Origin of the sequence: Sphingomonas endophytica (assembly GCF_014199415.1) — a bacterium.
In the GTDB taxonomy this organism is placed as follows: Bacteria; Pseudomonadota; Alphaproteobacteria; order Sphingomonadales; family Sphingomonadaceae; genus Sphingomonas; species Sphingomonas endophytica.
On sequence record NZ_JACIJN010000008.1, the window covers coordinates 1 to 57391 of the forward strand.

Genomic DNA, 57391 nt, shown 5'->3' on the forward strand with positions numbered 1-57391 from the left:
TGGCGCGTCCTGCGCCACCGTCGCCGCGGGGGAGAGGATCGTGGCAGAGGCGCACAGCGCCGCGATGATGCCCCGGCGCCGCGCGCTTGGCATGTTCACTCTCCCTGAGACGTATCGATGATCAGAACTTGAAGGCGGCGCCGAGATAGAAGCGGCGTCCCGAATAGACGTTCGAGATGAAGCGGTCCTTGGTGTCGTTGCCGAGATGCTGGCGCTGCTCGGACTTCGTCAGATTGATCACCGAGGCGGTAATCTGGACGTTCTTCATCACGTCGATCGCACCGTTCAGGTCGATCTGCTCGTACGGATCGTCGTAGATGTTAAGACCCGAGGATAGCCCGCGCACCACCTCGCCGCGGCGATTGTACGAGACACGCGCCAGCAGCGGGCCGCGTTCGTAGAACAGCGACGCGTTGACCTGCGTCTTGGCGCTGCCGACCAGCGGCGAGGTGCCGAGCTTCGTCCCGTTCAACGAGACGTCGGCTTGAGACGTGTCGTTGTAGGTGAAGTTGACCTGCGCGCCGAGCCCGAAGTCGAGCGTGTGCTGCGCATAGACCTCGACGCCCTGCGACACCGCCTTGGAGCCGTTCGCCTGGGTGCCATATTGCTGCACCGTGACCGTCTCGCCCGCGACCTCCTGCGGCAGATCGATCACGACCGGTACGATGAAGTCCTTCACGTCCTTGCGGAACAACGTGAAGCCCACCACCGAGCCGGGGTGGAAGTACCATTCCACGCCGGCGTCATACTGCCAGGCGTTGAACGGCTTGAGCGCGAAATTGCCGCCGCTGCCGAACCAGCCTGGCAGCGCGCCGAACTCGGCGCGGTCGAAGACGAACGCATCCGAGTTGAAGGTGAGCGAGCGCGCGCCGGCGAGATCGCCGTAACCCGGGCGCGCGATCACCTTCGACGCCGCGGCACGCAGCAGCAGGTTGGGCGTCGCTTCCCACGAAATGTTGAAGCTCGGGAGGAAGTCGGTGTAGCTTTTGCCCTCCTGGTTCGGGCTGAACACGCGCTGCTGCCGCTGCGCCTCGGGGATGACGAAGCAATTGCCGTCCTCGCCGATCGGCTTGTTCGGATCGAACGCGCCGCCGGGTCCGTTCTGGCAATATTCGTTCTCGTAGAACAGGGCGTCGGTCGAGGTGCCGTCCTGCTTGGTGTTGACGACGCGCAGGCCGATGTTGCCGCGGACCGTTTCCATCCTGAAGTTCGCCTGCGCGTAACCCGCCCAGATCCGCTCGCGGATGTTGTACACGTTCTGCGGCTCGGGCACGCGCACCGGGCCGGTGTAGGTCCGGTTCAGATAGTTGATGTAGTTACCGATGTTGATCGCAGGGAAGGCGCTGGTCTCAAATCCGCCGGCGATGTTGCCGAGCGAGTTGGGATAGAAGACCTCGGGCAGCGCCAGCGCGCCGCCGGGCGTGTCCTGGAAGCGCAGCGTGTTGGCGGAGTCCGAATACCATTCGAAACGGCCGGTCTCGCGGTGCACCCGGCCGTCGCGCCACTTCGCGCCGACCTGGATCGAGTCGAGGAACGGCGACTCGAAGGCGCGCTTCACGTCGACCTGCGCGTAACGCTGCGAGATCGAACTGTTGGTGAAGCCGGAACCGGTCGAGCCAAGATCGATCTGCGCCACGCCGTTGAGCATGTTCTGGATCACGTCGGGCGAAAAGTTCATCGCGATCGACTGATCGGTGAAGTTCCACGCGCTCAGCATATTGCCGTTGACGGTGCCGTTGCGCGGCTTGGCCTGGGCGAAGAACTGGAACGACGGCCCGCCGGTGGCGCGCGTCTTGCCGAAGACCGCATCGACGCTGAGGTGGTCGACGTTCCACTTGGCATGGACGTCATAGGTGTTCGACACGCTCTTCTCGCGCGCCAGCGTGTCCTGCGGCGCCGGCGTTTCCATCGTACAGGGATTGGTGTTGGCGCGGCACAGCGTGCCCTCGGGCGGCACCTGGAAGGTCGCGCCGGTCAGGACCGTCCCGCTCTTGTCGAAGGTCGCGTCGGTGAAGAAGTTGCCGTAGCCCCATTCCGGGATCTTGATCGTGCTGCTCGTGTAATTGCCGTCGAGCTGAAAGCGGAAGTAATTGGCGGTGATCTCGAGATTGTCGAACGGCTTCGCCTGCATCGTCGCCTGGATGCCGAGGCGCTTGCGCTTTTGGTCGAGGATCGATTCGCTGACGGATTGCGGCGCCCAATAGCCGCTGTAGCGCGTGCCGTCGCGCGTCTGCGTGCCGCCGTTGTCACCGCTGTTCCAGTAGGAGATCGCCGAATCGTTGGCGAAGGCCTTGCCGTTCACGTCGGTGGCGGGCTGTGCGCCCTTGTCGTCGGTCCACCATTGCCAGCTGCTGCCGTTGGCGCTCAGCGACCGGTTGGTCCGCACCTGATAGGTCGCGCCGACGAGGAAGCCGAGCGTCTTCTCCTCATTGTGCCACGAGAGCAGGCCCGAGACATTCGGTTCGGTCTTCTTGGTGACATCGGCATAGGTGCCTTCCGCCGAGATCGTGCCCGACCACGGCTCGAGATCGAACGGCACGCGCGTGTGGTTGATGATGACGCCGCCGACGCCGCCCTCGTCGAGGCGCGCCTCGGGCGACTTGAACACCTCGACGCTGCCGATCAGCGTCGACGGCAGCAGCAGATAATTGAACGAGCGCGACGGATCGCCGCTGTCCGCCGAGGCGATGAAGTTACCGTTGAGCTCGGTCAGCGTCAGGTCGGAACTGAGGCCGCGAATGCTGACGCGGCTGCCTTCGCCACCGTCGCGGTCGATGATCACGCCGGGAACGCGCTGGAGCGAGTCGGCGACGTTCTTGTCCGGGAACTTGCCGACGTCCTCGGCGGTGATCACGTCGACGAACGCATTGGCCTCGCGCTTCTGGTTCAGGCTCTGCTCGATCGAGCGGCGATAGCCCGTCACGACGATGTCGCCGGACTCCGTCGAGGCGGCGTCGGCGTCTGCGCCGATCTGCCCCGGGCTGCCGGTCGCGCTGTTCGCGGCCGGCGCAGCGGTGCCACCGGCGCCGCTGGATACTGCGCCGTCCTGCGCCGATTGCGGGCCCCGATCGGCCGCTTCTGCCTGCGCGCCGGCGGCGGTGGACGGGCTGGTTTGCTGCGCCTGTGCCGGGCCGACACCCGCGATAGCCAGGCTCGCTCCCGCCAGCAGCAGCGGCATCAGCCGGCGGCGTGGCGCGTACGACCGGACGCGATCAACGTGGATTCCCATCTTTGCATCCCTCCTCACGGGAGCGGATTTCATTGATCCGCTCTTCCCTTCGTCGATCGCGGCCGCGGGATCGCCATCGGCGTATCCCACTGATTGAGCAGCAATGACTTCCTGACTTGCCAATATCTAAAGCAAATTGTCAATTGAAAGCGTGCAGGGGCTGACGCGGCATCGTCGTGCCGGCCGCCCGGGTCGGAACTCACCCGATCGCCTTTTACAGCGCGCCGGGTTTCGGCGGCAGGAATTGGCTGAACGGCAGGATCGCCGCTCCCATCGCAGGGGCGTCCTCGGACAGCGCCGCCCGTTCCAGCCGCGCCATGGCCGGCGCGTCGATCGCCCGCGCACGCAGCGCGTTGCTGCACGCGATCGGACGTCTGATCCTCGCCGCCGGTCGTGGGAGGACGGCCGCCGCGCGACCGACGCCGAGCAGCCGCCCCGTCCGGAGTCGATCCAGCTCGATCAAGCCCGTGTGACCGCCCGACACGATCAGCGTCGCGGCGGCAGATGACCTGAAACTTCGCTTCCCCCGAGCGTTGAGCGAGCAACAATTCGAAAGGGAACGGCAATGGCTCGGCTCTACCGGCTGGTGATCGCGTGGTGCGTGGCCATCCTCGGCGGCTTCTTCGCGGTCGCCGGCGGCGTTCTCGTCTCACTGGGCGGTTCGGCTTATTATCTGGTCGCGGGGATCGTGATGGTGGTCAGCGGCGCGCTGCTGGGGCGTTCCCCCCGGCACGGGCGCTGGCTGTTCGTCGCGATCTGGGCCGGCACGCTGATCTGGGCGATCTGGGAGGTCGGGTTCGACGGCCTGCAACTCGTCCCGCGCCTCGTCGCGCCGACCGTTCTGCTGGGGCTGGTGCTGCTGAGCGGATGGTCGGCGCGCGCGTGGCGCTCGCCCGCGCGTGCCGCGCCGGTCGCCGTCGCGGTCCTGCTCGCACTCGGAGTCGGCGGCGTCGCCCTTCACGGCGCGCGGGGCGAGGCGCAGGGCGCAGCGCGCGCGGCGCTCCCGGCCGCGCCGACCGGAGAGGCGGATGCGGACTGGCGCGACTATGGCGGGACCTTGTCGGGGCGCCGCTATTCCGCGCTCGCCGACCTCACCCCGCAAAACGTCGGCCGGCTGAAGCTCGCCTGGACGCAGCGGACCGGCGATCTGCCGGTCGCGGCCGAGACGAAGGAGCACAAGCGCGAATATCACTCGGAAGCGACGCCGATCCATATCGACGACACGCTCTACACCTGCACGCCGCATTCCTTTGTGCAGGCGATCGACGCGACGACCGGCAGGACGAAGTGGAGCTGGCATGAGCGCGCGCCGATCCAGGGCAACAATTACCTCGTCTGTCGCGGCGTCACCTATTTCGAGGCGCCGGCGGGCACGCCATGCCCGCGCCGCATCTTCGCGCCGACCTTCAACGCGCGGCTGGTAGCGCTCGATGCCGATACAGGCCGGCCATGCCCGAGCTTCGCCAAGGGCGGCGCGATCGACCTGCGCGCCAACATGGGCACGTCGAAGCCGTCCGACCAGATCGGCACGACGCCGCCGATTGTCGTCAACGGTCGGCTGATCATCGGCGAACGGATCATCGACAACGTCAACCGCGACATTCCTTCGGGCGTGGTGCGTGCCTATGACCCGGTGTCGGGCGCGCCGGTCTGGGCGTGGGACGTCGGCCGCGCGCCGGATGCGATCGCGCCGCTGCCGGAGGGGCAGACCTATACACGCGGCACGCCCAACGTTTGGGGCGCGATCACCGCCGATGCCGCCAACGGCCTCGTCTATCTCGGCACCGGCAACGCATCGCCCGACTATTGGATCGGCTATCGTCGCCCGTTCGACGACCGGTTCGGCTCGTCGATCGTCGCGCTTGAGATCGCGACCGGGAAATTGCGCTGGACCCGGCAGCTCGTCCACCGCGACATGTGGGACATGGACTTGCCGATCGGTCCGTCGCTGTTCGACTATCGAGCGCCGGACGGCCGGGTCATCCCCGCGCTGATCCAGACGACCAAGATGGGGCAGGTGTTCTTCCTGAACCGCCTGACCGGTGCGCCACTTGCGGCAATAACCGAGAAGCCGGTGCGGACCGACGGCGCCACGCGCGGCGTGCGCGTCGCGCCGACGCAGCCCTTTTCGACCGGGATGCCGAGCTTCACGCCGCCCGCGCCGACCGAGGTCGCCACGTGGGGGGCGACGCCGATCGACCAGTTGTTCTGCCGTATCGACATCCGCCGCGCCGGGGGCACCGGCATCTACCAGCCGATGGGGCTGAAGCCGATCATCGGCCATCCCGCGTTCGACGGCGTGACCGATTGGGGCGGCGCCGCGGTCGATCCGGTCCGCGGCGTCATGACCGTCAACACCATGGAAATGCCGTTCAAGCTGTGGCTGATGCGCCGCGACGATCCGCGGGTCGCGGCGCTCATGAAGCAGAAGCAAGGCGGGGAGAACGCCATGCAGGCGCAGCTCCAGACGCAGTACAACACGCCCTATGTCGCGGTGGTCAAGGCATGGGTCGGGATCTTCGGCGCTCCCTGCGTGGCGCCGCCGTGGGGGCACCTGACCGCGGTCGATCTCGGCACGCGGCGCGTGCTCTGGAAGAAGGTGCTCGGCACCGCGCGCGATACCGGGCTTTTCGGCTCCCATCTGGGTGTACCGATCAAGACCGGCGTGCCCAATCTCGGCGGGTCGATCATCACCGCCGGCGGGCTGGCCTTTATCGGCGCCACCACCGACCAGTATCTGCGCGCCTTCGACCTCAATACCGGAGCGGTCGTCTGGAAGGCCCGCCTGCCGGCCGGCGCGCAGGCGACGCCGATGACCTATCGCGGGCGCGACGGGCGACAATATGTCGTCATCACGGCCGGAGGCCATGGCGCGCTCGGCACGCGCTACGGCGATTACACGCTGGCCTTCGCCTTGCCGAAGACGTGACGATCGCGCGCGGATCGATGTGCCGGACGCGCATCGATCCGCGCCTTTTTCATTCCCGTACCTCCGTCTCCGGAGAAAAGTCGGTCGTGGCGCGATCGGGCTTGTCGCCATGGCCGATGCCGATGTCGGACTGATCGCGGCGGACCGGGACGGCGGTGTTGACCACGACCGGCGAGGTATGGACGTCGGAATTGGGGACGAAGACCCGCCTGTCGTCACAGGTTTTCATAAGGGTCGCGCGGCTCTGGATGTGCTCGACCGTGCCCTCGGAATCCTTGACGACAATCTGGTCGCGCCACCGATACGGACGGTTGATGAGCGGGAGGATCCCCGCCGGCAGGTTCTGGAGGAGGTCCTTGGAGGCGAAGCCGATCGCGACCGATCCGATGCCGAGGCTGGAGATGATCGTCGCAGGCTTCCGGGGCGGGCGGCCCATCGCGCGACGACAAACCCGGGGCCGGGGACCGGCTGATGGGGCTCCATGGTCGCGAGAAGCGTCGCAACCTCGTGCAATGGTATCGATCAGGCCGGCAACAGCGTCGGCGGCTGTCCAATTTCATGATTGGCGCTAAAACGATCGCTATGCCGCCGCGCGATGATCGACCTGTCTCGTCCTTGCCGCTGCTTCGCAAGCGCAGCCGCACGCCGGTCTGGTTGGCGCTGTCGTGGCGGGTGCTGCTGGCGCTGGGGCTGATCGGGATTGCGCTCGCCGTTCACTGGTTCGATCGCGGCGGCCTTCGTGACAATAGCGACGGGCAGGTCAGCCTCATCGACGTCATCTATTTCACGATGATCACCGTCACCACGGTCGGCTATGGCGACATCGTGCCGGTGACCGATCGCGCCCGGCTGTTCGACACCTTCGTGGTGACGCCGGTGTGGCTGTTCGTCTGGCTGATATTCCTCGGCACGGCATATGATTTCCTGTTCAAGCGGGTGTGGGAGAAATGGCGCATGCGGGTGCTGCAACGCGATCTGTCCGGCCATGTCATCGTCGCGGGACATGGCGCCAGCGGCACCGAAGCGGTGGTCGAGCTGAAGCGGCGCGGGCGATCGGCCGACGCGATCGTCGTGATCGATCCGCAGGTCGATGCGCTCGAGCGCGCCGAGTGCGAGGGCACGGTCGTCCTGGCAGCGGATGCGACCCGCAACGCCACTTTGGAGGCGGTGCGGGTTGCCCGCGCCAGCGCGATGATCGTCGCGGCGGGGCGCGACGATACCTCGATCCTGATCGTCCTGACGGCGCGGCGTCTGGCACCCGATCTGCCGATCAGCGTCGTGATCCGGTCGGAGGACAATGAAGCGCTGGCGACCCAGGCGGGAGCGAATACCGTCATCAATCCGGCCAGCTTCGCGGGATTGCTGCTCGCCGGATCGACCACCGGGCCGCACCTCGCGGATTACATGATGGATCTGGCGGGCCTCCACGGTGCGGTTTCGCTCCACGAACGTCCCGTCGTGGCGAACGAGATCGGCAAGCCGCTTTCGGCGATCGCCACCGGGATGGGACTTCGGGTCTACCGTGGCGGGACGCGATACGGTTTCTGGCAGTCCGAGGTGCAGGCGCTGGAGCCGGGCGATCGCATCATCGAGGTCGTGCCGTTCGAACGTTGAGCCGTACCCGGCCGGAGCTTTTCGTCTGCCACGCGAAACGAACGCCTTCGGCATCCTCGCGTCACGGTCAGCCATCAATCTTCGCGGAACATCGCGCGCTGGGACTTGTCCAGCTCCTCGGCATAGCGTCGTCGGACATAGGATTCCGACAGGATTCCGAGGACCCTGCCGTCACCGGCGACAATGGCCATTTCGTCGGCCCCCGCCGCATCGAACGCCGTCATGACCGCCTTGATGCCCGCGTCGGGCTCCAGGACCTGCTCCCGATGGATGGCCAGCGTTCCGACCGCGTCTGACGGCGACGCGCCTTCGGCGAAGGCGCTGGCGGTCTGCACGATGCCGACGTAACGATCCTGATCGTCGATCACCACGACGCGGCTCGTCGATCCCAACGGGAAGAGCCGTCGAAACTCGGCGATCGTGATCCGGGCCGGCGTCGCCCGCTCGACCTTTCGCATCATCCGTCCGGCGGTCAGCGTGCGGACCCAGCCGACGTCACGGGCGCTCTTGATCGTCTCTCCGCGAAGATGAAGACGCCAGGTCGAGAAGGAATAGCCGAACGTCTCGCGCACGATCGTCGATGACACGAGCCCCGCGGCGATGGTCGCGCCGGCCAGCGAGAAATCGTGCGTGGCTTCGAGCACCAGCATCGCCATCGTCATCGGTCCCCCGACCACCGCGACGGCGAGCGCCGCCATCCCCACCAGCGCCGCATTGGTGGGGTCGACCAGCGAATGCCCTGCAAACCAGCCCAGTCCGCCCGCATACAGCTGACCGAGGAGACTGCCGAGGAAGAGCGACGCGAAGAAGAGCCCGCCGCGAAAGCCGAAGGCGAGCGATACGATCGAAGCCGCGCTTTTCAAAACGAGGATCGCCGCCAGGATCGTCAGCGGCACGCCATATTCGAGATCGATGTGGAGCGCGCCGTGGCCCGCCGAAAGGACCTGCGGCGTCATCCACGCCAGCGGAACCAGCAGCATTCCTCCGAGAACGGGGCGCAACGCGGCGCGGACCGGCACGCGGCGGCTCACTGTCTCGATCTCGGCCACGGCGCGCATCAGCAGGATGCCGATCACCGCGGCGACCGCGCCAAGGCCGGCATAGATCAGGTAATGGTGCGTCTCCACCTGTTCGCCGACGGTCGCGTGGACGATATACGGCTGCGCACCGAACGCCTGCGCCACGAGCACGCCGGATAGCGACGCCGCCGCGACGGGGGCGATCGCAGCGGGTGTATAGGCGCCGATGACGATCTCGAAGGCGTAGAACGCGCCGGCCAGCGGCGCACCGAACGCACCCGCGATCGCCGCGCCGGCACCGGCCCCGACGAGGACGCGAAGATCGGCACGTCTCAGCTTGAACCATCCGCCCGCGATCGACGCAACGAGCCCGCCAAGCTGGGCATAGGCGGCTTCCAGCCCGACCGACGCGCCGAAGCCATTGGAGATAATCGTCTGGCCGGAGATGACGAGACTGTCGCTCCACGACATGCGGCCGCCATGCAGGGCGTTGGCCTCGACTGCATCGACCATCTTCCGGGCGCGCGCCTTCGCGGCGTGCGAGAAGAGGGCGAGGATGACCCCACCCACCGGCAAGGCCAGCAGCGCCGGCAACGGGATCGCCGGCGTCGCGCTCAACCGCTGTCCGCTTGGCAGCGCGAAGAGCAGGTGCTGTATGGTCCGGGCGATCGCGCCTTGCACCACGCTCAGCAGACCGGCCGCCCCGCCGATCACCACCGCGAGGAGGATCAGCAACGCCTCGCTGCCCCGGACTCTTCGGCGCAACCATGCCGCCGCCAGTCGGAATGCTGTGACGTCCAGCGTCATGCCACCGTCATCCCGCAGATCAGGCCGCATGTCAGGCCGCGCCTTCATCGACATCGTAAAGGTGCGTCGCGCGTGAGACCAGGGCGCCAGCCCCACCGATCGTCCAGCGCGCGACCGAACCCGCCCACGTCGCAGCCGTCAAGCCGATCATGAGCAACGGTGCAAGGAGTCGGGAGCGGGGCAGGCGCATGATGCCCGTTAGGGCCAAGCTTGTGGCTGGGCTATCGTCTTGGTCGGCCGGGCTTCGCAGAGCATCCGTACCTGTCGCTGCGGCAGGCCGGGTCTGCTGCGCGTCAAAGTCAGCGTGCTTCCGTTCCGCTCCGCGGCGAGGCCGTTACAAGACCCGAAAAGGGAAGACTCATTGCCATTTAACCCGCTGAACCGTCGCCTTGCCATCGTCGCTGGACTGTCCGTTGTTGCCGGCTGCGTTCCGGCTGGTCGAAAGCCCCCGCCACCTGCGGCCGTCCCGATCACCGTGCAGACGACTCCGCCCGCCCGACCGGCGCCAACGCTCGCACGGCCGCAACTGCCGCCGCAGCCATCCGCCGGCCTGCTCAACACCGTGCAGGCATTGGGCGCGGGCTTCGATGGTCAGGTGGGCATCAGCGTTCGCGACATCGACGAAGGCTGGGCGGTCGCATGGGAAGGCGACGTCGCGCGCCCTCAGCAGAGCGTCAGCAAATTGTGGGTCGCGATCGGGGTCATGGACGCGGTCGATCGGAAGCGCCTGTCGCTTACCGATCCGGTGACCGTCACACGCGCCGATCTGACCGTCTTCCACCAACCGATCCGCGCGCTGGTCGGCAAGACGGGCTACAAGACCACGATCGCAGATCTGCTGCATGGTGCCATGACGCGCAGCGACAACACGGCCAACGACGTCCTCCTCTGGCGCGTCGGCGGTCCTGCCGCCATCAATCGCATGCTGAGCGACAAGGGGATCGACGGTGTCCGTTTCGGTCCCGGCGAGCGGCAGTTGCAGGCCCGTACCGCCGGGCTGGAGTGGCGGCCCGAGTGGGCTGGCGGGTGGGGCTTCCTGCAGGCGCGCGCCGCCATGACCTATGAAGCGCGCGACAAGGCGCTGCGTCGCTACGTCGCGGCCCCGATGGACGGTGCGTCCGCAAATGGCGTGACGCTCGGACTATCGTTGCTGGCACAGCGCAAATTGTTGGGCCCGCCATCGACCGCGTCGCTGCTGACGCTGATGCGATCCAGCAAGACCGGCCCGTTGCGCCTCAAGTCCGGCCTGCGCCCCGGATGGACGCTCGCGCACAAGACCGGCACGGGGCAGGACCTCGGCAAGGTGTCGACCGGCTATAATGACGTCGGATTGCTCGTTTCGCCGGACGGGCACCGTTATGCGCTCGCCGTGATGATCGCACGCACCCGCCAGCCGATAACGGTGCGGATGCGCCTGATGGGTGACGTGACGCGGGCCGTGATCGCCCAGGCCAGCCGCTAGTGCTGCAGGGCGAGGCGTAGCCTGCCGATGTCGTAGCGCAGCCACGCGTAGACCAGCGTGAAAGTCGGAGCTTTCAACGTGTTGGCGGCATCCGCAAAGGCCGAACCCTGATATCGCACGCCCGCTCCGGGGCAGACCCCGGCCAGTGCTCCCGCGAGGGAGGCGTCGTCGGCTCAAACCGAGGCGGGTCGATCCGACATCGCGAGGAACGTCGGGCGGTAAGGATAGCCGGTCTGACCCGGATGCCATTCCGCCCTTCACCATGGTCGATGCGACGATCGTGAAAGTCCGCCGTCGCGGTCAGCGCGCAGAAAAGGGACTCAGAGCCAGGCCATCGCTCGCGCCAAAGGCGGCATGACGACCAACATTCTCGCCCTCACCGATGCGCGGGGCAATCTAACGCGCTTCCGACTGAGGCCGGGACAGCGTTCCGACCGCGTCGAGGTGCCTGAGGGAGCCGCCCCGTGGCCCAGCCGCTTGCTGTCGCGCTGCGTCAAACTTGTTCCATATGATGACGGGTTGTGGGAAAGAATGGGAAACGGAAGGGGGGGAGTGGCAATGCCCGGGCGGCCATGCTGAACCGGCGCGAGCTGATCGCCGCCGCCGGCGGTGCCGCCGCGTTTCCGCTCGCCTCTTCAGGGCGGGCCGCGTCGAACGGCGCGGCGCCCGGCGGCCTGCTGGTCGATCTGCGCCAGCAGCCCGCCGGCATCATGCCGGAAGCGGTGCGGCTCAGCTGGGTCGCTCCGGCCGACGCGAAAGGCCTCCAGACCGGCTGGCAGGTTCAGGCCGCCACCTCGCGGCGTCGCCTGCTTGCCGGTCGGCCGGATCACGACACCGGCCGCAGGGCGGGTGATGCCGCCACCGGCGTCGCGCTGGCGGGTCCGCTGGTCACGCCTGGACCGCCGCCAACAAGAAGCTGATGCCTTATGGCAAGGGCGACGAGCATCCGCCGGCGGTCCTGCCCCTCGATCTGGGCGGCGGGCGCATCGCTATTTACGCGAGCGGCACCACCGACACCCTCGACAAGACGGGCGTGCCGCCGGCGGGAGTCGACGGCAAGGCGGTTGACGATATCCTGTACAAAAAAGGCGCGATACCCCAGTTTCTATACGCCGAAAATCCTCTATCCCGCGCAGCGTCATGCTCTGGTGGCGGCGTTCGTCGACGACAAGGGCGTGGTAATAGGGTGGCCATTCGTAGTTGGTGACGGCGTTCGTGTTTCCTTGCCCGAAAACGCCGCAGCCTTGTCCCTCGGATTCAATGATACGGTATTTTCCAGGAACGCGGGAAAGCTCAACGTAACCGTAGAAATGCCGGACTGAGGCGCAGAAGCGCGCTTCTTAACATCACTTCTTCGCAACATCATTGTTCATATTTATCGTAGATCAGGGTGATCCGCGAAAAGCTGAGCGTTCATAGGTCGAGCGCCAATATCCCGCCTCCTGTGCGAAGCTGACGCAGCGGGCGATCAGTGCATCGCCGATCTCCGGGCGGCGGGCGACGTGTTCGACATGCAGGAGCCGCAGCCGCGCGACATCCTCGCCTTCGTCGGTGACGAACACCGCCCCCGCCATGACACCGTCGATCTCGGCAACCCAGCATTGCTCGCGGTTCGGATTCAAGTCGCGCAGGAACGCCGCCGTCACCTCGTTCTCGATCGTCTCCAGTTCGCAGCCCCAGCCGTGGCTCTCGGCATAGAGCAGGGACTGGTGTGCAGCGATCGCCCTTTTTCATCTATACCGAGAGCTTCCTGCCGATAGGCGGGGGTGAAAAGGCCGCCCGACGCGGCGACACTGGTGACGCTCACCGGCTTTCACATCAACAAGCCTCGACAGGTGCTCAATGCGCTGCAACCGTAATTCGACGTCAGTCGCGACATTCTACGCCTACGATCACCATGGCCTATCGCATCGTCGTCTCGATAACCGGTGTGACGATCGTGATCCTCAGCGTCACGCGCCTCGATCTGGCCGAAGAAGCGCGCCGCGCATCATCGGGCAAAGCGGTGACGCACCCGATCTCGGGGGCAGCCGCCAGCTTCGTCATGCATCCGCCCGCCACCGCGACGGTACGATCCCGTGCGAGCGGCGGAAGGAGGCGGCGAACTTGCTGGCATTGGCATAGCCAACCCTGCTCGCCACCTGCGTCACCGGCAGACCGGCAGCGAGCAGCCGGGCCGCTTCTTCCATGCGGCACCGGGTCAGCCAGGCGAAAGGTGCAAGGCCGGTGCGCGCACCAAGCGCGCGGGAGAAACCGCTCGGATCCATACCCGCCGCCGCTGCGAGTTCGGCAACCGACAGATCGTCACCGAGCCGCCCCCGGACCTGTTCGACCAGCCGATCATATCGGGCCTGCGATAAGGGGCGGATGGTCGGTCGAGCGGGCAGCGTACCGTGGAGCGCGTTCAGTCGGTTCAGTACCAGCGCGATGCCGTGTTCGAAAAAGGCGGTCTCGGTGCCGTGCGCATCCGCCTCGTGATGCAAGGCGGTCAGCACCGAGACGATCAGCGCGTCGTCATGGAACCGGCTTGCCAGGTCATGAAGTCGATCGATCTCGATCGCCGTCGCCAGGATCGCGGTGTTCGGCACGATCGCGAGACCGATCATCTCGGCGGCGCCACAGGCGGCATGGCCCTGGCAATCCGGTGGCGTGATCGTCAGGGTGCCGCGACGCCACACACCCTCCAGTCGCGTCGTGCCGGCCCTTTGCACCAGTCGGGTTCCCGCGCCGACGCAAAGCCCGATCCGGAGATGCGGACCATTTTCGATCGGCCCTTCGAACCCGGAATAGCGGGCATGAACGAGCAGACCGCTCTGGCTCTGCAACCGATGGGTCGCGCCGCCGGAGCCGACATGCCGTGCGATCACAGCCTGTTCGGCTAGTGCGGCAGCGATAAATCCCGGATCGGAGCGGTCGGTCGCGGATTGGAGCTGCGTGACGAGCATGAGACCTTATACCATGCGAGTAACTCGCAATAAAGCCGCGCTGCCCAGCGCCGATGGGGGATCATGCGTTTTCTGTCACTTCGCGCCGCCTCGCTATTTGCCATCACCTGTTCGCTGGCGGTGGCCGCTCAGGCCCAGGAAGCGCCATCTGCTTCGGAGCCGTCGACCGATATCGTCGTCACCGGCACGCGCCGGGATACGAAGCTGCAGGATACAGACGTGTCGGTAACGGTCCTCGACCGCAAGACGCTGGACGAGGCACGCATCCGCGACGTCCGCCAGCTCGACGCGGCCGTGCCCAATGTCCAGTTCAACGAGAGCGGTCAGCTCGGCAGCACCTTCATCTCGATCCGCGGGATCGAATCCAACCCGTTCATCGTCAACCGCGCGGCGGTCTATATCGACGGCATCCCGTTTCGCGAGCTGTCCAACGCCGTGCTGAACCAGGTGGAATCGATCGAGGTGCTGCGCGGGCCGCAGGCGACGCTCTATGGCGCGAACAGCGAATCCGGCCTGATCGTCATCAACACGCGCGCGCCGACCGACCATGTGGTGGCGGAGGCGCGCGGCACGGGCACTACCTATCGCGGCGGGATCAACGGCGCGGTGGACGGCTTTCTCGGCGGCCCGCTCGGCGAGGGGCTGGCGGGGTCGGTGGCGTGGAAAGCGGCGCAGGGCGACAGCTTCCTGCCCAACCGCCAGCCCGGCCGGCCCGGCGGCGCGCTCCGCGAGCTGTTCCTGCAGGGCCGCCTGCGCTGGCATCCCGTCGAGGCGCTGACTGTCAACGGCACCGCGTACATCCTCGACAAACATGCGCCGGGCATCTTCGACCAGCAATATGTCCCGCGCGATATCGACCTCTACAACCGCAGCTATGCCGACAGCTTCAACGGCGGACGGCGGATCGGGCGGTTCGATTATCTGGAGGATGCCCCAAAGCTGACCGACCAGCGCGAGATCGTGTCCGGCCTGTCCGCCAGTTATGATCCGGGCTATGGCACGATCGATCTGACGCTATCCTATCGTCACTTCCAAAGCGATGCCAAGGGGCTGGACTTCGACTTCACCGCGCTGCCGACCGTCGCCGGTCGGGACGCCAAGAAGCGCGATTTCTATAACGCCGAGCTGCGCTTCGCCTCGCCCGCGAGCGAACCGTTCAACTATATTCTCGGCGTCACCCATTATCGCGAGGACCACGACCGCTTCCTCGCGACCTTCGTGGGGGCGGGCACGCTCGCCAGCTATCGACCCGCGCCGAACCAATATGCGCACGCCCGCGACTGGGGCGTGTTCGGCTCGGCCAATTGGTCGCCTGTATTCCTGCCCGAACTGACGCTGGGCGCCGGCATCCGCTACGATCACGCCCGTCGCACCGCCAGGCAGAGCGCGGGGCAACTCGACCTGGGTGGCGGCAGCCTGTTCGTCTATCGCGACGCCGAACTGGGCGGCGACTTCGGTGCGGTGCTGCCGCGCTTCTCGATCCGCTACAAGGCGTCGCCGCAGCTCACCTTCTACGCCAATGCGGCGAAGGGCTATATTCCCGGCGGCTTCAACCTGACGGCGGCGCAGGCCGATCTGCCCGATGATATCCTGCGCTTCGCGTCGGAGACGATGTGGAGCCGCGAGGGCGGGTTCAAATGGCGCTCAGCGGACGGCAAGCTGCGGCTGACGGGCGCGGGCTTCTATATCCGATCGAACAATTGGCAGGAGATCCAGGTCGCCGCCGACGCCAATGGCCGGATCATCTCGTCGGACTATATCGGCGCGAACGCCTCGATCGAGAGCAAGGGCTTTGAGTTGGAAGCCGCGGCCGATCCGGTGCGCGGGCTGACGCTGACCGCCAATCTCGGCTATTCGGACGCGCGCTACCGCAACCTTCAGGTCAATGCCACCACCAACGTGCGCGGGCGGCGCGTCAAGCTGGTGCCCGCCTATGATGGCTATCTCGCCGCGCGCTACCAGCTGCCCGGCGGCCTGTTCGTGCGCGGCGACGTATCGCTGACCGGCAAGGAGTCGCTCGAAAGCCTCGGGCAGGCGGTGCAGGGCGCGACGCAGACGGTTGGATTGCAGGCGGGCTATGAAGGACCGCGCTGGTCGGCGCGCGCCTTTGTCGAGAACCTCACCGATGTGCGCCGCGCCTCCGGGCTCGCCTTCCGCAACCTTGCGTTCGGCAACGACGGCAATTGGTATGCGCCGGTCGGACGTGGGCGACAGGCGGGCGTCGAATTGGGGTGGAAGCTATGACCGCGATCACCGCGCAACTCTCCCCGCAACTTTCCGGCGTGCCGGAGACCCTGTTGATCACGCTCGCCGCGCGGCTGGTGGCGACGCGGGACAATCCCGATTTGGGCTTCGTCGATCCGGCGGCGCAGGCAGTGGGCGACGCGCTCGCCTTCGACCCCGGCCGCTTCGCCGGTGACCGGGCCAGTATGCGCGGATCGATCGTCCGCTCGCTGTGGTTCGATGGCGTCGCACGGCAGTTCGTGGCGGATTGTCCGCAGGGTCTGGTCGTCTCGATCGGTTCCGGGCTCGACACCCGCGCCAACCGGATCGCACCACCGCCGGGTATCACGTGGGTCGACCTCGACTTTCCCGAGGTCATCGCCTTGCGTGAGGCGCTGGTGCCTTCGCTGCCCAATGTACGCCATCTCGCCGGTGACGGCACCGAGGTGGCGGCATGGGTGAAGCAATTGGACTGGGAGCAAGGCAGGCCGCTTCTGGTGCTGGCCGAAGGCGTCTCCATGTATCTCGATCCGGGCAGGGGAGAGGCGTGGGTCCGCGATCTGGTGGACGAGGCCCGACGCCGCGCATCGCCGCTGACCTTCGCGCTCGACCTCGCCTCGCCGCTGATGGCGCGGCATGGACGCCGCAATCCCAGCGTCGGCAAGACGAGCGCTTCCTTTTCGTGGGGCGTCAGGAGCCCGGCCGATCTGACCCGGATCGCGCCAGGACTTGCGCTGATCACGGCCTATGATGTCGCCGGCCGATCCGGGACCATGTCGTATATCATCAGCAATCTGTACAGATTGATCACCGGGCGGCCGGTATATAGCTGCGCGTTGTTCACAGCCGCCGCGCCGTAGAGGCGAGCGATGATGCGGTGAGAAAAGGCAGGGGAAGCCGCCCACCCGTCGCGGTGGGTTCGGTTTTCCCGGCGGTCGAGACCGTTCGCGCGTTATGGTCCGTCCGCCACCGGCACTGCTTCATTCTTGGGCGGCGTGACGCGGTCGCGGACGTAGCGGTCGAACCAGCGCTCCATTTCCGCGCGGACGTCGACCATGTCGGCGATCAGGTCATGGCCGCCGCCTTCATAGATCTTGAGGCGATAGGATCGCTTCAACCGCTGGAGGGCGGTCGCCATGCGCAGCGCGTCGGTCGGCTCGACGCGCGGATCGCCGCCGCCGTGCAGGATCAAAATCGCCGCGTCGGGTGCCAATTGCTCGGGCCAGGTGATCGGCGAGCGCCGTGCCAGTATCCCGTCCTTGTCGTTGGCATAGCCGGGGATCACGTCCGGGTAGACGTGGCGGTCGAACTCGGCGCGGCGGGCGGCGTGGACGAGATCGGTCGGCCCGCCCTCGATCACCGCCGCGGCGATGCGGCGGCTCTTCGCCAACGCGCCATAGGTGGTGTACCCACCGCGACTGAAGCCCCACATCCCGACACGGGCGGTATCGGCGGTCGGCAACGTCGTTGCGACGTCGATCAGCGTCAGCGTATCGTCGATGTCGCCGCCGCCCATGTCGGGCTTGCCTTCGCTGCCACCCTCGCCGCGAAAGGTCGAGGCGAGCACGACATAGCCGCGCTCGGCCAGCCGGCTCATCGCGAGGACGTCGGGCACGATGATCCGTCCCCATTCGCCGACGCCGCCATGGTTGTAGATCAGCACGGGATGACGGCCGGGCGTGCGCGGTTCGAGCAGCAACCCGCGGATCGCCAGCCCGCCGCTGCGATAGACGATGCGGCTGATGCCGATCGTCCTGCCCTGCGTCCACCGATAATAGTCGTCCTGCGGGTAGAGCGCGTCATAGCGCCGGGCCGCTTCCGCCCCGCCCGGCGCGGCGCCGACGAACGCCAGCCATTCGGCCCGCGTCGCGAACGGGGCACGCCAGGCTTCGCGCGAGACGATCGTTTCGTCGGCAATAGTGGAGGGCGAGGGCGCGGCAATGGCGGGGCCGGCCACCGCTACGAGCATGATCGCCAGACCTCGGGTGACCATCTTCAGCATGGTTGCCGTTCCCTCAGGCCGGATCGATCGAGAGGAGCAGCCGGCGCTCGCCGCTGGTGACGATCGGGGGCGAGCGGTGCAGCACCGCCGGCGGGTCGAGCAGCATCCGCCCCTTGAACACCGCGACCGCCCCGCTCGCCACCTGGCGGACCACATCGGGTTCGTCGATGCGATGCCATTGGGTTCCGAGGCCGACATAGGTGCAAAGCATCCGCAACGTGACGTAATCGGCGTGGAAGCGGCGGCAGGCGTCGGTTTCGACCACCTCGAGCCGCAGCGATAGTCGGTTGGCACCGGTCAGTCCGGCATGACGGCGGGCCAATGCGGCGACGTCGGCGGCGAGTGGGGCGACTATGGCATCCGGATAGCCGGCGGCGCGCAGGACATCATCCAGCGCGGCATCGGCAGCGATCTCGGCAACCACATCGTCGATCGCATCGGGATCGAGCAGCGCCAGCGCCTCGTGCAGCGCAGGCAGCGTGGGACGCTCCCACATCGCCAGTGCGGCGTCGGGGTGCGCGATGCTGTCCAGCACCTCCACATGCGCGCTGGTCGCCACATCGCACGTCATCGTGGCAAGGCTCATTCCGCGGCTTCCAGCTGCCGCTCGCCCCCAGGCCGGGAACGGATCGCGCAAGCGCGTCCAGAGCGCCGGCGCGAAGGCGCTGGCCGGGACGAGGCAGGTGTCGAGCCGCGTGCGGATACGCGCCTCGTCCATGCCGATGCCGATGAACACCAGTTCCTGCCGGCGATCGCCCCAGACCTGATCCCAATGCTTCGCGACGAATTGTTCGAAACGGCCATCGTCGGGCCATTGGTTCTTGGGGATGCTCGCCCACCAGCGGCCCATGCGCGCGGTCTCGGTCTGGCTGCCCGCCACCGCCAGCTCGCCGACCCAGTCGGGCCGCGTCGCCAGCCAGAAATGTCCTTTGGCGCGGACGACATGATCGAGCCCGCCATCCGTCAGAAAGGCATGGAATTTCGCCGGGTCGAAGGGTTGCCTTGCGCGGTAGACGAAGGTCTCGATCCCATATTCCTCGGTTTCGGGCTGATGGTGGGCATAGCCGTAGAGCTCCTTCGCCCAGAGCGGATGGCGCGACGCCTTCTCCTCGTCGAACAACCCGGTGGCGAGGATGAGGTCGAGATCGACCCGGCCATGATCCGCCGGAACGATCACGGCATCGGCGTTCAGGCTGGCGACCAGCTTCTTGACGACGCCAAGTTGCTCGGGCGACACCGACGACGCCTTGTTGACCACCACCACGTCGGCGAACTCGATCTGCTCGACCAGCAGGCCGACGAGACTGCGCTGATCGTCCTCGCCCAGTGTCTCCCCGCGATTGGCGAGGAAATCCTGGCTGGAGTAATCGGCGAGCAGGTTGAGCGCGTCGACGACCGTCACCATCGTATCAAGCCGCGCGACATCGCCCAGCGACACGCCGGCTTCGTCGCGGAAGGAGAAGGTGGTGGCGACCGGCAGTGGCTCGGAGATGCCGGTGCTCTCGATCACCAGATAGTCGAACCGGCCTGCCTCGGCGAGCGTGCGGACTTCCGCCAGCAGGTCGTCGCGAAGCGTGCAGCAGATGCAGCCATTGGTCATCTCGACCAGCGCCTCTTCCGAGCGGGACAGCGCCGCCTCGCCGCCGCGCACGAGGTCGGCGTCGATGTTCACCTCTGACATGTCGTTGACGATCAACGCGACGCGCCGCCCCTCACGATTGGCGAGGATATGGTTCAGCAGCGTCGTCTTGCCCGCACCCAGGAAGCCGGACAGCACCGTCACCGGCAGGCGCGTATCGTGGTTGAGCTTGGCCACCGTCACATTCTCCATCTGCATTTTAGAGATGATATAACGTCTTATCTTGTCGGTCGAGAGGCTTGTCAACGCGGCGCACGCGACAGCCGCTTGCATGATACAATATACCATTGCATAGGACACGTCGATCTTGAGGGGGAAATTGCGAGCAATGATTGCAGAGTTGATCCTGCTGGCGGCTGCCGCGGGAACGAGCGCGACGCATCCGGCAGCCGATAAAGCGCCGACAACGATCGTCGTCGAAGGACAGCGCGCCGCCAGCGGCGACGTCAAGGGCGTGCCCGGCGCGGTCGATCTAACGATCGAAGGTGCGGAACTGGACCGGCGCAAGGCGGCGACGCCGGGCGAGACGCTGGCGCGGGTGCCCGGCGTCCATAATGATTATTTCGGACCCGCCGTCGGCCGCCCGACGATCCGCGGACAGACCGGCGGACGGGTCGCGATCCTGCTCGATGGCCTGCCGACGGGGGATGCGGCGGGGTTGGGCGCCGAACATGCCGCTGCGATCGAGCCGTTCCTCGCCGAGCGGATCGACGTGCGCAAGGGCAGCGCCGCCGTTGCCTATGGCAGCGTGGCGATCGGGGGTGCGGTGAACGTCAACGACGGTCGTATCCCGACGCTGCGGCATGAGGGCGCACCGACCGGGCGTGCCGAAGTGCGCACCGGCGATAATGTCGGGGTGACGACCATGACACGGCTCGACGGCGGGCGCGGTGCGTTCGCGTGGCACCTCGACGGGCTGTACCGCTATCAGGGCGACCAGGCGATCCCCGGTCGCGTCAAGGCCGATACCTGCCGCACTTGGCAAGCGCTCGTTTCGGCCGCGCCGGTGCAGGCGCTGTGCCAGGTCCGGCTGGCCAGACCGACCTATGTCTTTAATCCGACGCTCAAACGCTATGTCGACGCGACGCCGGTATCAGGGCAGATCATCACCGGGCTTGACCCGATGGGCGATGCCGACGGACGCTTGCCCAACAGCGCGATCCGGACCAGCGCGGTGACGGCGGGCGGCAGCCTGATCGTCGATGGCGGCTTTCTCGGCCTGTCGATCGGTCGATACGACAACAATTATGGCGTGCCGGGCTTCACGCTCATCACCCCGTCACGCACCGGCGCGAGCCCGATCGGCGTCAGCGTGGGCCAGACGCGCGTCGACCTGAAGGGCGCGCTTTACGATCCCTTGCCCGGTATCGCGACGGTGACGTTGCGCGCGGCGCATGTCCGCTCACGCGACCGCGAACGCCTGCCCAATCGGGACTGGAGCCGCTTCGACGGCACCGGCGAGGAGGCGCGTATCGAGGTCGCGCACCGGCCGCTCGGCCCGCTCAGCGGATCGATCGGCGGCCAGATCGCCGATCACGGCCTCCGCACTGCTGAGACGAGCTCCTATCTGCCGGGCGTGGTCACCGCCGAACGGTCCGCCTTCCTGACCGAGCGACTGACGCTGTCGCCGCTGATCCTGAACGGCGGCGTCCGTTACGACCGGGTGCGCTACGACCTCGACGAAGCCAGCGTGCGGGCAGGGCGGGGTCAGGGTGCGGTTTACGCCCGTGACGCCGACTTCCATCTGCTGAGCGGCGATGTCGGCGCACGCTTGTCGCTGTTGAGAATCCTCTATCTGAACGCTCGCTGGTCCCATGCCGAGCGAGCGCCGGGGATCAACGAACTCTACGCCAACGGGAATCATTTTTCGATCCTGACCGAAGAGCAGGGCGACGCCCGTTTGCGCAAGGAGCGCGCCGAGACGATCGAGGTCGGAGGCGGGGTCGACGCCCGCTGGTTGGCGGCCACGGTGTCCGCCTACAGTACGACATTCTCGGACTATCTCTACCTCGGCAATACCGGCGTGTCGCGGACCTTGCCGGTTCGCGAATGGCGACAGGGCGACACCCGCTTCCGGGGCATCGAGGGCGAGGCGACGGTTCGTGCGACGACGAGCATTGGGCATTTCGCGCTGCACGGCTTCGGTGATTATGTGCAGGTCCGCCCGATCTTTACCTTGCCCAAGGGCTATAGCCCCTTTGCCAGCGGTGCGACGGCGGCGTTCGATCGCCAATATTTTCGCCAGCGGCTCGACGGCGATTACGTCCCGCGCACGCCGATGTCGCGCTATGGCGGCGATCTGGGCTGGGACAATGGCCCGCTGCGTGCGTCGATCGGAGCGATCCGCTACCTGCGGCAGGCCGATGTCGCCAAGGGGGAACCGGTATCCGACGGCTTCACGCTGGTCGACGCGCATGCCGCTTACCGTTTCGGTCCGGCTGCCCGCTATGACGTCTTCGTCGACGCCGCGAACCTGACGAATGCAGAGGCGCGGCTGCATAATTCCTTCCTGCGACTGCGTGCGCCGCTGCCCGGACGCGCGCTGGCGCTGGGGATGCGAGCGGCGTTCTGATGCGCGCATCCCCAGCCGCTTTTCAAGCGCGACTGGGGATGCAAAACGCTCATGTTTAACGTCCGACAATCGGGCGTGCCGCAAGCGCCTGCAGTTCCGCTCCGTGCCGCTTCCAAGTGGCCCGGCCTCAGTAAAGGTCGGTGCGGACGCTATGCTGGTAATGGGCATCGACGGCCTGTGCGTCGGCTGGCGCTCCGCCCGCCATCGCGGCTTTCATCTGACCGACCGACGGCACGGTCGCGCGGTCGATGCGCGCATCGATGTCCCATAAGCGTGCCCTGTTCACGGCCTTGCCGCAGTGAAAGAGAACCTGATCGACCGTCACGACGACCGCGGCTTTGGGAAGCTTCTGCCGTTCCTGCAATGTTTCGAGGAGGCCGGCCTCGGTGGAGATGTGCCCATGCCCGTTGATGCGCAGGAACACCTCCAATCCGGGGAACAGGAACAGCATCGCCATTCTGGACTCTTCGACCAGGTTGCGCATCGTCTCGATCCGATTGTTGCCGGGCCAGTCGGCAAAGGCGACCTGCTGCGGGCCGAGCACCTTGACGAAGCCGGCCGGGCCGCCGCGCGGCGACGCGTCGAGGCCCTGCTGGCGACCGCTCGCGAGGCAGAAGAAGGTCGCGGCGCGGATATAGGATTCGTGGAAAGGGACCAATTGCGGCAGCACGGCACGCTGGATGGACTCGGCTGGCGGTGCATAGAGACGATCGAGATCGTCGTGGGTGACGTCGGACATACGGCCTGCCTTCCTGCAAGACGGCCCCTTGTAGAGCTTCGATGCTGGCGGCACTAAGCAAGTCATGCCATTCGATAGCGGTTTTGCGCCATGATCGATCGTCGGTCTGCCGGTCAGATCGGTAACGAGGTGGAAGGGCCGACCATCATGGCCTTTGCGGTGGAGCTTGGGGCCGAGTTCGCGACGCCGCCGCACCGCCACGCTCGCGGGCAATTGATCGGCTGCGGCAGGGGTGTCGTGACGATCGCGACGGAGGCGGGCGCATGGGTGGTCCCGGCGGGGCACGCGATCTGGCTGCCGCCTTATCAGATGCATGGCGGGCAGAGTTTCGGGCCCGGTGCCGGGTGGAGCCTTTATGTGTCCCCGGCCAAATGCGCGGCGTTACCGGAGACACCACGAACGGTCGCAATCCCACCGCTGTTGCGCGAGGCGATATTGCGCGCCGCGTCCTGGCCCGACGAGACGATGGACGACGCGCGCCAGCGGATCGCCGATCTTGTCGTGGATGAGATCGCAACGCTTCCGCCCGAGGCGCTGGGGCTTCCGCTGCCCCACGATCCACGGCTGCGCCGGATCGCCCGCGCGCTTCTGGAGGAGCCGGCCGAGCGCAAGTCGGTCGAGCAATGGGCTGCATGGGCCGGAACGACCGCGCGAACGCTCAGCCGCCGCTTTCCCTTGGAGACGGGGCTGAGTTTTGCAGATTGGCGCCAGCGCGCGCGTTTGATGCGCTCGCTCGAGATGCTTGCCGAGAGGATGCCGATCACCACGATCGCGATCGACCTGGGTTACAACAGCGTGAGCGCCTTTATTGCGCTCTTCCGCCGTACGTTCGGAGTCACGCCGACGGCCCATCCGATTGCGAGGCCGCGATAAGTCCGAATTTGGGCGAGTGAACTTTGCGGGAGGATGTGGCGACAACATCATTTGGGCAAAGAACGGCTGCCGCGGCGCGACCAGAGCACGTTGAATGGTTGAAGGTAATCCAGTCGCACATGAGCTTCACATTGCCACTCCCATGCGTTGTTGGTTCGAGTGGATAAGGATTGCCATAATCAGGACTGCTTAACCGCCGGTAATCTGATGATCGTGTTCTCCGCTGCCAAGTTCGACTGCCGCTCCAGCACATCTCGCCACGTCTCAGGTGTTTTGGGGATATCGCGACAGTCTCGGTGGGAAAGTTGTCGTTTCCATTTTGGCAGCGATGCAGTTTAGCAATCAAGGGTCGCTTCATCACTCCGCAGGCCCTCGGAACTGGCTCGAGAATGACTTTCGACAATGGCTTCGAACCAAAACGCCTTTCTATCGTTCGGGGCCGGTTCCAGTGACCGTGCCAGCTCCGATCATGGCACCCAGACCGATGGCGGTGCGCGACGGGCCCCGTCGATCCGACGAGCTTTCGTGAACCGGCCTCAAAATTAGGAATACGCATCGGTGCTGTAAAGCTAGGTGGCCTGAGAGGCAGGAAAAGGCGCCATCGGGATTGATCTGGCCCCCGTTTGGCCTAACGGAGTCAAGCGATAGCAGAAATGACTGCGCGATGTTCGCGCGGCGAACGCATTTTAAGTCCTGAATGGGGCTGGTTGTCGTTGTCGTCCTCGATCCATCCGGCAAGCGATGTCAACGCGGTGAGTGCATCGGGCAGCGGTGAGACGCGGACCTAGTCCCGTTTGAGGGTATGCACGAAGGCCTCCGAAATGCCGTTGGACTGCGGGCTGCGAACGGGCGTGAAGCAGGGTTTGAGGCCGGGCTACCGGGCAAAGGTGCGTGCTTCGCGGCGGTATAGGCCGAACCGTAATCCGACAGCATCTCGGTCGGCGTTTCCGCGCGCATGCCGCCGAAGCGAGTTTCCACGGCTTCCAGCATGATGTCGCGCACGACCTCGCCGTTCCAGCAGGTGAACTCGAACCCGTCGGAGCACCAGCGCAGGTTCGAGCGGATCGCCACCACGACACCGTGGTGGCCATAGTCGGGCCGCTCGGTGTAGCGCCGGGCGAGCAGCAGGCGGTCCGCCGCCATGATGCGGTAGACGCGCCCTTCGGCGAGCTCAGGCGAGCCTTGTGTTTGACCGGCGCCAGTCTTTCGGCGCATTGCTGTCGATTGAGGACCGCCGCGATGCGGCGGTAGCCGTATGTTGGCCGCTGCGCGGCGATCTGGCGAATACGGGGCCGCAGATCCGCGTCGCCGGCCCTGGTGTACAGTCCACAACCTATAATGCCGCGCCGCCCAGCTTCCACGTCATCTCGAGGAACACGCTTCGCCCGACGCTGTCGAACCAACTGATGTCGTAATAAGGATAGGCAGCATAGGTTCGATCCTTGATCGGCTTCTGATCCAGAACGTTGGTGACGCTCAACGAACCGCGCAGATGATCGGTGAAATCATACTGGAAGGTCGTGTTGACCAGATAGCTGGCCTTGATGAACCCCTCCTGCGCATAGTTCGGTAGCTTGCCGAGCCGCCGCGTCTCCACCGTCAATTTGATCGCATCGGCGGACCAAGTGACGCTGGCGGTCGATTTGTCGCGTGGAATGTCATAGCCGCTGTCGAACGCCAGCTTATCGATCGTCGGATCGCCCGGATATTGGCGGAACGTGTGGTCGAAGACGTGCGTGTGCGCCGCGGACAGCGCGAAATTGCCGATCCCGGTCGACAGGTTGCCGTGCACCGCCACGTCGATGCCGGTGGTGCGTTCGTGGGCGATGTTGATCGGGTTGACCGCGACATAGTCCAGCGCGCCCTGGTTCACGCCGCTCGCGAACCGCCCGATCCGTGCGATCGCGTCCTGGCAGGTGGGAGAGGCGATATCGACTGGCGTCCCGGCGGTGGTCCGCCCGATCCGGCAATCCGCCTCGTCGCGCAGCAACGTGTCGGTGCTCAGGTCGCGGACCTGATCGGCCATCGAGACGCGGAAATAATCGACCGACACGTCGAAGCGGCGCGACGGCGCCCAGACGATGCCGGCGTTGAGCGACTTGCTCGTCTCCGGCCGCAGCTTGCGGTTGCCGGAGCGCTGGACGACGATCCCCTCGCTCGACAGGCTGCAATCGCCGATCGTCTCGTCGGGTTCTTCGGTGCGGCAGCGATAATAATCGGTCGCCGACGGGTGCGTGTTGCCCGGGCCAGTGAACACATAGTGCAGATCCGGCGCGCGAAAGCCGGTGCCATAGGCGGCGCGCAGCAACAGCGTGGAGACCGGGCGCAGCTCAACGCCGCCGTTATAGGTGAACTTGCCGATCCCGTTGCCGTCATAGCCGAAATGGTCGTAGCGCGCCGCGCCCGACGCCTGCAGGAACGACAGCAGCGGCACGCGCAGCTCGCCCCCGGCCGCCCAGTGCGAGCGCCGTCCGCGCCCGTCGCTGTCCTTCAGCCCGTAATAATAATCGGTCAGCGCGAGCGGATCGGGCTTCAGGTCGTAGCCCTGCTTCCCGACCTCCGCGACCGCCGCAAATCCGACCGGGCCGGCCGGCAGGCTGAACAGCTCGGTGCTGGTGATCGTCGCGGACAGATTGTCGGTCCAGCTGCGCGGATTGTAGGTGCTGTATACCGCGATCGATTCATATTCGGCGCGCGTCAGGGGCGTGTAGAGCCGCGCCGGATCGGCATTGAACACCGGATACCCGCTGTCCGCATCCACCCCCTCCTGCGCGCCGAGGAACAGCGCATTGGCCTTGGCCGCGATGATCTGCGGGAACTGGACGCGCGCCTTGTACTCGCTGTGGTTGAACGACAGTTCGTAGGACCATTTCTCCGACAGCGCGCCGCGCACGCCGGGGGTGATGCTGAAGGTCTGCTGGCGATTGCGCGTCATCGTCCGCGCGAAGCCGCTCGACTCCTCGGGCGTGAACTGCCGCGACCAATCGTCGAGCACCCCGTCGAAACTGTTGAAGAAGGTCGCGTCGCTGCTGCCCGACGCGTCCTGGAACGACCAGTTGAGCACGTCCGGCATCAGCGCGACCTTGCTGATCCCGAATTGCGCGTCGACGAACAGCTTGGCGGCTTCAGAAAAGTCGTAACCGGCGGAGACGAAGCTGTTGAACCCCTCGCGTCGTGAGATGATCGTGCCATAGCCGATTGACGTATCGCTGCCGCAGAAACGCCCCGGGCCGTAATCATCGAGCGCATCGTCGAACGCGCCATAGCGCGGGCGCGCCGCATAATAGGTCGATCCGCCGTTCAGATACGACAAGGCGCCGCACGTCGCCACGCCAGGGTCGACATATTCGTCATTGGCGGGATCGTAGCGCAGGAACGTCCGCCGCCCGACGGTGACCGGCGTGGTCGGATTGTCGGCGGCGCTGTCCTGGATGCCGCGCTGATACGCCCACAACGGGCGCTGCAGCAGATATTCGCCGCCGCCGATGATGTGGAAGTCGCCGCTCGACCAGCCGGCGGTGCCGGTCAGCCGGTGCAGATCGCCGCCGCCATGTTCGGTGCGGCCGTGGCGATAATCGACCGTCAGCCCGTCGACCTTCGTCTTTAGCTTGAAGTTGATGACGCCGGCGATCGCATCCGAGCCATAGATCGCCGAGGCGCTGCCGCTCAGCACCTCGACCTGCTGGATCAGCCCGACCGGGATGTTCGAGACGTCGGTGAAATTGCTCTGTCCGTTGAAGGGCAGCGGAAAGTCGGCGATGCGGCGGCCGTTGACCAGCACCAACGTGTGGTTCGGCCCCAACCCGCGCAGATCGACCTGTTGCGCGCCGGGAGTGAAGCTGGCGCCGCTGAACGATTGCTGGCTCTGCGTCTCGCCGCCGTTCTGCGTGACGGCGCGCAGGATGTCGGGCACGCTGGTATAGCCGTTGGCGCGGATCGTATCGGCGTCGATCGTGGTGACCGGCGCGGGGCCCTCCTGCCCGGTGCGCGGAATTCGCGATCCGGTGACGATGACCTCGTCGCCGGGCGCATCGCCGGTATTTGCAGCGGTTTGCGCCGCGGCGGGCATCGCCGGCGTGAGCAGGCAGCAGCCGAGTGCAAGCAGCCGTCGATATCGCAAGAGCCGTGCGGTACGCGTCATGAAAATTCCCCCTGCCACGCGCCGGTTGCCCCCGGTCGATGCGCGACTGTGACATTTCACCAAAACTGTCAGATTGTTTCAAGCAGATTGTTTTTAACGCGAAGCATGTTGTCCTTTGCGGCGCGCTAATTGTAACATCGTGTCCGACTGGGTGACCGGGGCGAGGTGTGGAATGCGGCGGATGGTGTCGGTGGGGCTGGTGGTTTCCGCGGTGGCGGCGTGGGGGCTGACGACGACGCCCGCATTCGCAAAGGCCAGTTACCGGCATTATGCGATCGGGCGGCTGACCGGCCCGACCCCCGATCCCGTTTCCGGCGGGCTGCTGTTGATGGGCGGCGGCGACCGCAATCACGATGCGATGCGGTGGTTCTTCGCCAAGGCCGGGCATGGCCATATCGTCGTGCTCCGTGCATCCTACGGTCCCGAAATCGGCGAGGAGTTCTTCAAGGAGATCGGCGGGGTCGCGTCCGTCGAGACGTTCGTCTTTGCGGACCGCGCCGCCGCCACCGACAGGAAGTTGCTCGCCGCACTGGCCAAAGCGGACGGGATCTTCATCGCGGGCGGCGATCAGGCGCGCTACGTCCGCTACTGGAAAGGCACCCCGGTGGCCGCCGCGCTCGACGCGCATGTCGCCGCGGGCAAGCCGGTCGCCGGCACCAGCGCCGGCCTCGCGATGCTCGGCGAGCGGCTGTACGCCGCGATGGACGACGGCAGCATCACCAGCGCGCAGGCGCTTGCCGCACCGTTCGGCGCGGCGGTGACGATCGAGGACGATTTCCTGCACCTCGCACTGCTGAAGGGCGTGGTGACCGACACGCATTTCAAAGAGCGAGACCGGCTCGGCCGCCTATTCGCCTTCATCGCGAAGGCGGAAGCGGATCGCCCCGCCGACCAACCGGGGATGATCGGGCTGGGCGTGGACGAGAGCGCCGCGCTGGCGGTCGAGCCGGATGGTTCGGGGCGGATCTACGCCACCGCCCCCGATGGCGGCGGCTGGGTGGTGGACGGCGCCGGGCTGCGCGGGCTGGACCGGCGCGGGCCGCTGCGCGCACCGCGGGTGCGCGTCACCGGGATCGGCGCGGGATCGGTGGTGCATTTGCCGTCCGGCACCGTTGATCGTCCCACGTTCACGCGTCATTATGCCGCGGCGGGCGGACAGTTGACGCAGGTGCCGCGCTGGTCGCTGGCGATCCATGGCGGGGCCGGGGTGATCGAACCCGGCACGCTGTCGCCCGAAAAGGAGCATGCGTATCGCGCCGGGCTCGACGCGGCGTTGCGCGCCGGCAGCGCGGTGCTCGACAAGGGCGGGCGCGCGCTCGACGCAGTCGCCGCGGCGGTGCGCGTGCTGGAAGACGATCCGCTGTTCAATGCCGGCCGCGGCGCGGTGTTCACCGCGGAGGGGCGGAACGAACTCGATGCCGCGATCATGGACGGCAAGACGCAGGCCGCCGGCGCGGTCGCAGGCGTCACGCGCACCCGTCACCCGATCGACCTGGCGAGCGCGGTGATGGAGCATAGCCCGCACGTGCTGCTGATGGGCGCGGGCGCGGATCGCTTCTCGGTCGAGCAGAAGCTGGAGCAGGTCGACCCGGCATGGTTCCGCACCGAAGAACGCTGGCGTCAATTGCTGGCGTGGCGCGCGAAGCAGACCGCGGCGATCGACCGCACGCATCTGTTCGGCACCGTCGGCGCCGTCGCGCTGGATGCCAGCGGCGATCTGGCCGCGGCGACCTCGACCGGCGGGATGACCGGCAAGCGCTGGGGCCGCGTCGGCGACTCCCCGATCATCGGCGCGGGCACCTATGCCAAGGACGGGCTGTGCGCGGTATCGGCGACCGGGTCGGGCGAATATTTCATTCGCGAGAGCGCCGCGCGGCAGGTGTGCGATCGTATCGCCTGGGATGGCGAGACGCTGGCGGATGCCGCGCAGGCGACGATCAAGGCAGTCGGCGCGATCGGCGGCGACGGCGGGCTGATCGCGATGGGGGCGGACGGCCATCCGGCGTTCGCGATCAACGATCTCGGCATGTATCGCGGGCAGGCAAGCGATACGATCGCGCCGCAAACCGCGATCTACGCCGGGGAGACGCTGCGGCGATGACCGCCGGCGCCGTACCGCTGGATCCGATCGACGAGCGCTTGTTGTTGTTGCTGCGGGACGACGCGCGCCAGCCGATCGCGCAACTCGCCAAGACTCTGGGCACGTCGCGCGGGCAGCTTTACGCCCGGCTGTCCCGGCTGGAAGAGGCCGGGGTGATCGCAGGCTATACCGTGCGGCTTGGGCCGGTGTTCGCGGAGAGCCGTGTCCGGGCGCACATGATGATAAAGGCGCTGCCGCGCGCGCGGCGCGACGTCGAAAAGGCGCTGTCACGCGTGGCACGGATACAGGCGCTGCACGCGATCAGCGGCGAATATGACATCATCGCCATGCTGGAAAGCGACGACAGCGTGCACCTCAATGATCTGATTGACGAGATCAGCATGGTTGATGGCGTCGAGAAGACGATCACTTCTGTTATTCTGGCCACGAAGTTGGAGCGCTGACCCGGAGCGACGCCTCAATCATGCTAAATGCTTCTATTGGCGATTGATCTTGTTCAAGTATAAAGAGATATTGGCTTGTCTGCACGTACCGTTGCTCGGCTACTGCAGCTCGTAAAGGCGGTTCACGCTGAGCCTGCGGACGTTAAGAATATGCTGATCGAGCGCGGAGATAAGACCTGCCACGTGGCGGCTAGGGTGTGAAGCAGGCGCGCTCCTATCTAGCGGAAGCATCCGCTAGAAGAGGGTGTATCTGCGGCGCGGATCCTTGTAATCAGCCGAGTTCTGGAAGCCAGCTAGTGCTGCGGCAGCGGGAAGCTGTTCAGCATCAGCAGTGCACATGGGCGCTGGGCGCTCAAGCTGATATCGGCTGCAACCGAGGTGAACGAATGGCTGCCTTCGGACCGCGGCGGGAAGTGGCTGAATGACCGAAGGTGGGTTGGTGGATCATCATCTGGTTCGGAATGACTATCCTTTAGCAATCCCGGCATTTGGTAAAATAAAGTTGAAGGTACCGCATCATCGCAGACGCACCGCGTTGAGATCAGTGAAAGGCTGACAAGGCCTCGACTAGACGGGCGGAATCGTTTGCTGAGTTGAACAAGGGCGGCGTTACCCGGACACATGGTCCGTTTGCGGCTCCTGTCCTATGAACAGTGAAGAAGCGATGCTGTTCAAGCAGGCGCTGGGCAATGGCGGCGTTCGCCTGTGGGCTGCTCCTCCCACGGAACCGGAACGACGTAATCGCGCCATGCGACATTGGGTCGTGCGGCGTCAGTATCTCGATGCCGGGTATCAACCGCGCCTGTCGGACCCAGCAATCACGACGCGCACGCAGCCGGGCGGCACGGGCGGCGCGATCGATCCGCTGCTGGAAGGGCAGCGCAGCGGGGACGGTGAGCCAGGAAGCATAATCAAGCATGCCGGTATGAGTGCGGACCATTACGATGTCGGGGCCACTTGCATCTTCGGCGGGAGCCCGGTCGACGCGGGACAACGCGCCTTCGCAGATATGAAGGATGCCGACGCCGAGCGGCGCGCCCCGCCACTTGTGGCCATTCAGCCCGACGAAATCACAGTCGAGGTCCGGCAGCGTGAAATCGAGCTGCTGCCAGCTGTGTGCAGCGTCGACGATCAGGTCGATCCCGCGGGCGCGCGCCATCGCGGCAATCTCGCGGACCGGGATCACCAAGCCGGTGCGATGGCTCACATGGTAAGCAGGATGAGCTTCAGCCGCGGTTCGTCGGCCATCGCCTGCGCATAAGCGCCGATCAGCCCCGCGCGGGTGGCGGGCTCGGGCAGCGCGATGCGACGGACGCGGACGCCGCGCCGCTGCGCGAGGCTGGGGCTGTATAGCCGTGCGTCGATGTCCTGTATGGTGCGGCGTTCGCGAGGGGTGTTCGGCGGATCAGGGTTGCGCCTTGACCGGCAGCCGAAACGGGGCACCCAGTCGATTGAAGGCGTTCATCGCGGCGATTGCGATCGTGAGGTCGACCAGATCCTTCGGCTCGAACGCTGCGGCAGCAGCGGCATAAGCGACGTCCGAGGCATGCGTCTCGCTCACTCGCGTCACCTCCTCGGCCCAGGCCAGTGCGGCGCGATATTGGTCGGAGAACAGGTGGGGCACCTCTTCCCAGACCGGCAACAGCGTGACCTTGTCGGCCGACACCCGCTTCGTCAAGCGCGCGGTTGCCCCATCTTGTCGGCTTTTGGCCGGCCCTTGTTGCTGAAGTCCGACTGCAGCCCGAGCGCCGCCTCGATGGTGTGATCGTGCGCGAGCATGCGCCGGATCACGTCCGCGCGGGACACGCCCGAATGGTGTGCGATCTCCTCGAGCCGCACCCATTCGGCATCGTCGAGCCGCATCGTGAACATGCGATTCGGCTGGCGGTTCTCGCTGCCGCGCTGTCCTGGCATGATTTCCTCCTTCGCGGCCGAAGGCGGCTGGTGGGGTGCAGGGGAGCCGTCCCCTGCCGAGGGACCTTTCGACTTGCGACGCCACATCAAGCGACAAAGCGTCAGCGCCAGAGCGATGTGGCCCGCGCCCCGCAGGGGGCGCGGTATTCGCAAGTCAGCCCTCGCTACCCACTTCCTTCTTTCCGTTCTGCCGCTTCTTCGCGGGCGGTGACGTCGAAGCGTCACCACCCGCCGTTGATTGATCGAGGCGAGTTGGCGGCGGATCGGTCGTGGCGATCACGCCGCCGAACGCGTCGGCTAGGCCAACGGCGCTCCCTGGTCGGACGGGGCTTTGACCTCCGCACGGCGCCGTCGCTTCGGCACCGCGATGCCGCTCTTCGCGCGGTCGGCCTGGCGCTCGGCATCGCGGATCGCCCGCAGCGCATCGCGCAGATGCTTCTCGCGGACACCGTGCCGATCGCGGTACGGCGCGAACCGCGGATCCGCGAGGAGCGGCTTTACAGTGACGGGGCCGGGACCATAGCCCTCCGCGAAGGCGCGCGCGATGTCGAGCTATGAGGGGCGCTTGTTTTCCCGAGCCATCGCGCAACCGAGCGCGCGGGCTTCGTCGATCACCGATTTATGCGGATCGACCACCCCGGTGGAGGCGGGGGCTAACTGAGTATCGGACATTGTTGTATCTCCATGATTGCGACGGGTTCGTGTCGAACCCGAGGATCACGGAGCGGCCCAGGCCTGCGGCGGATGGTGGCGGAAGGCGCGGACCGGACGCGCGGCGCGAATGGCCTCGTGCATCTGGAAGGACCGACCCGCATCGATATCGACGACGGAAATGATGCGATCGAAAAGCACGAGAAGCTCGCCGGTCAATCCGGCGATCGACTCCCGCAAGACGTTCAGGATCGCGCTCATCACGAGTAAGATGGAACGATGGAGGAACTTTGACAAGCGCGTTTTGCAATGGCGAGAGTAACAGATTGTTGTCGCGCCTTACTTCACCGGCGACGAATCCTTGGCGTGCAGCAGGCGATCCCAGTCGATGAAGTTGACCTTCAGCTTTTTCAGCGCCTCGTATTGCGCGAGGATGGACACGCTGCCGTAGGAATCCGCGACGCCCACGGTCGCATGACCCTTGATCGAGTTGGCGACACGTGCCGGGATCTCGCTCAGTTCGGCGCGATCCGTGAATTCGTGACGCATCGAATGGAAGACGTAGCGCTAATCGTCCTGAACGGCTTCGTCGATATACCGTTTCAGACGGTTGCTCAGCGTTTTGACGAACGACGCGGCCGACCTGCCGTTGAAGTCGAACAACGTCGTCTTTCCCGCTGCACGGCAGCGCGCGACATAGTCGTCGAAGCCGAGTTCGATCAGGCGGTCATGGATGACCACGAAACGCTCGGAGGTTTCGGTCTTCGTGCTCTGCCCGGCACCCGTGCCGGTGATATGGACGAAGGTGCAGTGCCCTTCGTATTCATCGCCGTAGGTGCGGCGCATATCGGACGAATGCACGTCGCTGAGCGCGATCTGCCCGATTTCGCGCAACCTCGGTCCGCTCATGACCCCGAAGAGAAAGGCCCAGTAAAGTTCGTCCTGGAAGATATAACGGCCGGCACGATGGCGTTTCGCAGGCGTGCGCCCCGCGCAACCCGTGAACAGGGGCGAGTCGAACAACTTTTGCATCATTGCCGGGGTGAGCGACAGCCGTGGCTTCTTCTGGCGGCTCTTCTTCTTGGAATAGCCGTGTATCAGGATTCCTTCGGCGACGTTCACGCCGGTCCCGCTTTCCTCGACGATCACGCTCAGGATCTGGCTCAGGGCGCCGACATCCTTTTTGACCGTACCGGGCGCTAACTGCTCGGGCTCGGCATCCTTCCGTCCGCTGTCCTTCCAGGCCTGACGCACGTCCCGATAAGCCTCGATCGCTGCCCTCAACGTCAGACCGGACGCGGCCAACTTCGTCGGCGTGGACCGGGGCGGCACGTCCGCGATCAGATCGCGAAACTCGGTGACATGTGGCCGCGTGATGTCGGCCAGCGTCATGTCGCCAAGCAACGTGATGAACCGGCTGACGCTGCGGGTGGCTTCGGTTACCGCGGACGCGGACGGCGTGCGTGCCTTGATCCAGGCCTCCAGCCCCTTGCTAAGCGGCATGGCCCACAAACCGGTCGCCACCGTCTGCGGAGGCCTCGCGACATGCGCGGGCGTCGTCGCACCCGGTATGGACAGGATCGCCTTGACCGCGGCCTCAGCGCGTGCCGGCCAACTCGTGAAATGATGTCCGGCCAGCCGATCGAGATAAGCCGAAGCGACAGCCTCGTACACGTCGTCGCGGTCGAGCTTCAGCTTCGGCTCGATCAACGTCATGTAGCTGACTGCGAACCGGATCGGGTGAAACACGCGGCGTTTCAGCAGCAGCGCGGCGAGACGGCGATACAGGATGCCGTCGGTCTTGCCGGTGCCCTCCAACAACGCGGCGCGAACCCGGAAGATCTCGCGCTCCGGCTCCGTATCGATCGAGGGAACCGGTTCGGGGTCGCCGGCCGCTTCCCATACGGTCATACCGCCCCAACTTTGCGGCTGACCGAGCTGGTCGGCAGGCAACCAGGAGTCGATCACCGTCGAGGCGAGTAGGGCGAGCTGCTCCGCGATCGCTTTGTCCATCGAGCCGCGGATGATTGCCAGCCGCTCGAAGCCGCGGTCGAGAAGGGCCAGCGCGTCCGCGACGGGCTTGTGGGCCAACTGCCCCTAAAGTCGCAGGATTTCCTTCTTGTGGCGGGCGACGAGTTCGCCGCGCTTTGCGGCGGCCGCGACCGGGTCGGTCGTGCCGAGGCTCGCGGTCCATTCACTCTTGCCGATGAGATGCCGGATGTCAGGCGGCACCGCCATGCGGAACTGCTCGTTCTTCGATTTTGCCCGCTTCACGGCATGCGACATCCGGCGCCCCGTTTGTAGCACCGGACGCTTGCTGAAGCGTTGATTTTCGCGATTTCCGCCGGATTCCTCGCCTTTGTGAGGATGGTGACCCCTACGGGAATCGAACCCGTGCTTCAGCCGTGAAAGGGCCGCGTCCTAACCGCTAGACGAAGGGGCCTCGTTGCGGTGCCGAGCCGACTAGGCGGATTGTGTCGGGCGGTCAAGCGTCTCGCGCGATCAATTTGCCCAGGCCGCGTCGTCGAGGTGCAGTTCCGCCACGTCGCGGCCGCTCCAGTCGTCGCGCTTGGCGCGGCCGGCCAGCCATAGCCGCCGCGTCGGGCCCGCCGCGAGTAACGCCTGCCCTAACGCGGTGTCGGCGGCGCGGAACGCCATCGCCTTGAGGCTGCGGCCGTCGTCGCCCGCGACGATCGCGCGGACATGACCGTTGCCCACCACATCGACCTTGACCGCGCGCACCGGGCCAACCGCGACGCGCGGCGCGGGCCAGCCGGTGCCATAGGGACCGCCGGCCTCCAGCGCGTCGACCAGCGACGGGGTCACGCCGCCGGGTGCGACCACCGAATCGAACAGCAGCGCGCGCGCCGCCATCCCCTCGGCGACCGGACCGGCCAGCCGCGCGTCGAGCCAGTCCGCGAAGGCGCTCACCCGATCGGCGGCGATCGTCAGCCCCGCCGCCATCGCATGGCCGCCGCCCGCGATCAGCAAGCCCTGTTCGCAGGCCGCGAGCACCGCCGCGCCGAGATCGACTCCGGTGATCGAGCGCCCCGAACCCTTGCCGATGCCCTGTTCGTCGAGCGCGATCACGATCGCGGGGCGGCCGAGCTTTTCCTTGAGCCGCCCCGCGACGATCCCGATCACGCCGGGGTGCCAGCCCGCGCCCGCCACGACGCACACCGCGCGGTCGTGGCGCAGCATCGCCTCGGCGCCCTCCTGCACCATCGCCTCGATCGCGCGGCGCTCCTCGTTGAGCCGGTCGAGCTCGGTGGCGATCGCGCGCGCTTCGACCGGATCGCTGGTGGTGAGCAACCGCACGCCGAGGTCGGCCCGCCCGACGCGCCCGCCGGCGTTGATCCGCGGGCCGAGCGCGAAGCCGAGATCGCTGGCGGTCGGCGCGCGGGTCAGCCGCGCCGCCTCGGTGAGCGCGGTCAGCCCGATGTTGCGGCGCTGCGCCAGCACCTTGAGGCCCTGCGCAACGAAGGCGCGGTTGAGGCCGCGCAATTGCGCGACATCCGCGACCGTCCCGAGCGCGACGAGGTCGAGCAGGTCGAGCAGCTTCGGCTCGGCGCGATCGGCGAAATAGCCGCGCGTCCGCAGCGTGCGCAGCAGCGCCGCACCGAGCAGGAAGCAGACGCCGACCGCGGCCAGATGCCCGTGCAGCGCGCCGTCGCCTTCGTCGCGACGGTTGGGGTTCACGACCGCGACCGCGCGCGGGAGCTGCGTCGCGCATTGGTGGTGGTCGGCGACGATCACGTCGCAGCGCGCCGCGTCGAGCGCCTCGAACGCCTGCGCGCCGCAATCGACGGTGACGATCAGGGTCGCGCCTTCGTCGGCCAGCCGCGTGATCGCCGCGGCATTGGGGCCGTAGCCCTCGGTCAGCCGGTCGGGGATATAGACGCGTGCCTCGCGACCCAGCTGCCGCAGCAACAGCACCAGCAGCGCCGAGGAGGTCGCGCCATCGACGTCGTAATCGCCGAAGATCGCGATCGACTCGCCGCGCTCGACCGCATCGGCGAGCCGCGCTGCGGCGGTGTCCATGTCGCGGAAGATCGACGGATCGGGCATGAAGCTGCGGATCGACGGCAGTTTGTGCGCGTCGAGCGCCTCGCGCGGGCAACCGCGGGCGAGCAGCAATTGGGTGAGCAGATCGTCGGGCACGAACCCGTCGCGCTGGTCGGCGGCCAGCGCACGCCAGCGCCAGGGCTGGCCGAGGATCGAGCGCTCGACATCGAGAACGTGGCGCATCCCGCGCGCCTTAGCGGACTGCCCGCGTCGCGTCACGCGGCAAGAAAAAGCGCTATGAGACGTTGTAACATGGGCCTGGTCGCCCTAAAATACGGTGATGATGGCCCGCGACCTTGGCACCGACACGAAGATTGGCCGGCTGGATCGCATCGCGATGTGGCTGTCGGCAGCGTGCGTCGTCCATTGTCTGGCAACGGCGATCCTCGTCGCGGTGCTTTCCACGGCGGGCGGCATTCTCGGCAGCCCGTTGATCCACGAAACCGGGCTGGTGCTGGCGATCGCGCTGGGGTGCGTCGCGTTCGGGCGCGGGATCGTCGCGCACCGGCGCGTGCTGCCGACCGTGCTCGGCGGCACGGGACTGTCGCTGATGATGGCGGCGCTGGTCGTCGCGCATGCCGGCGGGCACCTTGTCGAATCGGCGTTGACGATCGTCGGGGTGGCGGTGCTGGCGGCGGGCCATGCGCTCAACCGGCACCCGCATCGCTGAGACCGAGCGAGGTTCGGGGTTGCCGGGTCGTTCGTCATGCTGATCCGGAAGAGCGTTTTTTCGTCGACCCGGACCTGATCCGCGCTCCGCTTTTTCTCCGATCGAGGTTGGAAGCGAAATCCCCGATCGAGCCCGGGATGACGGAAGTGGCAGAGGCGGCGGTGAACCGTCGCCCTTGCGAAGGCGGGCGCTATGGCTGTCGCGTGCTGCGGATCGACTGACACGCGGGCATCGCTTCTTTGTCACCAGGCCGGACAAACGACACAGGCATGGGCCCCTGCCTGCGCAGGGGCGACGGCGTCCGCGTCACATCGTGCTGCGCAGCATCTCGATCGTGACGCGGTCGGTGGCGTAGACGCCGGCCGCGGCGGCGATCTCCATCGCCTTTCGGCAAAGCATTCCGGCGTTGTGTTCATAGTTGGCCAGCGCCCGCGCCGCGGCGAGCGCGTGACTGCCGCCCGGGGCGATCGCCGCGACACCCGGCTCCGGCGCGTCGCCGTTGCCGTTGCCGTTGCCGGTGAGGATCAGCCGCACTTTCTTGTCATCGACCAACCTCGATCCGCGCTCAACTTGCCGCGGGGCCGTGCGGCGCCTAAATCTCCGTCATGGCGCGACATGCACATCACGAACCGCACGGCGACGATCTGCTCGCCGCGGCCAAGGCGACGCTGGAGCGCTCCGGCGAGCAATGGACCGCGATGCGCGCGAACGTCTATGCGGCGCTGTCCGGGTTCGCCAAGCCGGCCTCTGCCTATGACATCGCCGAAGCATTGTCGCGCAGCGAGGGGCGACGGATCGCAGCCAACAGCATCTATCGCATCCTCGACCTGTTCGTGGCCGCCAATCTCGCACTGCGCGTGGAGAGCGCCAACGCCTATGTCGCCAACGCGCATCCCGGTTGCCGCCACGATTGCATCTTCCTCGTCTGCGACGGTTGCGGAAACACTACCCACTTCGACGACGATTCGCTGACCGGCGGGTTGCGCACCGCCGCCCGCGCGGCGGGGTTCGAGGCGGAGCGGCCGGTGATCGAGGTGCGCGGCCGCTGCGCCGACTGTGCCGCAGCGGCACGCACGCAAAGCGGGCAATCGACACACTGATCCTGCTCAGCTATTCGGGTCAGATGGTTGAAGTACCGAACACGCCGTTGCTCGACACCGTCGATACGCCCGCCGATCTCCGCCGCCTGAAGCCGGAACAGCTGCGCCAGCTCGCCGACGAGCTGCGTCAGGAGACGATCTCGGCGGTCGGCGTGACCGGGGGCCATCTCGGCTCCGGGCTGGGCGTGGTCGAACTGACCGTCGCGATCCACTACGTCTTCGACACCCCGACCGACCGGCTGATCTGGGACGTCGGCCACCAATGCTATCCGCACAAGATCCTGACGGGGCGGCGCGATCGGATCCGCACGCTGCGGCAGGGCGGAGGGCTGTCGGGTTTCACCAAGCGCAGCGAAAGCGAATACGACCCGTTCGGCGCGGCGCACAGCTCGACCTCGATCTCCGCGGCACTGGGCTTCGCGACCGCCAGCAAGCTCGCCGACAAGCCCGGCAAGGGCATTGCGGTGATCGGCGACGGCGCGATGTCGGCGGGCATGGCCTATGAGGCGATGAACAACGCCGAGGCGGCGGGCAACCGGCTGGTCGTGATCCTCAACGACAATGACATGTCGATCGCGCCGCCGGTCGGTGGCCTGTCGGCCTATCTGTCGCGAATGGTGTCGAGCCGCGAGTTCCTGGGCGTGCGCGAGATCATGAAGCGCGTCGCCAAGCGCTTGCCGCGCCGCTTCCAGTCCGCGGCGCGCAAGACCGACGAATATGCGCGCGGGATGACGATGGGCGGCACGCTCTTCGAGGAGCTGGGCTTCTATTATGTCGGCCCGATCGACGGCCATAACCTCGACCATCTGATCCCGGTGCTCGAGAATGTCCGCGACGCGGAGGAGGGGCCGATCCTCGTCCATGTCGTGACCAAGAAGGGCAAGGGCTACGCTCCGGCCGAGAACGCCGCCGACAAATATCATGGCGTCCAGAAGTTCGACGTCATCACCGGCGCGCAGGCCAAGGCTCCGCCGGGGCCGCCGGCCTATCAGAACGTCTTTGGTGAAGCGCTGAGCAAGGCCGCGGACGTAGACGATCGGATCTGCGCGATCACCGCGGCGATGCCGTCGGGCACCGGGCTCGACAAATTTGCCGCGACGCATCCCGAACGCTTCTTCGACGTCGGCATCGCCGAACAGCACGCCGTCACCTTCGCCGCCGGACTGGCCGCGCAGGGGATGCGGCCGTTCTGCGCGATCTACTCGACGTTCCTGCAGCGCGCCTATGATCAGGTCGTCCACGACGTGGCGATCCAGAATCTGCCGGTGCGCTTCGCGATCGACCGCGCCGGGCTGGTCGGCGCGGACGGCGCGACCCATGCGGGCAGCTTCGACGTCACCTATCTGGCGACGCTTCCCAATTTCGTCGTGATGGCCGCCGCCGACGAGGCCGAGCTGGTCCATATGGTGCAGACCTGCGTCGAGCATGATTCGGGGCCGATCGCGGTCCGCTATCCGCGCGGCAACGGCACCGGCGTCGCGCTCCCCGAAACGCCCAAAGCGTTGGAGATCGGCAAGGGCCGGATCGTCCGTGAGGGCAAGAAGGTCGCGATCCTGTCGCTCGGCACGCGACTGACCGAGGCGCTCAAGGCCGCCGACACGCTCGACGCCAAGGGGCTGAGCACGACCGTCGCCGATCTGCGCTTCGCCAAGCCGCTCGACGAGGCGCTGATCCGCCGCCTGCTAACTACGCACGAGGTCGCGATCACGATCGAGGAGAATGCAGTCGGTGGGCTCGGCGCGCATGTGCTGACGTTGGCGTCGGACGAGGGACTGACCGACGCGGGCTTGCGCATCCGCACGATGCGGCTGCCCGATCTGTTTCAGGATCAGGACAAGCCCGAGCTGCAATATGCGCAGGCGCGGCTCGACGCCGATGCGATCGTCGACACGGTGCTCAAGGCGCTGCGCTACAACGAAGCGGGCGTCATCGCGCGCGCGTGACCGGCTGGCAGAAGGTCGCCGCGCTGACGGCGTTCTACGTCATCGGCATGTTGTGGGTGAACTGGACGATGGTGCGGCGCGTCCGCGGCGCGGTCGCGGCGCGCGCGGCATGGACTGCCGACGACTTCGACGCGGTGTTCGCCGACCTCGATCCGCGCCTTGCTTCCGCGGTGCGCGCGGCGCTCGTGCCCTGGTACGGGGAGGGGGTGGTGCCGCGCCCCGAAGACACGCTCAGACGCTTCCTGAAGATGGACCGCGGCGAGATCGACGATTTCGTTGCCGACGCCGCCTTGCGCGCGGAGCTTCCGCCGCCCGGCCCGGCGCTGCCCGACCTGCCGGATGTGGCGGCGGTGGTCCGTTACCTTTCGTCATTGCGAGCGTAGCGAAGCAATCCAGGGCGTCCTGATCCGGCACTGGATTGCTTCGCTACGCTCGCAATGACGCTTGCTTACGCCGTTCGTGCTGAGCCTGTCGAAGCACGTGCCCGGCACCCTGACTGTCGCAAAACCCGAGCCACGCGCCATAAACACCCCGACCATAAACCCGCTTGCGCAATCATCAGACAAGCCCTACGTTGAACGTGTTAAACGGAGGGGCAGGTGCTCGGCGTCAGGCTCGATACGGAACTCGAAGAACGGCTCGCCAATGTCGCGCGCACGCAGGGGCGCAGCAAGAGCGATATCGCGCGTGAAGCCGTGCGCCGCTACGTCGAGCTGCATGACGAGGCGTTCCGCCGCGAGGCGCGCCGCCAGTCGCAACGCGCCTCACGCCGCGATACGCAGGAGGATTACGCCTTCTGGGAACAGGCCGAGCGTGAGGATGCGGCATGGCGGTGAGTGACGCGCCCGAAATTCGCCACGGCGCGATCGTGCTGGTCGATGCGCCCGACGGCGCGAGCGGCGGCCCGCGCGCCTGCGTCGTGGTGCAGGCCGATCTGTTCAACGACAGCCACGCCACCGTCACGCTCTGCCCGCTGACGACCGTCGTCGGCGGCGAAGTGCTGTTCCGCGTCACGATCTCGCCGCAGGAGCATACCGGCCTCACCGTCGAATGCGAGGTGCAGGTCGACCGCATCACCAGCATCCGCCGTCATCGCATCGTCAAGGTGATCGGCCATGCCTCCGCAACCCGCATGGAGCAGGTCGATCAGGCGCTGCGCCGCTGGCTCGCTTTGTAACGCAACAGGACAGGAAGAAACCATGACCCCGATCGTGAAGTCGATTCTGGACAAGTACGAGGCCACCAGCCCGGCGGTGAAGGCCAATCTGGCGCGCATCCTGATGCACGGGAAGCTGGGCGGCACCGGCAAGCTCATCATCCTGCCGGTCGACCAGGGCTTCGAGCACGGCCCGGCGCGCAGCTTCGCGGTCAACCCGCCGGCCTATGACCCGCATTACCATTACCAGCTCGCGATCGACGCCGGTCTGTCGGCCTATGCCGCGCCGCTCGGCGCGCTGGAGGCGGGGGCGGACACGTTCGCGGGGCAGATCCCGACGATCCTCAAGGTCAACAGCTCGAACAGCTGGGCGACGCAGATCGCGCAGGCGCAGACCGGCAGCGTCGAGGACGCGCTGCGGCTCGGCTGCGCCGCGATTGGCTTCACCATCTATCCGGGTGCCGACGACATCTTCGCGTCGATGGAGCAGATCCGCGCGCTGCGCGAGGAAGCCGCCGCGGCTGGCCTCGCGACGGTGATCTGGAGCTATCCGCGTGGCGGCAAGCTCAGCAAGGACGGGGAACTGGCGCTCGACGTCGGCGCATACGCCGCGCACATGGCGGCGCTGCTCGGCGCGCACATCATCAAGGTGAAGCTGCCCAGCGCGCACATCGAACAGCCAGAGGCGCAGAAGAGCTACGAAGGCACCGACTGGTCGAACCAGGCCGATCGCGTCCGCCACGTCGTCCAGTCGAGCTTTGCCGGGCGCCGGATCGTCGTCTTCTCGGGCGGCGCGGCCAAGGGCACCGACGCGGTCTATCAGGACGCGCGCGACATCATCGCGGGTGGTGGCAACGGCTCGATCATCGGCCGCAACACCTTCCAGCGTGAGCGCGGCGAAGCGCTGGCGATGCTCGACAAATTGGTGTCGATCTACAAGGGCGAAGAATAAGCGCCAATGCGCGCCGCCTTCTCCTATCATCGCGCGATCGCGCCGATGATGTGGATGCTGGTGGCGCTGATGGCGGTCGAGATGCTGGTCGTCCACGCGCTGCTCGCCTTCTGGTGGCCGCGCGTGGCGCTGGTGCTGACCTTGGTGTCGCTCGGGACGATGGCGTGGCTGGTCCGCGCGATCCGCTCGTTCCGGCACCTGCCCGTGCTGATCGACGGCGACCGGCTGGTGCTGCGCGCCGGCCGGTTGCGCAGCGTGACGGTGGAGCGTGCGCGCATCGTCGGGTTGCGGGCGACCGAATGGACCCACGCCGAGACGCGCGCACGCGAGGTGCTCAACCTCGCGCTTATCGCGTTTCCGAACGTCTGGATCGATCTCGCCGAGCCGTTGGCGATCGGTCGCCGCCGCATCGTCGCGGTCGCGCATCGCCTCGACGATCCGGCGGCGTTCGCTGCGGCGTTGTCCTCGCAGCCATAGCCCGCTACGCGGACGCGCATGACTGAAGACCCGCTCGGCCCGCTCGACCCCGATTTCGGCGCCAACTTCAAGCGTGACGATCGCCGTCCGCGCTGCCAGCTCTACCTGATCTCGCCGCTCGACGTGACCGGCGCTTTCCCGGATCGCCTCCGCAACGCGCTCGACGCCGGCCCGGTCGCCGCCTTTCAGTTCCGCGTGAAGGATGTCGACCAGCACAGCGCCGCGCGCCTCGCCGAGCCGCTCCAACGGATCTGCGCCGACCGCGAGGTCGCGTTCATCGTCAACGATTCGGTCAGCCTTGCCAAGCGCCTCGGCGCCGACGGCGTGCATCTCGGGCAGGAGGATGGCGACGCGCGCGAGGCGCGCGAGGCGCTCGGACCGGCGGTGCAGATCGGCGTCACCTGCCACGACAGCCGCCACCTTGCGATGGAAGCGGGCGAGGCGGGCGCTGACTATGTCGCGTTCGGCAGCTTCTATCCGACCAACACCAAGACGGTGAAGCACCATCCCGAGCCGGTGATCCTGTCGTGGTGGCACGCCTTGTTCGAGCTGCCCTCGGTCGCGATCGGCGGAATCACGCCGGACAATGCCGCGCCGCTGATCGCCGCCGGTGCCGACTTCATCGCCGCCAGCCATGCAATATGGGGTGGGGACGAGGCGGCGGCGATCCGCGCCTTCGATGCGGTGTTGAAGGGATAAAGAACTTTTCGTCATTGCGAGCGTAGCGAAGCAATCCAGGGCGTCCTGATGCAGAACTGGATTGCTTAGCTGCACTCGCGATGACGTTATGGGCCGCGGACCTCTACGGCCCAACATGCGTTGTTACGGCATCGAAATACGAGAGGTGCCCGTGAAGCGTATCGCCCCCGTCGTCTCCAGCATGCTGGCCCTGACGTTCACCGCCGCCGCCCCGGCGCAGCAGGGCGCGACCCCGCCGCTCGACCCGGCGGTGCTGCGGATGCAGGTCGTGCTCGACAAGCTCGGCTTCGGCCCCGGCGTGATCGACGGGCGCGGCGGACAATCGCTGACCAACGCGCTGAAAGGCTTTCAGGAAAGCCGCGGCCTGCGCGTGACCGGCAAGCCCGATGCCGCGACGCTCGACGCGCTGCGCCGCTTCGGCAACGTCCAGCCGACCATGCAGGTGACGCTCGACGCTGCCGCGATGCGCGGGCCGTACGTGCCACAGATGCCGGACGATTATGCCGAAAAGGCGAAGCTGCCGGCAATGGCGTACAGCCGCCCGCTCGAAAAGCTTGCCGAGCGGTTCCACACCACGCCCAAGGTGCTGGCCGAGCTGAACCCCGGCGTCACCACGATCGGGGTCGGCTCGAAGATCACCGTGCCCAATTCCTTCCCGACCTCGCGCGCCTATCCCGCCGACGCGACGCCGCAATGGCGCGCGACGCTTGCCTCGCTCAACGTCGAGGCGGCGGTGCCGAAGGCCGCCAAGATCGTCGTCGACAAGTCGGACGGCATCCTGCGCGTCCTCGACGGCAACGGGCATCTGGTCGCGCAATATACCGCGACGATCGGCTCGTCGCGCGATCCGCTGCCGCTCGGCAACTGGAAGGTGCTGCACGTCTCGCCCAATCCCGACTGGAAGATGAACCCCAAAATCCTCAAGGGCGTGCCCGACAGCAAGCAGGCGCAGATCATCCCGCCCGGCCCGAACAACCCGGTCGGCGTGGTGTGGATCGACCTCAGCAAGGAGCATTACGGCATCCATGGCACCAGCGAGCCGGAGCAGATCGGCCGCGCACAGTCGAACGGCTGCGTCCGCCTGACCAACTGGGATGCGGCGCGGGTAGCGTTGATGGTGAAGGGGGGAACCCCGGTGCTGTTCCAGGCCTGACATGACCAAGCTCGGCTGGTCGATCCTCGCGCTTATTCTGCTGCTCGGGGCCGGCTTCGCGTCGATGGTGTCGATCGGCGGGCGCGCGCCGGTCGCCGCGCCGACCCCGCTGCCGGCCGCGTCCGTACCGCCGGCGACGAGCGGCGGGCAGTTGCTGGTGCCGGTGGCCGGCGTCGCGCGCGATGCCTTGGTCGATACCTTCGGCCAGCCGCGCGACGGTGGCGCGCGCCACCACGAAGCGATCGACATCATGGCGCCGCGCGGCACCGCGGTGCTCGCGGCCGCCGACGGGCGCATCGACAAATTGTTCGACAGCGTGGCGGGTGGTCGCACGATCTACATCCGCTCGCTCGACGGCGCGACCATGTATTATTACGCGCATCTCGACGGTTACCGCGACGGCCTGACCGAGGGGCAGGTGATCCGGCGCGGCGAGCCGATCGCCATGGTCGGCGCGACCGGCAACGCCGACGCCGCCGCGCCGCACCTGCACTTCTCGGTGCTGCGCACCACGCCGGCCCAGGGCTGGTCAGAGGGGGAAGCGGTGGATCCCTTTCCGCTTCTTGCCGAACCGCGCGCCAAGCGCTAAGCCGCCGCGATCGGCGCCCGCGGATCACCGCCGGCGCCGCGGCTCTTTTTACACAGGCGAAGCCCCATGAAGATCAGCGGCGTGGACATCCGTCCCGGCAACATCATCGAGTACGAAGGCGGTATCTGGCGCGCGGTCAAGATCCAGCACACGCAGCCCGGCAAGGGCGGCGCGTACATGCAGGTCGAGCTGAAGAACCTGCGCGACGGCCGCAAGAACAACGTCCGCTTCCGCTCCGCCGAGACGGTCGAGCGCGTGCGCCTCGACACCAAGGACTTCCAGTTCCTGTTCGCCGAGGGCGACGGGCTGGTCTTCATGGACAAGGAAACCTACGAGCAGGTGACGTTGCCGCGCGACCTGCTCGGCGACGCCGCCGCCTTCCTGCAGGACGGCATGGACGTCGTCATGGAGCTCCATGACGAAGAGCCGATCAGCGTACAGCTGCCCGACACGATCGAGGCGACGATCGTCGAAGCCGACGCCGTGGTGAAGGGGCAGACCGCCTCGTCGAGCTACAAGCCCGCGATCCTCGATAATGGCGTGCGCGTGATGGTGCCGCCGCATATCGCCGCCGGCGTGCGGATCGTCGTGGACGTGTACGAGCAAACCTACGTTCGCCGCGCCGACTGAACTTATCCCCCCTCCCATTCAAGGGAGGGGCCGGGGGTGGGTGGCGTGCTCGCGATACGACAGCCGCACCCAAAGCGGAAACCGTACCACCCGGACATGACCCACCCATCATTGGGTAATCCATGCCCCGCATGGATTAGAAATGCCGGAGGCATTTCGACCCGATTATCCCTCCCTTGAAAGGGAGGGGGGAGTTAGACAAATGCCATCACATTCCGGCCTGTTCACCGTCATCGAACGCGCGGCGCGCAAGGCCGCGCCGCGGCTGCGTCGCGACTTCAACGAGGTCCAGCACCTGCAGGTCAGCCGCAAGGGCCCGGCCGATTTCGTCAGCCAGGCCGATCAGCGCTGCGAACGGACGCTGTACGACGAACTGTCGAAGGCGCGCCCCGACTGGGGCTTCGTCATGGAAGAAGGCGGGACGATCGAGGGTGATCCGAACAAGCCGCGCTTCATCATCGATCCGCTCGACGGCACGTCGAACTTCCTCCACGGCATCCCGCATTTCTGCATCTCGATCGCGGTCGAGGAGCCGATGCCGAACGGCAAGCGCGAGATCACGACCGCGCTCGTCTATCAACCGCTGACCGACGAAAGCTTCTGGGCCGAAAAGGGTCGCGGCGCATGGTTGCAGGACCAGCGGCTGCGTGTTTCCTCGCGCCGCGAGACCTCGGAGGCGCTGATCGCCACCGGCATTCCGTTCATGGGCCATGGCGATTTCGTGCAATGGACGCGCATCTTCGGCGCGGTCGCACCGCAGGTCGCGGGCATTCGCCGGCTCGGCGCAGCGGCGCTCGACCTCGCCTGGGTCGCAGCCGGGCGGTTCGATGGCTATTGGGAGAGCGACCTGAAGCTGTGGGACGTCGCGGCCGGGATGCTGCTGGTCAAGGAAGCCGGCGGCTACGTCACCGACTTCCGCGGCGGCGACCGCGCGATCGAACGCAACGAATTCCTCGCCGCGAACGATGCGCTCCACAACAAGCTGCACAAGATGGTCGCGCAGGCGCTGCGCTGATCCTTCATGCCGGCGCCCCGGACTCGATCCGGGGTCTCGCTGCCTCTCGCGCGATGGGGCGAAGCGGGATCCCGGATCAAGTCCGGGATGTCCGGCGAATTCAAACCCGCGGCAAGGTGATCGTCGCGACCAGCCCGCCGCCCTCGCGCGCGGTCAGCACGATCCGCCCGCCGGCCTCCTCGACGATCGCCCGCGCCAGCGCGAGCCCGAGCCCGATCCCGCCGGTATGCCGGTTGCGCGAGCTTTCGAGGCGGAAGAACGGATCGAACACCTGATCCAGCCGCTCGGGCGGGATGCCCGGTCCGCGATCGGCGACCATGATCGACGCCACGCGCTCGTCCGACGCCAACGACACGTCCGCCGCGCCGGCATATTTCACCGCATTCTCGATCAGGTTGCGCACCGCGCGCCGGATCAGCGACGGCCGCAACCGCATCCGCAGCCGCTCGGCCTCCTCGAACGTCACCGTTTCGCCGATATCGCGGAAATCCTCGACCACCGCATCGACCAGCGCGGCGAGATCGACCTCGGTCTCCGGCTCGCTGGGCCGGCCGAGCCGGGCCAGCGACAGAATGTCGTCGAGTGTGCGGTTCATTTCCGCGATCGTGTCCGCCATGCGCAGGCGATCCTGATCGTCCTCGACCGACTCGATCCGCACCCGCAGCGCGGCGAGCGGGGTCCGCAGGTCATGCCCGATCGCGCCGAGCATCCGGTCCTTTTCGTCGAGCATCGCGGTCACGCGCAGTCGCAAGGCGTTAAAGGCCGCGATCACCGCGCAAACGTCGGGCGGGCCGCTCTCTTCAAGCGGCTCGGGCTTGGCCGCGGGGGAGTAACCGCGCGCCGCCGCCGCCAGCTCGCGCAGCGGACGCGAGATGCGCCGCGCCACCCACAGCACCGGCACCAGCACCACGACGTACAGGATCAACGTCTGCCCGAGCAGCCGCCAGAACAGCCGCAGATCCTCGCGCGGCAGCCCGCCCGCCAGCGCCATCCAGCGTCCGTCGGTGCGCTTCACCGCGATCACGATCGAATCGCGCGGGCCATCCTCATGCGCGGCGCGCATCGCCATCCGCCGCTCGAAGCGGCTGAGCGGGATAACATATTGCCACGGCTTGGCGATCGCGACATCGACCGCCGCGACGCGGACCCCCATGTCCGTCAGCTGACTCGCCAGCTCCCGCGCCACCGCCGGTTGCGTCTGCATCGTCGCGGTGATCGGATCGCGCGGCACCAGCCGGACGCGGCCGCGATCGCTGACCACCGGTCGTCCCGCGGCTTCCTGATCGAGCGCGTCGGCGATCCGGTACGCGGCCGGCCGCGTGATCTGCGCCATCCGCACCGCGCCACGCTCGCGCAACAGCAGCGCGAGGTTGATCGCCTGCGCCATGAACAGCGCGAGCGCGACCAGCAGCGCCATCTGCCCCGCCAGACTGCGCGGCCACGGCATGCGCAGCTTCACAGCCGCGTCACGTCCGTCGACAGCGCATAGCCGCCGCCCCACACCGTCTTGATGATCTCGGGGTTCTTGGGGTCGGGTTCGATCTTGCGGCGCAGGCGGCTGACCTGATTGTCGATCGCGCGGTCGAAGGCGGCGGCTTCGCGTCCCTGCGTCAGGTCGAGCAGCTGATCGCGTGTCAAAACCTGTCGCGGACGCTGTACCAGCGCCAAAAGCAAGTTGTATTCTCCGGTCGAGAGCGGCACCGACACGCCCTCGCGGTCGACCAACGCGCGTTCGCCGGTCTTGAGCACCCAGCCGGCGAAGGCATAGGAGCCGCTCTCCGGCGCATGGTGCCGGACCCCGCCGCCGCCGGCGGTGCGTCGCAGCACGGTCTTGATCCGCGCCGCCAGTTCACGCGGGGAGAAGGGCTTCACGACATAATCGTCCGCGCCCATCTCCAGCCCGACGATCCGGTCGGTCTCCTCACTCTTCGCGGTCAGCAGGATCACCGGCGTCTCGCCGGTCGCCCGGACGTGGCGGCACAGCGACAGCCCGTCCTCGCCCGGCATCATGATGTCGAGCACGATCAGGTCGATCGCATAGGCCGCCAGCCGCGTGCGCGCCGCCTCCGCATCCCCCGCCTGGGTGACGCGAAAGCCCTGCTTGGTCAGATAGCTGGCCAGTGGCTCGCGGATCGACCGCTCGTCATCGACCAGCAGGAGGTGCGGCATCTCGCCCATGGTCACGGCACCTGACACAATCGTCGCCACGCGAAAAGGGCCTAGCCGATCGGCGCGGCGGCATCGGCGGGCGGTATCGCGCCGTCATGCGCGCGGCCATGCCCGTGCCCGACGCGCCGCGCGCGCATCAGCAGCATCATCGCCTCGCGCTCCTTCGCGTCGATCCGGCCGTCATGGTTGGTGTCGATCCGGTCGAAGCGCTTGAGCGCGCGCTCGCGGAACGCCACCTGCGTCTGGTCGGCGTCGCGCCGTGCGCGGCGGGCACCGTCAGCGTCGTCGCGCGGCGCGGGCGCGCGGCGTTGCGCGCGCCACGCGCGCCGTTCGTCGCGGGTCAGCTTGCCGTCATGGTTGGTGTCCATCGCCGCGAAGCGCCGGTCGGCATCCGCCGCCGCCTCGTCGCGCGTAACCACGCCGTCGCCATCGTCGTCGGCGTGCTGCATCGGCGCGGGCGGCGGCGCGGCCTGGGCCTGCACGCTGGCCGCACCCAGCCCGCCCAGCATCGCGGCGCCCAAAGCGGCGGCGGTGATCCACGTCTTCATCGTCATTCCCCTTCATGCCCGGGGGGCGACCGGCGCCCCGACCGCTGCCTTGTGCGGCCGGGGCGTCGCGCGAACATGTCGGGCGAGAGGCGAAACTGTCGCGACTTGTATCAACGCCCATGCGCGCCGGTTACTTCGGCGGCGCGATCGCCTTGCCGCGCGCATAGGCGCGCGCCACCGCCGGGCGCGCCGCGATGGTCGCGTGCCAGCGCGCGACATTGGGGAAGTCGGCGACGTCCTGCCCCTGCGCCTCGGGCAGGATCCACGGGTGGCACGCCATGTCGGCGACCGTGAACTCCTCGCCGGTCACGAACGTCCGCCCCTCCAGCTGCCGGTCGAGCACGCCGTACAGCCGCGCCGTCTCCTTGACGTAGCGGTCGATCGCGTAGGGTACCTTCTCGGGCGCGAAGCGCGTGAAATGGTGGTTCTGTCCCAGCATCGGGCCGAGCCCGCCCACCTGCCACATCAGCCATTGCAGCACGTCGACATGCGCGCGCGGATCGCGCCCGCCGAACGACCCGGTCTTGTGCGCGAGATAGAGCAGGATCGCGCCGCTTTCGAAAACGCTGATCGGCGCGCCGCCGTCGCGCGGCGCGTGATCGACGATCGCGGGCATCCGGTTGTTGGGCGAAATCTTCAGGAACTCGGGCCGGAATTGCGCGCCCGCGCCGATGTCAACGGGGTGGATCTGGTGATCGAGCCCAGCTTCCTCAAGGAAGATCAGGACTTTGTGCCCGTTCGGGGTCGGCCAGTAATGCAGGTCGATCATTGCGTTGCGCTCCTCTTGTCGTGGGCGTGTACCGCACATCGCTCCGACATTGCGGTCCGTTCCCCAAACCGGCTTGCGACGATGCCGGGAAGCGACACCTGCTTGCAGCGCGGCAACAAAAGATTATGAAGCTGGGTTAAGAAGTTGCTGGGGGGCGACGTGACAGGGAAAGATAACGGGGCGGCGATGGTGGAGGTGCGCTACGTGCCGCCGGGCGAACGGCTGGCGCGCTACGTCACCGGCTATCATCGTTTCGCGGCGCCGGTGTGTCCGACGCGCGAGATGCGCGATGCGTTCTTCCCGAGCGTCGCGACGATCCGCGTCTCGCTGCGCAACAGCCCGTCATGGTCGCTGCGGATCGGCAGCCGGCTGGTCGATCCGATGCCCGCGGTCGCACTGACCGGCCCGACCAGCTATGCGGGATATCTCACCTGCCACGGCGGCGAGCTTGTCGGCGTCGGGCTGCTGCCGCTCGGCTGGGCGCAGATTTTCGGCGGCGACGTCTCACGCTACGCCAATCGCGTGATCGCGCTCGACGACATCGATCCCGGCGCGACGATGCTGCGCGAGGCGCTCGAGAGCGGGCAGCCGTTCGACGCGGTGTTCGAGGCGTGGCTGGAGGCGCGGCTCGACCGCCGCCCGCCCGCCGATCCGCGCATCGAGGTGCTCTGCGAGCTGCTGCGCGATCCCGCCACGACGCGGATTGAGTCGGTGGCCGAAGCGCTCGACCTGTCGCCGCGCGCGCTGGCGGCGATGACGCGCTTCAACTTCGGCTTCACCCCCAAATTGTTGCTCCGCCGCACGCGCTTTCTGCGCGCGGTGACGACGGTGCTGACCGAGCCCGAGGCGGGGCCGGCGGCGCTGGAGGCGGCGGGCTATTGGGATCGGTCGCACTTCCTGCGCGACAGCCATTTGTTCCTCGGCTGCTCGGTGCGCGAATTCACTCGCCGGCGCGGGCCGCACAACCAGGTCGCGATCATGGCGCGCGTGCAGGCGTTCGGCACGCCCGTTTAGGGCCCATCTACATCTAGGGCTTCGAAGCTGACCGCCCTGATTTATAATCGAGACATTCCCTCGTTCGTCGCCCCGGACTTGATCCGCGGCCCCGCTTTTGCCGACAGAAGGAAGAAGCGGGATCCCGGATCAAGTCCGGGATGACGAAAGAAGGCAGGTGATCCGTCAATGTCGATCCGCCGTAGCGACGGCCCGATCATTACCCGTCAGCATGGCGTCGCCCACTCACCCCAGCGCGCGGTCGTCGAACATCCCGAACATCAACGTCGAGGCATAATAACGGATCGCGCGATCGCGCTCCATGCTCCACGCCCACTTACGCATGTCGAACGCGGCGTTGAGCATCCCCATCAGCGCCTGCGACGCGATCAGGCTGTCGACCGGGCGCACCGTTCCCTCGGCGATCCCGTCCATCATCGTCCCCGCAAAGCGCCGCGCGATCCGCGTCGAGCGGTCGATCATCTGCTGCCGCTCGCCTGCCGGCAGCCCGCTCAGCGCGGTGGTGCGCAACAGTGACTCGCGCTCCGAAAATTGCACCGCAACCAGCGTCGCGACCGTGTCGCACAGCCGTTGCCAATGGCTCCCGCCGCGCTCGTCGGCGAGCCGCTGCGTCGCCGCGATCGTGTCGAAGCTGCGGCGATAGCAGGCGACGACCAGATCGTCCTTGGCGTCGAGATGGTGGTAGAAGCTGCCCTTGGTGACGTTCAGCTCCGACGCGATCCGCTGCACCGAGGCGCCGCGATAGCCCAGTTCGTTGATGAGCCGCGTCGCCGCGAGCAGGAACGCCTCGCGCCCCGGCACCGGATCGTCGTGCGGCAGCGCCACCGCCGCCGGGTCCCAGCCGGCACCCTCCACCGCCAGCCCGTCGCGCAGCAAGGCGGTCAACCGCGCCGCCGCGCGCGGATATTGGTCGACCTCGTAGCGCGGCAACCACAACGGCAGCCAGAAGATGTTCTCGAGCAGCACATGCGCGCGCGCACCGGCCAGATCGGTCGCCGCGCGTGACAGCCCGCTGCCCCACAAAGCGCGCGTCCGCCGGAACACCTCGCGCCAGCGGTTCATCAGCGTTGCGCGCATCGGTTCGTCCATCGCCCGCAGGTCGGACAGCACCGCCAGCGCGCGTTCCTCACCGCGCTCGATCCGCATCAGCCGCTCGACGTTGAGCGTCACCATCCGCGCGACCCGCGCCTGCGGGGTGGCCGCGCGCGCGGCCTCGTCGAGCATCGCCATCAAGCTGTCGAGCGTCTGCTCGAACGCCGCGGCGGCCAGTTCCTCCTTACGCTTGAAATAATAGGTCACGCTGGTGGTGTTCAGCCCGACGCGGCGCGCGACATCGGCGAAGGTCATCCCCTTCGCGCTCTGCTCGTTGATCGCGTCGGCGGCGGCGGCGAGGATCGCCTGGCGCTTCTCGCGAAAGCGCCGCGTGCTGCCGGTTTCTTCGGTCGTGATATCCCCCATGACGTAGCGTTAGCATGGCTCGTTTCGAAGATGCAGTCCTTTTCTTCATCGCGTGTCACTCCCGCGAACATCGGCTTTACCGAACATCGGGTATGGCCTACATCATGGCGCCGACAGCCATGGAGAGGAAGCGCGGTGGATTTCACCCTCAGCGAACGCGAGACGCATTTCCGCGACCGGGTACGCGATTTCATCGCTCAAGAGATCGCGCCGCGCCGCGCCGAGCATGACCGCCAGCATCACGACGACAATCCGTGGAAGGTGCTCCCGGTCATCGAGGACGTGAAGGTGCGGGCGAAGGCCGCCGGGCTGTGGAATTTCTTCATGCCGCCGCACTCGGGTCAGACCCATGTCGACGACACGTTCGTGTTCGAGGGCACCCAGCTCTCGAACCTCGAATATGCGCTCTGCGCCGAGGAGATGGGGCGGATCGACTGGGCGAGCGAGTGCTTCAACTGCTCCGCCCCCGATACCGGCAACATGGAGGTGCTGCACCGCTACGGCACGCTGGCGCAGAAGGAGCAATGGCTGCGGCCGCTGATGCACGGCGAGGTCCGCTCGGTCTTTCTGATGACCGAGCCCGCGGTCGCCTCGTCCGATGCGACCAATATCGAGACGCGCATCGATCGTGACGGCGACCATTACGTCATCAATGGCCGCAAATGGTGGTCGTCGGGGATTGGCGACCCGCGGTGCCGGATCGGCATCCTGATGGGCAAGACCGACACCGGCGCGAAGCGGCACCAGCAGCAGAGCATGGTATTGGTGCCGCTCGACACGCCGGGCGTGCGGATCGAGCGGATGCTGTCGGTCTATGGCTATGACCATGCCCCGCACGGGCACGGCGAGGTCAGCTTCACCGACGTGCGCGTGCCGGTCGACAACATCCTGCTTGGCGAGGGCAGGGGGTTCGAGATCGCGCAGGGCCGGCTCGGGCCGGGGCGCATCCACCATTGCATGCGCACGATCGGCGTCGCGGAGAGTGCGATCGAGGCGATGGCGCGGCGGCTCGTCTCCCGCACCGCGTTCGGCAAGCGCATCGCCGACCACAGCGTCTGGGAAGAGCGGATCGCGCGCGCGCGGATCGATATCGAGATGACGCGGCTGCTCTGCCTCAAGGCCGCCGACATGATGGACAAGGCCGGCAACAAGGCCGCGCAGCAGGAAATCGCGATGATCAAGGTGCAGGCGCCGAACATGGCGCTGCGCATCCTCGACGATGCGGTGCAGGCGCATGGCGGCGCGGGTGTATCGGGCGACTTCGACCTCGCGCATGCTTGGGCGTCGATGCGCACGCTGCGCTTCGCCGACGGCCCGGACGAGGTTCACGCCCGCGCGATCGCGCGCCACGAGTTCGGCAAATACGCATGAGCGACCTCGACACCGCGCGGCTCGGCGCGTGGCTGGCGGCGCATGTCCCCGGTGCCGGCGCGGTCACCGGCGAGCAGCGGCTTGAGGGCGGGCAATCCAATCCCACCTACCGCATCGATACTGACAACGGCAGCTACGTGCTTCGTCGTAAGCCGGTCGGTACGCTGCTGCCGTCTGCGCATCAGGTCGACCGCGAATATCGCGTGATCGCCGCGCTTTACCCGACCGGCTTTCCCGTCCCGCGTCCCTACGGCCTGTGCATGGACGATGCGGTGATCGGCTCGGCCTTTTACGTGATGGCGATGGTTGAGGGGCGGACGATCTGGGACGGCACGATGCCCGATCTCACCCCCGATCAGCGCCGCGCGCATTACGAGGCGATGATCGACACGCTCGCCGATCTCCACAACACCGATCATGTCGCGAACGGGCTCGAGGATTACGGCCGCCCCGGCAATTATTTCGAACGGCAGGTCGCGCGCTGGACCAAACAATATCGCGGCGCCGAGACCGAGCCGATGCCGGCGATGGAGAAGCTGATCGACTTTCTGCCGCGCACCGTCCCCGCGCAGGAGCGGACCAGCATCGTCCATGGCGACTATCGCGTCGACAATCTCCGCTTCGCGCCGGGCACTCAGCCCCGCGTCGCGGCGGTGCTCGACTGGGAATTGTCGACGCTCGGCGATCCGGTCGCCGATCTCACCTATTTTCTGATGAGCTGGGTGACCGAGCCCGAAGGCCGCTCGGGCGTGCTCGGCCGCACCGGCGCGGCGACCGGCATTCCCGAAATGACGGAGATGCTGGCGCGCTATTGCGCGCGCACCGGGCGCAGCGCGCCGATCGCGCTCGACTGGTATTTCGCCTTCAACCTCTTCCGCCTCGCCGGGATCGTGCAGGGCATCAAGAAGCGCATCGTCACCGGCACCGCCGCCAACCCGCGCGCCCACGAGACGGCGGCACGCATGGGCGGGCTGGTCGATGCCGCCTGGCATTTCGCGCAAAGGGCAGGGGCGTGAGGCGCTTCGCGGGCAAGTCGATCGTCGTCACCGGCGCGGGCTCGGGGATCGGTCGCGCGGCGGCAATGCTGTTCGCTGCCGAGGGCGGGCAGGTGGTCGTCGCCGACGTCACCGATCAGGCAGAGGAGACGGCGCAGACGATTGTCGCCGCGGGTGGCGTGGCGGCGGCGATCCGCATGGATGCCGGCGACGAAGGCGATGTCGCCCGCACCATCGCGCTCGCGGTCGACCGCTTCGGCGGCCTCGACGTGATGTTCGCCAACGCCGGCATCTCGGGCGGGATGGCAAACATCTTCGATACGGATGTCGCGCTGTTCGCCGAGGTGCTGCGCGTCAACCTGATCGGCCCGTGGCTGGCGGTTAAGCACGCCGCGCCGCTGATCGCGGCACGCGGCGGCGGGGCGATCGTGCTGACTGCCAGCGTCGCCGGGATGCGCTCGGGCGCGGGCTCCCCCGCTTATTCGGCGTCCAAAGCCGGCGTCATCAACCTCGCCACGACCGCCGCGCAGCAATTGTCGGGCTCAGGGGTGCGAGTGAATGCGCTCTGCCCCGGTCTCACCGAGACCGGCATGACCCGGCCGACGTTCGACTACGCGCGCGACGCCGGCAAGCTGGACCGCCTCGGCCGCCTCAACCCGCTGCGCCGCGGCGCGCAGCCCGAGGAACTGGCCCGTGTGGCGCTGTTCCTCGCCAGCGACGAGGCGAGCTACGTCAACGGTCAGGCGCTCGCAGCGGACGGCGGCCTCTCGTCGAGCCACCCGGTGACACGACAGGATTACGGCAAGACCGCGGTCTGAGCACAATCCCGTCGTTGCGAGCGCAGCGAAGCAATTCAGCGCGTCCTGATCCGGCACTGGATTGCTTCGCGACGCGCGCAATGACGCATGAGGTTCTCGATCGCCTTCCGCCCCGCCGGGAACGCGCGCGGCTAACCTGTGTTGACCCTCCATCCACAGGAGAGTCGCCCGATGCCCGCCCCCGTCCGTTACACCCCCGACATCGAGCAGCCGCAGCCCGACGAGGCCGAGACCATCGCCCAGCTCAACGAGCAGTTCGACATCGTCCTCGACACCACCGCCGGGGATTACGGCCACGCTGTCCGCGCGGTCCACGCCAAGGCGCATGCGATCCTCGCCGGCACGCTAACCATCGACGCCGATCTTCCCCCCGAACTGGCGCAGGGCCTTTTCGCCACGCCGGGCGAGCACAAGGTGCTGATGCGCCTCTCGACCAACCCCGGCGACATCCTCGACGACGCGATCTCGCTCCCGCGCGGCCTCGCGATCAAGGTCTT

53 protein-coding genes, 1 tRNA gene and 1 pseudogene (1 of these 55 cut by a window edge) are annotated in these 57391 nt (G+C 67.0%); 29 read left to right on the forward strand and 26 right to left on the reverse strand.

Annotation, left to right across the window (positions count from 1 at the left end; translation table 11 throughout):
* Window positions 1–121: 121 nt before the first annotated feature.
* Window positions 122–3229: a TonB-dependent receptor gene (locus FHS97_RS12145; protein ID WP_246346639.1), complete on the reverse strand. Its 3108-nt coding sequence runs from the start codon at window positions 3227–3229 to the stop codon at window positions 122–124.
* A gap of 565 nt (window positions 3230–3794) precedes the next feature.
* Between FHS97_RS12145 and FHS97_RS12155 the strand changes: the two genes are divergently transcribed.
* Window positions 3795–6158, forward strand: a complete 2364-nt coding sequence (locus FHS97_RS12155) for a membrane-bound PQQ-dependent dehydrogenase, glucose/quinate/shikimate family (protein WP_184038022.1) — start codon at window positions 3795–3797, stop codon at window positions 6156–6158.
* Window positions 6159–6207: 49 nt separating this feature from the next.
* Here the strand turns inward: FHS97_RS12155 and FHS97_RS12160 are convergent, their stop codons facing one another.
* Window positions 6208–6594 (reverse strand): mechanosensitive ion channel family protein, encoded by a 387-nt coding sequence (locus tag FHS97_RS12160; protein WP_184038025.1) that lies wholly within the window; start codon window positions 6592–6594, stop codon window positions 6208–6210.
* Window positions 6595–6740: 146 nt separating this feature from the next.
* Here FHS97_RS12160 and FHS97_RS12165 point away from each other — a divergent pair, with 146 nt between their 5' ends.
* Complete coding sequence (locus FHS97_RS12165; RefSeq protein WP_184038028.1) at window positions 6741–7772, forward strand: potassium channel family protein; 1032 nt, start codon at window positions 6741–6743, stop codon at window positions 7770–7772.
* A 74-nt stretch (window positions 7773–7846) separates the two neighbouring features.
* On the opposite strand, the gene FHS97_RS12170 is transcribed toward FHS97_RS12165, so the two are convergent.
* Complete coding sequence (locus FHS97_RS12170) at window positions 7847–9598, reverse strand: chloride channel protein (protein WP_184038477.1); 1752 nt, start codon at window positions 9596–9598, stop codon at window positions 7847–7849.
* Window positions 9599–9959: 361 nt separating this feature from the next.
* Here FHS97_RS12170 and FHS97_RS12175 point away from each other — a divergent pair, with 361 nt between their 5' ends.
* The 3 genes from FHS97_RS12175 to FHS97_RS12185 all read left to right on the forward strand — a co-directional run bounded on the left by FHS97_RS12175 (window position 9960) and on the right by FHS97_RS12185 (window position 12267).
* The gene (locus tag FHS97_RS12175; protein ID WP_246346640.1) at window positions 9960–11060 is read left to right on the forward strand and encodes a serine hydrolase; all 1101 of its coding nucleotides are present in this window, start codon (window positions 9960–9962) and stop codon (window positions 11058–11060) included.
* Window positions 11061–11632: 572 nt separating this feature from the next.
* Window positions 11633–11980 (forward strand): glycoside hydrolase family 78 protein, encoded by a 348-nt coding sequence (locus FHS97_RS12180; protein WP_184038033.1) that lies wholly within the window; start codon window positions 11633–11635, stop codon window positions 11978–11980.
* Window positions 11980–12267, forward strand: coding sequence for a hypothetical protein (locus tag FHS97_RS12185; RefSeq protein ID WP_184038036.1), 288 nt, complete (start codon window positions 11980–11982; stop codon window positions 12265–12267). The genes FHS97_RS12180 and FHS97_RS12185 overlap by 1 nt, the downstream gene beginning before the upstream one ends.
* A gap of 178 nt (window positions 12268–12445) precedes the next feature.
* On the opposite strand, the gene FHS97_RS12190 is transcribed toward FHS97_RS12185, so the two are convergent.
* Window positions 12446–12706, reverse strand: coding sequence for a GNAT family N-acetyltransferase (locus FHS97_RS12190; protein ID WP_425506312.1), 261 nt, complete (start codon window positions 12704–12706; stop codon window positions 12446–12448).
* Between the two features lie 396 nt (window positions 12707–13102).
* The gene (locus tag FHS97_RS12195; RefSeq protein WP_184038039.1) at window positions 13103–14005 is read right to left on the reverse strand and encodes a helix-turn-helix transcriptional regulator; all 903 of its coding nucleotides are present in this window, start codon (window positions 14003–14005) and stop codon (window positions 13103–13105) included.
* Window positions 14006–14068: 63 nt separating this feature from the next.
* On the opposite strand from FHS97_RS12195, the gene FHS97_RS12200 reads away from it, so the two are divergent.
* Both FHS97_RS12200 and FHS97_RS12205 read left to right on the forward strand, forming a co-directional pair.
* The gene (locus FHS97_RS12200) at window positions 14069–16249 is read left to right on the forward strand and encodes a TonB-dependent receptor (protein WP_184038042.1); all 2181 of its coding nucleotides are present in this window, start codon (window positions 14069–14071) and stop codon (window positions 16247–16249) included.
* Window positions 16246–17088 carry a class I SAM-dependent methyltransferase gene (locus tag FHS97_RS12205; protein ID WP_184038047.1) on the forward strand — a complete coding sequence of 281 codons (843 nt, stop codon included), beginning with the start codon at window positions 16246–16248 and terminating at the stop codon, window positions 17086–17088. Before FHS97_RS12200 ends, FHS97_RS12205 begins: the two co-directional genes overlap by 4 nt.
* Window positions 17089–17180: 92 nt before the next feature.
* Here FHS97_RS12205 and FHS97_RS12210 read toward each other — a convergent pair whose 3' ends face one another.
* Together FHS97_RS12210 and FHS97_RS12215 are read right to left on the reverse strand one after the other, a co-directional pair.
* Complete coding sequence (locus tag FHS97_RS12210) at window positions 17181–18230, reverse strand: alpha/beta hydrolase family protein (RefSeq protein ID WP_184038051.1); 1050 nt, start codon at window positions 18228–18230, stop codon at window positions 17181–17183.
* Window positions 18231–18243: 13 nt separating this feature from the next.
* Window positions 18244–20046, reverse strand: coding sequence for a DUF1826 domain-containing protein (locus FHS97_RS12215; RefSeq protein ID WP_343053440.1), 1803 nt, complete (start codon window positions 20044–20046; stop codon window positions 18244–18246).
* Between the two features lie 151 nt (window positions 20047–20197).
* Here FHS97_RS12215 and FHS97_RS12220 point away from each other — a divergent pair, with 151 nt between their 5' ends.
* Window positions 20198–22441: a TonB-dependent receptor gene (locus FHS97_RS12220; protein ID WP_184038057.1), complete on the forward strand. Its 2244-nt coding sequence runs from the start codon at window positions 20198–20200 to the stop codon at window positions 22439–22441.
* Window positions 22442–22568: 127 nt separating this feature from the next.
* Here the strand turns inward: FHS97_RS12220 and FHS97_RS12225 are convergent, their stop codons facing one another.
* The gene (locus FHS97_RS12225; RefSeq protein ID WP_184038060.1) at window positions 22569–23180 is read right to left on the reverse strand and encodes an MSMEG_1061 family FMN-dependent PPOX-type flavoprotein; all 612 of its coding nucleotides are present in this window, start codon (window positions 23178–23180) and stop codon (window positions 22569–22571) included.
* Window positions 23181–23270: 90 nt separating this feature from the next.
* On the opposite strand from FHS97_RS12225, the gene FHS97_RS12230 reads away from it, so the two are divergent.
* Complete coding sequence (locus FHS97_RS12230) at window positions 23271–24053, forward strand: AraC family transcriptional regulator (RefSeq protein ID WP_184038063.1); 783 nt, start codon at window positions 23271–23273, stop codon at window positions 24051–24053.
* Window positions 24054–24690: 637 nt separating this feature from the next.
* Here FHS97_RS12230 and FHS97_RS12235 read toward each other — a convergent pair.
* Window positions 24691–25381, reverse strand: a pseudogene (locus tag FHS97_RS12235) (integrase core domain-containing protein); the annotation flags it as partial.
* A gap of 5 nt (window positions 25382–25386) precedes the next feature.
* Window positions 25387–28194, reverse strand: coding sequence for a TonB-dependent receptor plug domain-containing protein (locus FHS97_RS12240; RefSeq protein WP_184038067.1), 2808 nt, complete (start codon window positions 28192–28194; stop codon window positions 25387–25389).
* Window positions 28195–28333: 139 nt separating this feature from the next.
* On the opposite strand from FHS97_RS12240, the gene FHS97_RS17720 reads away from it, so the two are divergent.
* Together FHS97_RS17720 and FHS97_RS12250 are read left to right on the forward strand one after the other, a co-directional pair.
* Window positions 28334–30295 (forward strand): isoaspartyl peptidase/L-asparaginase, encoded by a 1962-nt coding sequence (locus FHS97_RS17720; protein ID WP_343053441.1) that lies wholly within the window; start codon window positions 28334–28336, stop codon window positions 30293–30295.
* Window positions 30292–30738, forward strand: coding sequence for an Lrp/AsnC family transcriptional regulator (locus tag FHS97_RS12250; protein WP_184038070.1), 447 nt, complete (start codon window positions 30292–30294; stop codon window positions 30736–30738). The genes FHS97_RS17720 and FHS97_RS12250 overlap by 4 nt, the downstream gene beginning before the upstream one ends.
* A 541-nt stretch (window positions 30739–31279) precedes the next feature.
* On the opposite strand, the gene FHS97_RS12255 is transcribed toward FHS97_RS12250, so the two are convergent.
* The 10 genes from FHS97_RS12255 to recJ all read right to left on the reverse strand — a co-directional run bounded on the left by FHS97_RS12255 (window position 31280) and on the right by recJ (window position 37551).
* Window positions 31280–31945 carry an aminotransferase class V-fold PLP-dependent enzyme gene (locus FHS97_RS12255; RefSeq protein WP_343053442.1) on the reverse strand — a complete coding sequence of 222 codons (666 nt, stop codon included), beginning with the start codon at window positions 31943–31945 and terminating at the stop codon, window positions 31280–31282.
* The gene (locus FHS97_RS17515) at window positions 31942–32181 is read right to left on the reverse strand and encodes a hypothetical protein (RefSeq protein ID WP_246346641.1); all 240 of its coding nucleotides are present in this window, start codon (window positions 32179–32181) and stop codon (window positions 31942–31944) included. Before FHS97_RS17515 ends, FHS97_RS12255 begins: the two co-directional genes overlap by 4 nt.
* Window positions 32144–32416 (reverse strand): carboxymuconolactone decarboxylase family protein, encoded by a 273-nt coding sequence (locus FHS97_RS12260; RefSeq protein ID WP_246346642.1) that lies wholly within the window; start codon window positions 32414–32416, stop codon window positions 32144–32146. The genes FHS97_RS17515 and FHS97_RS12260 overlap by 38 nt, the downstream gene beginning before the upstream one ends.
* Window positions 32413–32652 (reverse strand): ribbon-helix-helix domain-containing protein, encoded by a 240-nt coding sequence (locus tag FHS97_RS12265; RefSeq protein WP_184038073.1) that lies wholly within the window; start codon window positions 32650–32652, stop codon window positions 32413–32415. The genes FHS97_RS12260 and FHS97_RS12265 overlap by 4 nt, the downstream gene beginning before the upstream one ends.
* A gap of 717 nt (window positions 32653–33369) precedes the next feature.
* Window positions 33370–33564: a hypothetical protein gene (locus FHS97_RS12270; RefSeq protein WP_184038075.1), complete on the reverse strand. Its 195-nt coding sequence runs from the start codon at window positions 33562–33564 to the stop codon at window positions 33370–33372.
* Between the two features lie 78 nt (window positions 33565–33642).
* Window positions 33643–33852, reverse strand: a complete 210-nt coding sequence (locus FHS97_RS12275) for a hypothetical protein (protein WP_184038079.1) — start codon at window positions 33850–33852, stop codon at window positions 33643–33645.
* An 18-nt stretch (window positions 33853–33870) separates the two neighbouring features.
* Window positions 33871–35394, reverse strand: a complete 1524-nt coding sequence (locus FHS97_RS12280; RefSeq protein WP_184038082.1) for a site-specific integrase — start codon at window positions 35392–35394, stop codon at window positions 33871–33873.
* Window positions 35395–35400: 6 nt separating this feature from the next.
* Entirely contained in the window at window positions 35401–35589 is a 189-nt protein-coding gene (locus FHS97_RS12285; RefSeq protein WP_184038085.1) for a DUF6538 domain-containing protein, read from the reverse strand.
* Window positions 35590–35671: 82 nt separating this feature from the next.
* Window positions 35672–35746 (reverse strand) — tRNA-Glu (locus tag FHS97_RS12290).
* A 59-nt stretch (window positions 35747–35805) separates the two neighbouring features.
* A complete protein-coding gene (recJ, locus tag FHS97_RS12295; RefSeq protein ID WP_184038088.1) occupies window positions 35806–37551 on the reverse strand; it encodes a single-stranded-DNA-specific exonuclease RecJ in 1746 nt (581 codons plus the stop codon).
* Between the two features lie 100 nt (window positions 37552–37651).
* Between recJ and FHS97_RS12300 the strand changes: the two genes are divergently transcribed.
* A complete protein-coding gene (locus tag FHS97_RS12300) occupies window positions 37652–38038 on the forward strand; it encodes a MerC domain-containing protein (protein WP_184038091.1) in 387 nt (128 codons plus the stop codon).
* Window positions 38039–38344: 306 nt separating this feature from the next.
* Here FHS97_RS12300 and FHS97_RS12305 read toward each other — a convergent pair whose 3' ends face one another.
* Window positions 38345–38590 (reverse strand): Ntn hydrolase family protein, encoded by a 246-nt coding sequence (locus tag FHS97_RS12305; RefSeq protein WP_184038094.1) that lies wholly within the window; start codon window positions 38588–38590, stop codon window positions 38345–38347.
* Between the two features lie 53 nt (window positions 38591–38643).
* Here FHS97_RS12305 and FHS97_RS12310 point away from each other — a divergent pair, with 53 nt between their 5' ends.
* The 12 genes from FHS97_RS12310 to FHS97_RS12365 all read left to right on the forward strand — a co-directional run bounded on the left by FHS97_RS12310 (window position 38644) and on the right by FHS97_RS12365 (window position 47752).
* Window positions 38644–39138, forward strand: a complete 495-nt coding sequence (locus FHS97_RS12310; RefSeq protein ID WP_184038097.1) for a Fur family transcriptional regulator — start codon at window positions 38644–38646, stop codon at window positions 39136–39138.
* Window positions 39139–39161: 23 nt separating this feature from the next.
* A complete protein-coding gene (gene dxs / locus FHS97_RS12315) occupies window positions 39162–41081 on the forward strand; it encodes a 1-deoxy-D-xylulose-5-phosphate synthase (protein ID WP_184038100.1) in 1920 nt (639 codons plus the stop codon).
* Entirely contained in the window at window positions 41078–41464 is a 387-nt protein-coding gene (locus tag FHS97_RS12320; protein ID WP_184038103.1) for a hypothetical protein, read from the forward strand. The genes dxs and FHS97_RS12320 overlap by 4 nt, the downstream gene beginning before the upstream one ends.
* A gap of 216 nt (window positions 41465–41680) precedes the next feature.
* Window positions 41681–41917 (forward strand): ribbon-helix-helix protein, CopG family, encoded by a 237-nt coding sequence (locus FHS97_RS12325; RefSeq protein ID WP_159755253.1) that lies wholly within the window; start codon window positions 41681–41683, stop codon window positions 41915–41917.
* Window positions 41908–42258 carry a type II toxin-antitoxin system PemK/MazF family toxin gene (locus FHS97_RS12330; protein WP_184038106.1) on the forward strand — a complete coding sequence of 117 codons (351 nt, stop codon included), beginning with the start codon at window positions 41908–41910 and terminating at the stop codon, window positions 42256–42258. The genes FHS97_RS12325 and FHS97_RS12330 overlap by 10 nt, the downstream gene beginning before the upstream one ends.
* Window positions 42259–42280: 22 nt before the next feature.
* On the forward strand, window positions 42281–43189 hold the full coding sequence (locus FHS97_RS12335) for a class I fructose-bisphosphate aldolase (RefSeq protein WP_184038110.1): 909 nt from the start codon (window positions 42281–42283) through the stop codon (window positions 43187–43189).
* 6 nt (window positions 43190–43195) lie between these two features.
* Complete coding sequence (locus tag FHS97_RS12340; RefSeq protein ID WP_184038113.1) at window positions 43196–43666, forward strand: hypothetical protein; 471 nt, start codon at window positions 43196–43198, stop codon at window positions 43664–43666.
* 18 nt (window positions 43667–43684) lie between these two features.
* A complete protein-coding gene (thiE, locus tag FHS97_RS12345; protein WP_184038116.1) occupies window positions 43685–44365 on the forward strand; it encodes a thiamine phosphate synthase in 681 nt (226 codons plus the stop codon).
* 151 nt (window positions 44366–44516) lie between these two features.
* On the forward strand, window positions 44517–45518 hold the full coding sequence (locus FHS97_RS12350) for a L,D-transpeptidase family protein (protein WP_343053443.1): 1002 nt from the start codon (window positions 44517–44519) through the stop codon (window positions 45516–45518).
* 1 nt (window position 45519) lies between these two features.
* Window positions 45520–46107 (forward strand): M23 family metallopeptidase, encoded by a 588-nt coding sequence (locus FHS97_RS12355; protein ID WP_184038119.1) that lies wholly within the window; start codon window positions 45520–45522, stop codon window positions 46105–46107.
* A gap of 66 nt (window positions 46108–46173) precedes the next feature.
* Window positions 46174–46737, forward strand: coding sequence for an elongation factor P (efp, locus tag FHS97_RS12360; protein ID WP_184038122.1), 564 nt, complete (start codon window positions 46174–46176; stop codon window positions 46735–46737).
* Window positions 46738–46939: 202 nt separating this feature from the next.
* Window positions 46940–47752 carry an inositol monophosphatase family protein gene (locus tag FHS97_RS12365; RefSeq protein ID WP_028966401.1) on the forward strand — a complete coding sequence of 271 codons (813 nt, stop codon included), beginning with the start codon at window positions 46940–46942 and terminating at the stop codon, window positions 47750–47752.
* 100 nt (window positions 47753–47852) lie between these two features.
* On the opposite strand, the gene FHS97_RS12370 is transcribed toward FHS97_RS12365, so the two are convergent.
* The 4 genes from FHS97_RS12370 to FHS97_RS12385 form a co-directional block, all read right to left on the reverse strand.
* Window positions 47853–49199, reverse strand: a complete 1347-nt coding sequence (locus FHS97_RS12370; RefSeq protein ID WP_246346643.1) for a sensor histidine kinase — start codon at window positions 49197–49199, stop codon at window positions 47853–47855.
* 8 nt (window positions 49200–49207) lie between these two features.
* Window positions 49208–49930 carry a response regulator gene (locus FHS97_RS12375; protein ID WP_028966399.1) on the reverse strand — a complete coding sequence of 241 codons (723 nt, stop codon included), beginning with the start codon at window positions 49928–49930 and terminating at the stop codon, window positions 49208–49210.
* 41 nt (window positions 49931–49971) lie between these two features.
* Complete coding sequence (locus FHS97_RS12380) at window positions 49972–50469, reverse strand: EF-hand domain-containing protein (RefSeq protein ID WP_184038127.1); 498 nt, start codon at window positions 50467–50469, stop codon at window positions 49972–49974.
* A 130-nt stretch (window positions 50470–50599) separates the two neighbouring features.
* Complete coding sequence (locus tag FHS97_RS12385) at window positions 50600–51238, reverse strand: glutathione S-transferase N-terminal domain-containing protein (RefSeq protein ID WP_184038130.1); 639 nt, start codon at window positions 51236–51238, stop codon at window positions 50600–50602.
* A gap of 159 nt (window positions 51239–51397) precedes the next feature.
* Between FHS97_RS12385 and FHS97_RS17725 the strand changes: the two genes are divergently transcribed.
* Window positions 51398–52252 (forward strand): helix-turn-helix domain-containing protein, encoded by an 855-nt coding sequence (locus tag FHS97_RS17725; protein ID WP_184038133.1) that lies wholly within the window; start codon window positions 51398–51400, stop codon window positions 52250–52252.
* Window positions 52253–52477: 225 nt separating this feature from the next.
* Here the strand turns inward: FHS97_RS17725 and FHS97_RS12395 are convergent, their stop codons facing one another.
* Window positions 52478–53710: a TetR/AcrR family transcriptional regulator gene (locus tag FHS97_RS12395; protein WP_184038136.1), complete on the reverse strand. Its 1233-nt coding sequence runs from the start codon at window positions 53708–53710 to the stop codon at window positions 52478–52480.
* Between the two features lie 135 nt (window positions 53711–53845).
* Here FHS97_RS12395 and FHS97_RS12400 point away from each other — a divergent pair, with 135 nt between their 5' ends.
* From FHS97_RS12400 to FHS97_RS12415, 4 genes are all read left to right on the forward strand, one after another.
* Window positions 53846–55081, forward strand: coding sequence for an acyl-CoA dehydrogenase family protein (locus tag FHS97_RS12400; RefSeq protein WP_184038139.1), 1236 nt, complete (start codon window positions 53846–53848; stop codon window positions 55079–55081).
* Entirely contained in the window at window positions 55078–56097 is a 1020-nt protein-coding gene (locus tag FHS97_RS12405; RefSeq protein WP_184038142.1) for a phosphotransferase family protein, read from the forward strand. The genes FHS97_RS12400 and FHS97_RS12405 overlap by 4 nt, the downstream gene beginning before the upstream one ends.
* Window positions 56094–56894: a glucose 1-dehydrogenase gene (locus tag FHS97_RS12410; RefSeq protein WP_184038146.1), complete on the forward strand. Its 801-nt coding sequence runs from the start codon at window positions 56094–56096 to the stop codon at window positions 56892–56894. The genes FHS97_RS12405 and FHS97_RS12410 overlap by 4 nt, the downstream gene beginning before the upstream one ends.
* Window positions 56895–57065: 171 nt before the next feature.
* Window positions 57066–57391, forward strand: partial view of a catalase family protein gene (locus FHS97_RS12415; protein WP_184038149.1) — the 5' portion only. It continues 742 nt past the right edge of the window; 326 of the gene's 1068 nt are visible here — the first part of the coding sequence; it begins with the start codon at window positions 57066–57068; its stop codon lies off the right edge, out of view.

Bases quoted from the DNA above. Each gene is read 5' to 3' on its own strand.
- FHS97_RS12145 (WP_246346639.1), bottom strand. From the start codon at position 3,229: ATGGGAATCCACGTTGATCGCGTCCGGTCGTACGCGCCACGCCGCCGG.
- FHS97_RS12155 (WP_184038022.1), top strand. From the start codon at position 3,795: ATGGCTCGGCTCTACCGGCTGGTGATCGCGTGGTGCGTGGCCATCCTC.
- FHS97_RS12160 (WP_184038025.1), bottom strand. From the start codon at position 6,594: ATGGGCCGCCCGCCCCGGAAGCCTGCGACGATCATCTCCAGCCTCGGC.
- FHS97_RS12165 (WP_184038028.1), top strand. From the start codon at position 6,741: ATGCCGCCGCGCGATGATCGACCTGTCTCGTCCTTGCCGCTGCTTCGC.
- FHS97_RS12170 (WP_184038477.1), bottom strand. From the start codon at position 9,598: ATGACGCTGGACGTCACAGCATTCCGACTGGCGGCGGCATGGTTGCGC.
- FHS97_RS12180 (WP_184038033.1), top strand. From the start codon at position 11,633: ATGCTGAACCGGCGCGAGCTGATCGCCGCCGCCGGCGGTGCCGCCGCG.
- FHS97_RS12185 (WP_184038036.1), top strand. From the start codon at position 11,980: ATGCCTTATGGCAAGGGCGACGAGCATCCGCCGGCGGTCCTGCCCCTC.
- FHS97_RS12195 (WP_184038039.1), bottom strand. From the start codon at position 14,005: ATGCTCGTCACGCAGCTCCAATCCGCGACCGACCGCTCCGATCCGGGA.
- FHS97_RS12200 (WP_184038042.1), top strand. From the start codon at position 14,069: ATGCGTTTTCTGTCACTTCGCGCCGCCTCGCTATTTGCCATCACCTGT.
- FHS97_RS12205 (WP_184038047.1), top strand. From the start codon at position 16,246: ATGACCGCGATCACCGCGCAACTCTCCCCGCAACTTTCCGGCGTGCCG.
- FHS97_RS12210 (WP_184038051.1), bottom strand. From the start codon at position 18,230: ATGCTGAAGATGGTCACCCGAGGTCTGGCGATCATGCTCGTAGCGGTG.
- FHS97_RS12220 (WP_184038057.1), top strand. From the start codon at position 20,198: ATGATTGCAGAGTTGATCCTGCTGGCGGCTGCCGCGGGAACGAGCGCG.
- FHS97_RS12225 (WP_184038060.1), bottom strand. From the start codon at position 23,180: ATGTCCGACGTCACCCACGACGATCTCGATCGTCTCTATGCACCGCCA.
- FHS97_RS12230 (WP_184038063.1), top strand. From the start codon at position 23,271: ATGATCGATCGTCGGTCTGCCGGTCAGATCGGTAACGAGGTGGAAGGG.
- FHS97_RS12240 (WP_184038067.1), bottom strand. From the start codon at position 28,194: ATGACGCGTACCGCACGGCTCTTGCGATATCGACGGCTGCTTGCACTC.
- FHS97_RS12250 (WP_184038070.1), top strand. From the start codon at position 30,292: ATGACCGCCGGCGCCGTACCGCTGGATCCGATCGACGAGCGCTTGTTG.
- FHS97_RS12265 (WP_184038073.1), bottom strand. From the start codon at position 32,652: ATGCCAGGACAGCGCGGCAGCGAGAACCGCCAGCCGAATCGCATGTTC.
- FHS97_RS12270 (WP_184038075.1), bottom strand. From the start codon at position 33,564: ATGAGCGCGATCCTGAACGTCTTGCGGGAGTCGATCGCCGGATTGACC.
- FHS97_RS12275 (WP_184038079.1), bottom strand. From the start codon at position 33,852: ATGCGTCACGAATTCACGGATCGCGCCGAACTGAGCGAGATCCCGGCA.
- FHS97_RS12285 (WP_184038085.1), bottom strand. From the start codon at position 35,589: ATGTCGCATGCCGTGAAGCGGGCAAAATCGAAGAACGAGCAGTTCCGC.
- recJ (WP_184038088.1), bottom strand. From the start codon at position 37,551: ATGCGCCACGTTCTCGATGTCGAGCGCTCGATCCTCGGCCAGCCCTGG.
- FHS97_RS12300 (WP_184038091.1), top strand. From the start codon at position 37,652: ATGGCCCGCGACCTTGGCACCGACACGAAGATTGGCCGGCTGGATCGC.
- FHS97_RS12310 (WP_184038097.1), top strand. From the start codon at position 38,644: ATGGCGCGACATGCACATCACGAACCGCACGGCGACGATCTGCTCGCC.
- dxs (WP_184038100.1), top strand. From the start codon at position 39,162: ATGGTTGAAGTACCGAACACGCCGTTGCTCGACACCGTCGATACGCCC.
- FHS97_RS12330 (WP_184038106.1), top strand. From the start codon at position 41,908: ATGGCGGTGAGTGACGCGCCCGAAATTCGCCACGGCGCGATCGTGCTG.
- FHS97_RS12335 (WP_184038110.1), top strand. From the start codon at position 42,281: ATGACCCCGATCGTGAAGTCGATTCTGGACAAGTACGAGGCCACCAGC.
- FHS97_RS12340 (WP_184038113.1), top strand. From the start codon at position 43,196: ATGCGCGCCGCCTTCTCCTATCATCGCGCGATCGCGCCGATGATGTGG.
- thiE (WP_184038116.1), top strand. From the start codon at position 43,685: ATGACTGAAGACCCGCTCGGCCCGCTCGACCCCGATTTCGGCGCCAAC.
- FHS97_RS12355 (WP_184038119.1), top strand. From the start codon at position 45,520: ATGACCAAGCTCGGCTGGTCGATCCTCGCGCTTATTCTGCTGCTCGGG.
- efp (WP_184038122.1), top strand. From the start codon at position 46,174: ATGAAGATCAGCGGCGTGGACATCCGTCCCGGCAACATCATCGAGTAC.
- FHS97_RS12365 (WP_028966401.1), top strand. From the start codon at position 46,940: ATGCCATCACATTCCGGCCTGTTCACCGTCATCGAACGCGCGGCGCGC.
- FHS97_RS12370 (WP_246346643.1), bottom strand. From the start codon at position 49,199: ATGCCGTGGCCGCGCAGTCTGGCGGGGCAGATGGCGCTGCTGGTCGCG.
- FHS97_RS12375 (WP_028966399.1), bottom strand. From the start codon at position 49,930: ATGGGCGAGATGCCGCACCTCCTGCTGGTCGATGACGAGCGGTCGATC.
- FHS97_RS12380 (WP_184038127.1), bottom strand. From the start codon at position 50,469: ATGAAGACGTGGATCACCGCCGCCGCTTTGGGCGCCGCGATGCTGGGC.
- FHS97_RS12385 (WP_184038130.1), bottom strand. From the start codon at position 51,238: ATGATCGACCTGCATTACTGGCCGACCCCGAACGGGCACAAAGTCCTG.
- FHS97_RS12395 (WP_184038136.1), bottom strand. From the start codon at position 53,710: ATGGGGGATATCACGACCGAAGAAACCGGCAGCACGCGGCGCTTTCGC.
- FHS97_RS12405 (WP_184038142.1), top strand. From the start codon at position 55,078: ATGAGCGACCTCGACACCGCGCGGCTCGGCGCGTGGCTGGCGGCGCAT.